This is a genomic window from Paenibacillus sp. FSL R7-0026, assembly GCF_038004485.1.
Taxonomy (GTDB): domain Bacteria; phylum Bacillota; class Bacilli; order Paenibacillales; family Paenibacillaceae; genus Paenibacillus; species Paenibacillus xylanexedens_A.
The window spans coordinates 1,730,145-1,786,131 of sequence record NZ_JBBORG010000001.1; the positions used below are offsets into that span (position 1 = coordinate 1,730,145).

The following is a 55,987-nucleotide window of genomic DNA, read 5'->3' on the forward strand; positions in this document are numbered from 1 at the left end:
ATGGGGACTTGGAACAAAAGCCCATACCCATTATAAAGACAGTGAAGGAACAAAGAATGCACTAGGAGTAAATCTATGCCTGAAAAGCTGTAGAGGTGGCAGCGAAGTAGGGCGTACCCATATGCATAATATACATCGTTATACATAAAAATGAATGCTAGTGGTGGAGAATCATACACCACTAAATAACACCATGAAAATGTACTTAGTGGTGGACAATTGTACCCCTCTAGTGGTGGACGATTATACCCCCAAGAAAGAAAAAAGAAATAAAAGAATAAAAGATATAAAGATATATATAAGAGAATCCTCAACTGCATATCCAATCCATGCATAAACGCTCGTATACAAAACGAGTATTTTTTATTCCAGAGAAAGGAGTGAGTACATGTCAGTATCAACAATTTGTGACGAAGGATGTACCCAGGAGTTTACAGTGACCAGTCTTGAGATAGAGCAGATGAACGATGGAGTAGAGAAGACATACTTCGATTGTCCACATTGCAAGAAAAGGTACGTTGCTTACTACACTGATCCAGAGATCAGGAAGCTGCAGGATGAGATCAACAATCTGGGCTACAGCAAGAACGTAATTGATTCAACCATAGCTGAAATCATGATCAAGCGTAACAAGAAGCTTATGAAGGAACTTCGCTTAAAGGTGGAAGGAGGTAAGGATGATGGTCAATGAACCAACAGTACAAGCACCGCCTGAAAGAGTGGACGGTAAGCAACATAGGTCAAGAATGGGATTAACCATTGATGTAAGTATCAAGGATACAGAGGTATTCAGTGAATTCCTTTGTGTGGTATCCAAGATCGTAATGGATCAACGTATGCCTGCTGGATTAAGAGACGATGCAATGGTGTGGTTGAATGACATCGGAGCTTCTGCTGGAACAGTGGTATATGCAGGTCAACCGAAAGAATACATCGTTGTGCTATGTGAATCTGTATCTCTTGGTAATTATTACTGGCAGCAGATACAGCATAAGTACAATCCGAACGCAACGATTAGGTTTATTGGACAATCCTTGCTTGATGGATTAAGCCCAGATAAGGTTGTTCTACTGAAAGGATACGAGAAGAGTAGAGGAATCCATATGACGTGGTTCACTCGTAATGGTGAGAAGCCCCAAGTTATTGATGAGTCGGGTGAGTGCTCATGATTAAACCACTTGTACAACCACAACAGGAACAGGATGGGTATAGACCACCATTCTCTGTATTGGATGACACGTTCCTGCATGATGAGATGTCTGCCGATATGGTAGGCAAGTATCATCCTCTCTTCAATGCTAAACCTATTGCCAAGACGCTCATCGTTGATCATGTTCTTTGTAAGGATGGAGAACAGATAGAGCCGTTGGATAACCAGCCTACGAGTGCATGGGATAGGATTCAAATGAACATTAACCATGCAACACCTGAGCAATTGATAGAGCTTAAACAGAAGTGCCACGAGTTCAAGCATGAATACTTTGGCGTATGGGCAGAACCACAAGAACTTATAGAGATGGAGAGAGAGTATCAAGAACACATCCGTATGCTCAGGACCATGACCGAAGAAGTAAAGCCGGATCAATTGAACCAATGGGCGGATAGATGTCGTGAGCTGAGTCAAAGCCTAGCAACTCCAATGAACGGGAGTGATACCGATGATTAGACAGGAGAAGCGTAAACGCAGATGGTTAGAGAAGAATGGGTTTGAATTATTAACAAAGGACAATGTACATGTTGTGCGTGGCTATTATCTGGATCATGTGTTACTTGCTCATCGAGCGGAACTAGCTCATGAGGTGGTGTTCGCATATCGGATACACATCATTAACGATAAGGTAGAACTTTACGCACTTACTCACATGGACTACGAATCGGAATTGTTTGAAATCAAAATTGAATATCGCAGATGGATGAAACAGAAGTATCCCAATAAAAACATCTGGGTTAAAGAATACAAGTCCAAGCTAAAGAGATTCAAGCGCCAGTGCTATGCACTCGTTAGGCATAGGGTTAACCCGTGGTGGTAAAGAAGAAAGTAAATCCTTTTTATAAATCAACAGCGTGGTTGAAATGCAGAGTATTGATCCTTGAACGCGACCACTATTTATGCCAGCCATGCATGAGAGCAGAGAAGATAACCACGGCTAATACAGTCCATCATATAAAGCCACTAGAGGATTACCCAGAGCTTGCTCTTGATGAGGATAACCTTGAGAGTATCTGTCCTACCTGCCATAACAAGGAACACCCAGTGCGCGGTAAGAAGAAGCCTGAGAAGGGGAAGAAGAGACGAGCGACAGTTTTAAAGAGTCCAGCGAACCCTAATGAATTTTGACACACCCTCTCAGAAAGTCTAGAAGGGTGTTTTAAGAGACTTTAGAATCAGGACAAATAAATGTACTCGGAGGGAAACAGAAGCCCCCCCTGCCCTCTAAAGATCGTCGAGAGGAGTTTCGGGACCGGGGAGCCACCTTCGCAAGTTACAAAAGTGTTTTTTTAGTTTAAGGGGGTCGCCCCGGCGAAAGGAGTGAGAATATTTTGGGAGTTCCAACAGCTCAAAAAATACGTGACTATCTCGGTAGTAAATATCGTGAGTCGGATGAGGAAATCATCCAGCTCTACATTGAGACACATAAGTTCTATCGGAAGCTTAAAAAAGAAGTGGAAAAGTCTCCGTTGATGATTGAGCACACGAACAAGGCCAATGCAACGAATATCGTAAAAAACCCGCTTGCTATCGAGATAACGAAGACTGTTCAGACGCTTAATAACCTGCTGAAGTCTTTGGGACTCACTCCTGCGCAACGTAAACGGGCGGCTCAAGCAGGGGCGGGTGGTGAGCAAGATGAAGACGACGATTTCGACGACTTCTAGTCCCACAGCCATTCAAAAGTGGTATGACGAGTGGAGGGCAGAGCAAGTCCTAAAGCGTCACATCCTTGACGACTTCTCACCCGTATTGTTAACGACTTGGTACGCAGAACAGGTTGTAAAAGGCGGAATTATTGCATGCAAAAAGGTCATTCAGGCGTGTTTTAGGCACTTAAATGACCTAAAACGGCAAGGAACTGAAGATTTTCCTTATGTATTCAACGAGGAAATGGGCCATCGGCCGATCAGCTTTATTGAAAAGTATTGCAAGCCATCGAAGGGTGATTATCAGAAGCTCATATTGCAACCCTGGCAGCATTTCGCCATTGGATCATTATACGGGTGGGTTCACAAAGACACAGGCGCCCGGAGATTCCGTGAGGGGCTTATTTTTATTGCCCGGAAAAATGGTAAGACAACAAAGATTTCCGGGTTATCCTTATTCTCAGCTTCAAAGGATCGGGAAGAAGGGGCGAGGGTGTACGTGCTGGCTAACACCAAGCAGCAGGCAAATGAGTTGTTCGATGAGAGTCGAGCTATGGTTAAGAAGTCGCCTTCGCTACAAAAGCGGTTCCGGCATAATCAAAAAGGCATTTTCTTCGCCAAATCATTGAGCCAAATCGAGCCGCGTGCATCCGATAGTGAGAAGCTGGATGGTCTGAATACTCACCTCGGTATCTTTGACGAGATCCACGAATTCAAGGATTTCAAACTCATAAACGTTATCAAACGTTCGTGGTCAGCCCGTAAGCAGCCAATGGTCATCTACATCACTACTGCCGGTTATCAGTTGGACGGTCCTCTCATGGAGTACTACGAGATTGCTACGGACGTGCTAGAAGGCGAGACGGAACAGGAACGTAAATTCTATTTCATGGCTGAACTTGACGATCCCAAAGAGATTGAAAACCCGGCTATGTGGATTAAAGCCAACCCCAACATTGGAGTAACGCTTAATCTGCCTGAGTTGGTACAGGATTTCAACACCGACCGTCATGTGCCGCAGGAATACAACGACTGGGTAACCAAGCAATTCAATTTGTTCATGAACAGTAGCGAATTGTCATTTGTTTCTCCCGAGATCCTTAACCGGAATAACAAAACTATCGATATTGGCGAGTTGCAAGGACGCGGCGGCGTCGGTGGGTTTGATTTGTCAGACACAGAAGATTTGACAAGTGCTTGTATCGAGTTCCCGATCGTTGAAACGGGAGAGGTTATGGTGCTGAGCCATTCATGGGTGTCGGAGGCAAAGGCCAAACTTGATAACGAAAAGATATCTTATGAGACTTGGCAGAAGCAAGGGTTAGTCACCATTGTTCCAGGCGAATATGTCAAAAAGGAATATGTGTATGACTGGTTCGTTGAACAGTCCACCAAGTTCAACATCCAGAAGATTATGTATGACCCTGCTAAAGCGTTCAGGCTTGTGGAAGATCTGAAGGCTTACGGATTTGAAATGGAAGTAGTCCGACAAGGACAGTTGACGCTGGGGCCAGCTGTTGATGATGCGAAGGAGTTATTCATCGATGGCAAGGTCATCTTTAACCAGAATCGTATGTTCCGCTGGTATGTGAATAACGTCAAATTGGGAAATGATCCGAAGAGGGATCGTCTCCCTAAAAAGCAAAGCCGCTACCGTAAAATTGACGGGTTCGCGGCTTTTTTGAATTCCCATGTGGAAGTGATGAAGCAAATGGGCGTGCCTGTTGGTAGCGGAGATATTCAGTTTATGTCCATCAACGATTTATAAAACAGGGAGGATGAGTGATTATGGCAACTAACACAGTGACTAAAGAGCAGGTCCAGGAGATCATGGACAATTCGGAATTCGAGGTGATTCACAAGGTTTTTGGAAAGCAATGCATCGTTGTTGCAAAGCTGCCGAACGGCTTTACAGTTGTCGGTGAATCTGCATGCGTAGATCCGAGCAACTATGACGAAACAATTGGTGCAAATATCGCTAAAGCCCGTATTGAAAATAAGATCTGGGAGCTGGAAGGGTACAAGCTACAAAACGCACTCTCTTAATTGGACACTGAGCCTAGGAAGGGGGTGAGAAATTGAAATGGCATCAAAGATTAAGAGGCGCTGTTAAGGGAGCTGTTAAAGCTGCTGCTTCCGGCTGGAAAGGTGCGGGATTTGATTTTTCATCTTGGGCCGGGCGAACGTTCTGGGGCATCGACAACAGTAAATTAGCGTCAAATGAAACGATCTTTAGCGTCATTACTCGACAAGCAAACATAATGTCCGCATTGCCGCTCAAGTTGTACAAAGAGTACGACGTTCTGAACGATCATGCAGCGGCAGACTTGTTGATAAACAGCCCTAATCAGAATATGGGCGGTTCAGAAATGATCAACAAGTTGGAAGTGGATAGAAATGAGTTTGGTAACGGATATGCCATTATTGAGCGTGACATTCGGCAGCAGCCTGTCTCAATAACACCTATAGAATCAACGGCTGTTACACCAGTGATCAACTCTGATGACAGCAGTTTGTGGTACGAGGTCAGGGGTGTAAGGGGGACTTACTACGTCCACAACATGGATATGATCCATGTCAAACACATCACTGGTGCGTCAAGGTGGAAGGGTATTAGTCCATTAGATGTCCTCAAAAATACCCTTTTGTATGATAAGGCGGTTCAAGAGTTCAGCTTGTCGGAAATGGAGAAAAAGGACAGTTTCATTCTGTCGTATAGCGCAAACGTGGACGATGAGAAACGAAAACGGATCGTCAGTGACTTCAAGCGTTTCTATAACGAAAACGGCGGCATCTTGTTTCAGGAACCTGGCGTCACGATTGACGAAATTGATAAGAAATACTTTTCTTCTGATACGTTGGCATCCGAGCGAATTACTCGCTCAAGGGTGGCCAACGTTTTTAATGTCCCCGTAACGTTCCTTAACGACAACGAGGGCCAAAGTTATGCATCCAATGAGCAGATGATGATCCAGTATGTGCAGATGAAATTGACTCCGGATGTGCGCCAGTACGAGCAAGAATTCAACCGAAAACTGCTTCGGCCTGAGGAACGCAAGAAAGGGATGTACTTCAAGCTAAACATGGGTGGGTTGTTACGTGGTGACACTGCTTCTAGAACGGCGTTTTATAACGTCATGCTTCGGAGCGCAGGAATGAAGCCGGACGAGGTAAGAAGGCTTGAGGACCTGCCACCAGAGGGCGGCATGGCCGATAAACTCTGGATCAGTGGTGACTTGTACCCTGTGGACCTGGACCCGACATTAAGAAAATCTACAACTTCAACTCCATCGAAAGGGGGTGAGAAAGAACAATGAGCGATCAACAAAAAAAGAAGTATTGGGATTTTAAAGCCGCAGTTAATGGCGTGGGTGAGTTGTACATCTATGGAGACATTGTTTCATGGGTGTGGGACGATTATCCCGAAGACACAAGCGCAACCAGCTTTAAACGAGATTTGGAAGCTTTAGGTGATATCACAACCCTGAAACTGTACATCAATTCTCCGGGGGGCTCTGTCTTTGAGGGTGTAACGATCTACAACATACTCAAGCGTCACAAGGCAAGAGTTATTGTCTACGTTGATGGTCTGGCAGCTTCAATAGCCTCTGTTATTGCAATGGCGGGAGATGAAGTGCATATGCCGCGCAACGCTATGATGATGATCCACAACCCATGGACGTTCACTTGGGGCAATGCTTCGGAATTGCGGAAGGCCGCTGACGATCTTGATCGAATTGGTGGGTCTATGGGAGAAAGTTACTTGGCTAAAGCGGGAGACAAGATTACTCCAGAAAAGCTCACAGAGCTGCTTGATGCCGAGTCGTGGTTGTCTGCTCAAGAATGCTTGGACTACGGTTTGTGCGATGTTGTAGAAGCGGCAAACCAAACAGCTGCTTCGGTCAGTCAAGAACTGTTTGCCAAGTACCGTAACGTGCCCCAGGATATCGCTGCAAAGCTCAATGAGCCAGAAGCGCCAAAGGCTAGTGGTAACGATCAAGAAACAGCGGCGTATCTCCAGCAAATTAGGGAAACGGCCGGGCTTGAATTACAAAATATAAACTCATACCTGGGAGGTATTATTAATGGCTAAAACACTGTTTGATGTAAAGAATGACTTGATGACAATCGGTGCCTCGCTGAAAGCAACTAAACAGGATAAACTGGCAAAGGCGTCCGATCCTGAAGCGAAAATTGAAGATATTAAGGCGCTTGAAACTAAGGAGTCGAGCTTGCAGGCTCGTTTTGATATTTTACAAAAAGAGCATGATCAAATGGAGGCTGAGCAAAAAGCTTCTCTGAATCGTGACCGCAGCCCAATTGACGGTGCTGGCGATCCTAAAGCCAAGGTTACAGCTGCGAAAGCCGCTTTGGTTCGTGCCACAGTAAGGGGGCAACGGGTTCCTGATGAAGTGCGTGCTGCTCTGGGTGATGGGAATAACACAGGTGGCGAGAAAATCCTACCAAAAACAATGACAAATGAGTTGCTGCATGAACCATTTGTAAGAAACCCACTTCGAGATTCCTCTACTTTCACGAGCGTAACAAACCTTGAAATTCCGCGGATTAATTTCACTTTGGATGATGACGATTTTATCGCGGACACTGAAACTGCTAAGGAGATGGAAGCAGTCGGTGATGTCGTTACCTTTGGACGGCACAAGTTCAAGGTTTTCGTGCCGGTTTCGGAAACAATCCTTGCTGCCACAGATACTAACCTGGTCCAAACAATTGATCGTGGCTTGGAAAGTGGTCTGGCTGCTAAAGAGAAGAAGGTTGCTTTCGCGGCTATCCCAAAAACAGGTGAGGAGCATATGTCCTTCTATGGCGCTGGCATCAAAGAAGTTCCTGCAGCCAGCAAATACTTGGCTATCAAAAAAGCTATTGCAGATTTGCATGAGGACTACCGCGAAAACGCAACGATCTACATGACATACTCGGACTACATGGACATTATCGAAATCCTGTCCAACGGCACCACAAATCTTTACACTGCTCAGCCAGAACAAGTGTTGGGTAAGCCGGTTGAGTTCTGCGATTCTGCAGTTGATCCGGTTGTTGGTGACTTCCAATACTCGCACTTCAACTATGATCCTGAGGTCATCTACGACCGTGATAAAAACGTCCGCACTGGCGTGTGGGATTTTGTCCTCACTGCGTGGTTTGACCACCAAATCAAGTTGAAATCTGCGTTCCGTATTGCAAAAAAGTCCTAACCCCAACCGCAACATTAGAACTGACGGGGCGAGAGGGAGAACATAACGGTGTCATGCACGCCGAGTTCGCTCTGTTGGACAAGGACGGGGTTAATGTATCCCTTGCTGCTGGAAATGTTGAATACATCAAACAGAACGGTGTGGACTTGGTGCCTGATGACCAGGAAACGCTATGGTTCAACGTTAGCAAGCCAGCCGGACATTATGTATTCGAGGTTAAGACCAAGGCAGGAGAAGAATATGTAGCAGTCCTTGACTGGGAACCGGACCCTATGCCGTAAGGCAGGAAAGGGGTATTTGTCATGCTTGAATTATCACTTGATACACTCAAAAAGTATCTGCGGATTGATGGTAATGACGATGACGAGATCCTTAATCTCTTAGTCGAAGCATCCAAAGAGTATCTGACGGGGGCGGGCGTACCGGAGTCGAATTCGGCTCTGTACCGCCTGGCTATCATGATGCATGTTGCTCTCAATTACGAGAACCGTAACCCGGCTATCAAGATTGAGAGTATTAACTTTGCGTTGCAATCCATCATTTTGCAGATTAAGGAATGGGGGAAACCGGAAGATGAAGTATCCAGTGATACAGACGTTTCGGGAGACACCAAAGTTTAACCGTTACGTCAAAGGCAAGGTTTTCGAGACAGAAGACAAGGAACGGGCTGAATACCTCCAAAAAGAGGGGTTCCTCGGTCCTGAGATCAAAGAGGAAAAGCCTAAAACCAGCCGGGGTAAGGCGAACACTGGAAAAGGCAAATCGGATGATCCGGGTGGTGATGTGAATGAATCCAGCAAAGCTGAACCGAAGGATACTCCTGCAAAAGAAGAGTAGCGGCGGGGAGGACGAATCTGGGTATCCAACAGAGCCTTCAAGTGATTGGGAGGATGTTATGACGCTCTACGCTTCAAGGGAGCCACTAAGGGGCCGTGAGTTCTTCACAGCGGCCGCTGCCAATGCTGAATTAACACTCAGATACAAGATCCGGTACAGAGAAGGCATCACGCCAGACATGCGATTTATCGATTTGAACAACAACCGCGTTTGTAATATCACGGCGGTCCTCGACGATCCTTTTGGAGATCGAACCGAGACGCATTTAATGGTATTAGAGGACCTTGCCAATGCGTAAGAGGCGCAATGGACGCGAAAGGGTGTGGTTGTTGTGTTGATTGATCTCGAGCCAGTCGTAGTCTCCGCTCTGCGTAATGATCCGGAGTTAATTGGTCTCCTTGGCCGTGATGCGAAGGGAAATACAAAAGTTTACCCGCTTGCTGCGCCAGACATATCGCTCCCGAAAGTAACGTTTTTCGAATTGACCAACTTCGATAACAAGTTTGCGAGTGATAAGGCACTAAGCAGTGCAATCCACTTTCAAGTTGACGTCTGGCACAACAGTAATACGACCAAAATCTCCAGCGTGGTCAACCATGTCATGGAGTCTTTGGGCTTTGTCCGTAGCGGGACGAACAGTCTTTATGAGGCAGATACAAAGATTTATCACAAGGTTTTACGTTATAAAAAAACACAGATAGGGAGTTGATTTATATGCCAGTAACAGGGATCGCGGTTCCGGTGGGTTTGCAGGACATTTATTATGCGAAATTAACAAAAGATGATGCTACAGGGGTTGAGTACGGAACACCGATTGCTCTTTTGCCTGCGATCACGGCGAATGTAACACCTACAGTTGAGTCAGCCACGCTGCACGGTAATGACGGTCCAATCGTAACAGCCAATGCGATCAGCGAGATTGAGGTAGAAATTGGAGTCGCTAACCTCGATTTGGAGCAGCAGGCCGATCTGCTTGGCTCCACAATCTCGGATGATGGTTTGCTCTGGGATAACTCAGACGACCAAGCGCCAGAAGTTGCACTTGGTTACCGCCGTTCAATGTCAGACGGTAGCTTTATTTATACATGGTTGCTCAAAGGGAAATTTAGTTTGCCTGCCGAGGAAGCAACGACGAAACAAGGGGAAGTTGAATTCCAAACACCTACCATAACAGGCACGTTCCTTAAGCGTGCTTATGACAATGAATGGAGAGTAAGGGCAGACAGTCGTAACGCCGGAAGTGCGGCAAAAATCGCAGCGTGGTTCACGGCGGTACCAGCGTCCCCAAAGGGGTAAGCCCTTTGTCCGCCACACTTGTACCGACAGGTCAAGAGGGAGAACACAACGGTACAAACCATATCGAATACGAGATGTTGGACGGGCAAGGGGGACGTATTTCCCTCGCATCGGATGATGTTGAATACATTAAGCGCAACAGCACAACTCTTACTCCTGACGATCAGGAGACACTATGGTTCAACGAAGAAAACGCCCCGGGCACTTATGTGTTCGAGGCTAAAACCATATCCGGCAAAATTTATAGAGCAACGCTCATCTGGAGTCCTTAGATGGCGCGGATGGAAATGACCGGAATTAACGAAATGCTGGCAGCCATAAGGCAGAAGATGGGTAACGCAGCCGAGAATCTTGAAAAGAAGACCCTTCGAGAAGGTGGTGCCATATTCGCCCAAGCGCAGAGTGAGTCTGTTGCTGTTAGTAATATCAACCACCTTCACATAAAGGACGACATCAAAGTCAGTGGCGTTAAGAGTAATGACGGGGATAAATACGTTGCTATTGGGCCTGGTCGTAAAACAGGTTGGCGTGCCCACTTTTTGGAGTACGGGACGTCTAAAATGCCTGCGCAGCCATTCATTTATCCGTCTTTTCATGAGCAAAAAGCAAAAGTCGCACAGTTTATGGCGGATGAGTTCGCTAAATATCTAAGGTGAAGGGGAGGGGGCATCCTCTCCTTTCTTCGCATTCACAAGGAGGAAATAATTATGTCAGACGTACGTGTTGTTAATATACCGATCACCCTGGACAAGGAAAGAAACATTGTATTTGATCTTAACGCCTTTATTGAACTTGAGGAGATCTATGGTACTCACAAGCAAGCTGTAGATGCTCTACAAAAAGGTGGGCTCAAACATATCCGTGCATGGTTGTGGGCAGGGCTGGTCCACGAAGACAAAGGACTCACACAAGAAAAAGTGGGCAGTATGTTCTCTTACTCCGATCCTGAAATTATCTTGGAGATTTCGGACAAAATCCTTCGTGCAGCATCGGGGAACTTACCAGAAACAAAAAACTAACTCCCCAGTCCTCCAGTAATGGGAATGGAGAATCAGAACATGCCGGATGGGACTGGGCATGGTTATATTACTTGGGCACCGTCATCTTGCAAATGCAGGAGGCGGCTTTTTGGCGTTGCACTCCAAGAAAATTGTTCGCTCTATGGGAAGTTCACAAGCGGGTTAACGGCTTGGGAGAACAAGAAGACCCGGTAGCTTCCGCAGCGCAGCAAAGGTGGATCGATCAATACATTTAGTCAGGGGGTGAGGTTTTGGCAGAAGAAATAGAAGTTGCTAACCTAGTCACCAAATTAACATTAAGTGATACAGGGGTCGAAAGATCAATGGCCCAATTAGGACGACAGATGCGTGTAATTCAATCAGAATCAGATGCAGCAGCATCGCGTCTCCGAGGCATGGGTAGTGCGGAAGAACAATTGCGATCTAAAGCCGATGGTTTGAACAGACAAATGGAGATCCAAGGGCAAAGGATTCTGAAACTCAAACAGCAGCATGAAGCATCCGCTCAAGCTAAAGGTGCAGATGCCAGAGAAACCCAAAACCTCGAAACCAGATTGAACCGAGCAGTCGCTCAATACAACAATATGAGTAATGCGCTCAGAAATACGGAAACAGATCTGGCACGACAAACATCCGTTTGGAACAGGCTTACAACGGCAATTGATGCCGCAGTTAGACGGATGGAAAACGCGGGCAGAGCTATGTCTCAGGCGGGTCAAAGCCTCACAATGATGCTCACTGTTCCACTTGCAGCTGTTGGTGGAGTGGCCACAAAGGCATCGATTGATTATGAAACTGCCTTTGCGGGTGTTCGCAAGACGGTGGACGCAACCGAACAGGAGTTGCAAGGTTTCTCGGATGGGCTACGGGAGATGGCTAGACAAGGGCCGACAACAGCTTCCGCACTTGCTCAGATAGCTGAATCCGCGGGGCAGTTGGGAATCAAGAACCAGGCGATCCTCGGATTTACGAGTACGATGTCCGACCTGGCAGTTGCAACAAATATGACGAGCGACCAGGCAGCGAAAGACCTCGCACGTCTTGCAAACATCACGCAGATGCCTCAACAGAATTTTGACCGATTAGGGGCTACAATCGTTGACCTAGGTAACAACCTAGCAACCACAGAATCCGAAATTGTTGCGATGTCCCTAAGACTAGCGGGGGCTGGTAACCAGATAGGTCTAACCGAAGCCCAGATCCTTTCATTAGGTGGTGCTTTGTCATCCGTTGGTATAGAAGCGGAAGCCGGGGGATCTGCGTTCAGCCGCGTTATGATCGACATGGCTCAGGCCGTAGCAACTGGCGGTACTAGTCTGAATAACTTTGCAATGGTTGCAGGTAAAAGTGCAAAAGATTTCAGTGCATCCTTTAATGCGGATGCAGCAGGTGCTCTACTTGATTTCGTTGATGGATTGGGCCGTATGTCAGAGGCTGGAGAAAACACGTTTGCAGTACTCGATGCTCTTGGTCTGTCAGAAATCCGTGTACGCGACTCGTTACTTCGTGCATCAGGAGCAGGTGATTTGTTCCGCGAAAGTATGGAACTAGGGACCAAGGCATGGGAAGAGAATTCAGCCTTAACAAAAGAGGCATCTGCAAGATATGCGACGACCGCATCCCAACTGCAAACACTCAAGAACAGAGTTATGGACGCAGCAATCACACTCGGTGACGTCCTTGTTCCGGTTATGATGAGCGCATTCGAGGCGTTGGAGCCTGTTATTCAATCTCTTACTCGTGGCGCTGAGGCTTTCGCAGTGTTGGACCAATCAACGCAGACGACTATCATAACCGTTGCAGCGGCTGTGGCAGCACTTGGTCCTTTGCTTTTGATAGCCGGCCAATTAACAATCAACATTACTGCGCTCGTTCCTGTAGTTAAGGCTTTGGGAACTGCCTTTATGTTTTTAGCTACAAACCCAATTGGGTTGGCTATCACTGCCATTGCTGCAAGTGCAGCGATCCTTACTAGTGCTCTGATTAGCACGAAGCAGGCAACAGAAGAGTTACAAGCAGCACAAGAATCCTTGCAGTTGGTCCAGCAAAACGGGATAGACCGGGCTGAGATCGACGCTACAGAGGAAAAGATTGCGAAGCTTAACGAGCTTGCGGAAACATATAAAAAGCTTGTCACTGCTGCTGAGGAATCCAATGCGGGTAAGCTCGGGAACACCATGAAAGCATTGGTGTTTGCAGCTGATGAATTGGGCGTGGAATTGGATGATCTACGCGAGACAGCCCGTTCATTCGGGATCGATCTGGAGTACATTGACAAGTCGGGTAAGTTGACTACCAAGTCGCTGCAGCAAATCAAATCCGCTAGCGACACATACACGAACGCCATTAAGAATGCCCGCAAAGAAACGGCGGCGGAGATCAATGACATGGCTCGAGCTATCGCTGTTCGTAATCAGCAAATAACCAGCACACAGAACGTGCTCAAGGCATATCAGAACGCCAAGAATGGTTCTAAAGAGTGGCAAGCAGCACAACGAGATTTGATAAATCAGTTCCCTCAATTTGCAACTGCAACAGGAATTAACACCAAAGCAGTCGAGGGATTGCTCCTCATGAAGCGTCAAGAGATTCAGGCTGAGTGGACTAGCATCCAAGTTAAAGCGCAAGAGGCCCTCCAAGAAAAGCGAACAGCAATTGCCAAGCAGGAAGCCGCAATCACCGTTGCAAATGCCATTAATAAAATCGCTGGCTCCAGCGGCCTAGCAGAGACAGCACTGCGAAAAATGAATGAAGAACTAGCCCGGATGCGTGGGGAAGCGGCGGCATTGCAGGCACTTATCGATATGAAGCCAACGGATTTCAAATTACCTCCTGTACAAGCGGTTCCCGTCACTGGTTCCGTGTCTAACCTCGATCTTGGAGATAAAGCAAAAAAAGATAAGTCTAGCAAAGGCAAAAAAGATAAGGCCGAAAAAGCGTACGAAAACAAAGCTCTTGATGCTGCATACAAGCAAATGGAACACAAGAAGAAGATGGATCAGCTCACACTCGAAAGTGAGTTGAAGACTCTCGAAACTATCAAGTCAAAATACGTTAAAACGGCTGAGGAACGTATGGAGATCGAGGAGCGCATTTATGCCGTCAAGAAGGCTCTGGGGGATCAATCCTTGGAGACTGCTATGAAGGACTATGAACGTTCTAAATCCTTGGGCAAGCTCACTGAGAACGACGAAATTAATCGTCTGAAGCGTATCAAGAAGCTTTATGCGGACTCAGCCGAAGAGCGTGAGCGCATTGATGATCTTATCTTTGCCGCCACTCAGCGCAAGATTGAGAAGGAAAAGGAAGTCCGTAAGGAAGCAACTGATTATACATCCAAAATGCTGAAGGCAGCATATGAGGATCGGCTGGCTCGTGAGGAATTGAGCGCTGAGGAACAGTACAAGCTCGAAGATAAGTTGTTGAATGATCAGATATGGCTCAACAAGAACTACTTGGAGAAGGTCATGAAGGATTCCCGTTACAGTGCTCAGGAGAAAAAGGACATTGAGCGTGAAGTGACGGAGGCGATCCGAACCCAGACAAACGACCGCCTTAACCTGGCGAAGAAGTTTGCGGAGGAAGAGAAAAAGATACTGGAGACTAACAAGAAAGAACAGATTGAAAGTATCAATAACCTTTCTAAAGGTATTCAGGATGCGCTTAAGGCCAAGTATCAGGCCGAGAAGAAGATTGAAGAAGATTCGATAAAAGAGTCCATTAGTGCTAACGAAGCTTGGAAGACAAGCCAGCTAGACTCCATCAAAACGATTTATAACGCTCGTGTGGAAGCGGCTCAGAAGGCTGCTGATGAAGAGATTGCAAGGATCAACAGTGTGGTCAATGCTCAGATTGAAGCGATTCAAGCGCAACTTGACGCATTGGACGAAGCTGAGAAGCAACGTACACGCGCCGAGATGGATGCCGATGACAAGAAGAAGATTGATCGACTCAGCGGCATGATTGAATATGAGCACGATGAGTTCAATCGTGCACAACTCCAGAAGGAACAGAACAAAATCATAGCCGACCAGAACGAGCGTCATCGATTGGAGCAGCTTGCTGACACCAAAGAAGCCCTCAAGGGAGAGCAAGACGCCTTGAAAGTTAAACTTTCTGCTGAGACCCAGGCAATCAAAGATAATTTGGCTTTGAAAAAAGAAATTATGCAGGCAGACTATGACGCTGATGTCGCCAGGATAAATGCTCTGTATGAGCAACAGAAAGCGTCACTAAATGCACAGTTGGCCGAGACACAGGCCACGTACGATAAGATGCTTGATGCCAAGAAGATTCAGGCCGAAGCCGAAACGATGATCGTTAAAAATCAGCAAGAGGACATCATTAAATTGCTAGATGGTTTTGGTGATGCATACAACACGACCGGACAAACGCTTGGGGATAAGATGTACCAGGGATTTGCTGAAAAGGTTAACCAGATCCAAACTTTGATATCATCCATCAATGCTCAGATAGATTCGGCTCGAAGTTCTGCTTTGTCCGCCCTTAACACGATCAGTGCAGCAGGGGCGTCCTCGGCGGCATCCAGTGGCAAGACATCATCAAGTGGTGGCACGGAGACGAGGACTGGAGTTAAGGTTGAAGTTGTCAATAACTTTAATACTAAAGTGACCTCACCGAGCGATATAGCTCGTGCAACTCAGCAAGCAGCGCAAAAAATGGCTTATTAAGGAGGTGCCAGATGGAAAGGGTCACATATACGAATGCTCGCGGAGAGAGCCTTGTACTCGGCACCTCAAAGCCGTTTTATCTTGAGAGAATCAAGGGTACTGGTGGAGTTCCTGGCGATTTGTTATCTACACAATCACCGTATCAAGATGGGTCATCTTTTGTAGAGATGCGGCTGGCTGACAGACCTATTGTGGTCGAAGGTGGAATTGTCGCAAATTCTCGGGAACAAATGTATCAGTATCGCAGGGACTTCATGCGCATTCTCAATCCCAAACTAGGGCTGGGTAAACTGGTTTACACCAACTCGGCCCGCAGTTATGCGATACAGGCGATTGCTGAAAATACACCTGAATTTGATGACCGAATCGTAAACAACCAGCCTTTCACAATCAACTTTATTTGTCCTGACCCTTACTTCACTGACGAAACTCAGATTTCAAAAGGATTGAGGTTTGAATCTGGCGGTCTCACGTTCCCTTTACGCTTGCCGACTCAATTTGCATACAGCGCCTACCGTGGACTATTTCAAAATGACGGTGACGTTGAGACTCCGGTCGAGATCCATTACAAAGGGCCAGCACTCAACCCAGTGGTGATTAATGAGACAACCGGAGAGTTCATAAAGGTAAATTATGATCTCGGTGAGAACGATGTTTTGGTAATAAATACAGCCTTTGGACAGAAGAGAGTTGAGGTGGTCAATACGGATGGGACCAGGACAAACGTGTTCCACTGGATTGACTTGGGCAGCACCTTCTTTCAACTACAGCCAGGCCGTAATATGTTGCGATATGACAGCGACCGTGAAGGTGACCGATCTGTAGCAACAGTGACCGTGTACTGGTATAACCGATACGGGGGTGGTTGATGTGAAGATACCTTCAGTGCGGGTCATTGACCGCGATTTTAATTTACTTGGTGAAATAGACGATTATGAGAGCTTGCAATTTACCCGAAGGTTCTATCGTGCTGGTGAGTTTGAGCTGCACATTGCTCTCCATAAGCAGCACGCAGATAAGCTGCAGAAAGAAAACATCATCATCATTGATAACAAGGGGCATAAGTCGGGTATCATCCAGTACCGTGAAATTGGTCAAGATGACAAAGGTATAGAAACACTTATTGTAAAAGGTCCTTCCCTTGGTGGGGTACTGGATCGCAGGGTAACCGTAACTGATAACTTTGACAGGGTGCGTGGTCCTGCTGAAACAGTGATGAAGCACTATATTAATAATCATTTAATTAACGGGGAATTCCCAGACAGGAGGGTTCCTTTTTTTGCGAACGCAGCTGACCAGGAACGAGGAACTGTTACTCCGTGGCAAAGTCGTTTCGAACCGTTGAGCACTGTCGTTCAAGGGGTTGCAGAGTGGTGTGATATTGGTTGGCTTGTTTCCCTTGACTATGCTCTAAAAAAATGGGTGTTCGACGTTTTGGAAGGACGAAATCTCACAGCTGGTCAATCTACGAGACCACCAGTTATATTCAGCCACGAATTCGATAACATTGAATCCCAATCATTTATTGACTCCAATCAGCAGTATAAAAATATCGGGTACGCCGGGGGCAAGGGAGAATATGAGGAGCGACTGATACAAATGGTTGGATCGGGTACCGGTTTGGATAGACGAGAGGTATTTTTGGATTGTTCCAGTGCAGAAGACGCAGCAGAATTGGTTGATATGGGCAACCAAAAACTCGCGGAACAAAAACGGCTGCTCACCTTTGACGGGAAGATACTGGATACTCGCAGTTTTGTTTTTGAGAAGGATTGGGACCTGGGTGATATCGTAACAGTTCAAAACAAAAAATGGGGACTTACACTGGACAGCCGAATTACTGAGGTCAAAGAGATATACGAACCAGTATCCAAGATTGAAATCTCGCTCGGTGACGAGATCCCGACTATAACCCAATTTGTCAAGCAGCTTAAAACAGATGTAAAAAGGAGTGGATGACATGCCTCAAAAGTCAGGATTTTTCGATACAACTGCAGACGACCCACGGGACTATCCTGCCCGGGAGTTTGCGGAGTACTTCGCTCGGTTCGTGGGTAACGGCATTTTCAGTGGTGGCACTAAACTGAAAGTGTCTGCAACAGGCACGAATGCCAATGTGAAAATCGAAATTGGTTTCGGTTGGATTAACGGTTATCTCTACAGTGTCTATGATGAGGCTTTGACGCTTACTGTGCAGCCTGCCACCAACGCCGACAGGATTGATAGAGTAATCCTGCGTCTGGATACAAGCACGCCTGTACGAGCAATCAGGGCGATGGTCCTGCAAGGCAACCCGGCTGCTACTCCGGTTGTTCCTGCTATAACACGTTCAGGTGACGTGTATGACCTCAGCCTGGCTCAGATCCTGGTTAAAGCAAACACATCTGTTGTGCTTCCTGAGAATATCACTGACGAGCGGCTGAATAGTGCAGTTTGCGGGGTCGTAACCGGATTGATCCAACAAGCGGACACTACAGCAATATTCAATCAGTTTCAGGCATGGCTCAATACAAAGACAGCTGAGTATCAGGCAGAATGGAGAGCTTTTCTTGAGTCCGTACAAGATGAGGGGTTTGCTACAACTCAGTATGTGGACAATCGGGTTCTAACGGGTGGTTACGGGGCGACAACTAATAGCGCCAATGCATACTCAGTAACACTGATCCCTGCGCCCACGGCGCTTGTAGCTGGCCTGAGGGCTACCGTGAGAATTAACGCAGCCAATACTGGAGTAGCCACCTTGAACGTGAATGGGCTCGGTGCGAAAAGTATCTTGAAATCGAATGGTACTGTACTGACTTCCGGATACTTGAAAGTAAACTCTGTTTACTCACTTGTCTATAACGGCACAAATTTTATCTTACAGGGTGAAGGGGGTGAGTATGGAACAGCGGTAGCAGCTGAAGTATTGGCACCGAAAACAATCGGAACAGAAATCGGGATTGTCACAGGAACCATGCCGGATAGAGGGGCAGGGGGTACGGTGATACCAGGTACGGCAGATCAGGTAAAGGCAGCTGGCTACTACAATAGTGCGATTACGATCAAAGGCGACCCAAATTTGATAGCTTCAAATATCAAAAAAAACGTACCTCTGTATGGACTTGTCGGGACCGCTGCAATGGAGTTTGAGCCTGGTGATTTCAGTATATATACTAGATCGACATATACGGGACAAAGTAATTCATCTATGAGAATGGTTGGTGGCGTAACTCCCTCTATCGGCGGGACATACCGTGTGTCGTTCCACATGACACGGAATGGTGGTGTCTCTGCTTGGTCAGAAGCTCGAATCTATGTTAATGGTGTGCCACGGGGTACGCTCAGGACAGTTGTAAACACTACGTATACGGAAGACATAACAATTAAAGCAGGCGAAGAAATTCAGTTTTGGATACGCTCGGGCAATGCAGAAAACTATGTGTATGTCCAAAACGTTACGTTATCTGTCCTCTATTCACAAACCGAGAGGAGTACGTGAAAATGAAGTATAAATATGAGTATAAAACACCAGAAGATAGAGAAAAATTACTGAATGAAAATAGTACTCTGATTTTAATAGAGGAACAAAATATATCAGATGGTAATTTTCTGATATTCGCAGATGAGCCAGACATTATCCGTAATTATGTAACCGTACCTGAGGAAGAATTCGAGGGGATTAAACAGGAAAGTGTTCTGTTGAAAGCGCAAAGTAACGCTTTGTCTGAACGTGCTGACTTTGTAGAAGATGTTATTGCGGAAATGGCAACTCAGGTCTACAAATGATTCAGCGCTTCATAACCTGGTTGCTTCTGAAAGGAGGTGACGCGACTATGATGGCTATGTTCTTTGCACAACGTGTTATTTTGAACAAAACGGAATTCAAAGCTGTTCCTACATCTTTGCAGGACGGAGTAAAAGAGATTTTGATCGATAGTGGACTGGAATTTCTAATCACTGAGTAACCAGCGTTCCGCATATGGAGCGCTAATTTTATGCCCTCTGGAGTGGTCAGGGGGCTTTTTCATATTACAGAGAGAAGCGGGGGACGGATATGGATGCAAACCAAGGAGGTGTGATCGACATGCAGGACAGCACGAACACGCTAGTCACTCTTCAAATTCAACTTGCAAGAATCGAAGAGGGTATAAAGCCTTTGGCTGCGCTGGTGCCTGCGGTGGCTGAGGTAAAGGATGTTTCCAAAGAAGCTCTCCAGTGTGCTCAACAAACAGCAACCAAGTTGTCCGAGGTGGAAGCTACTTTGAAGCGTGCTGAGGATACAGCGTATGAGGCGAAGCGAAGAGCGGATGAAGCAAACCGGAGATTGGATAAACAGGAAGAATCCCAGAAATGGCTCAAACGAACATTCTACGGCGCCATCATTGCTGGAGGAGGCAGTGCAATTTTCGCGATCGTTTGGGCCGGTATCAAGATAGGGGGTGCAGCATGAATCCATTCGAAGGTTTTCGATTGACCAGTCCGTTTGGCTGGCGTATTCATCCCGTTCATAAAACCCGTAAATTTCACAAGGGCGTGGACCTTGTTGTAAGTCCATCAAACGGCCCTCTGTACGCTTTTGTAGGCGGCGAGGTGTTACACGCTAAGATGGGCGCCACAGGCTCAGGATTCGGTAATTACGGCAATACGGTAGCTATCAGGGACGACAAGGGATATCTGCACGTTTATGCTCACATGTCTTCTATTTCGATTTCTGTGGGACAGAGAGTAAAGCAAGGGGACAAGATTGGTAACCAGGGCAGCACAGGCATAAGCACTGGACCACATCTGCACTATGAGATCCGGAAGAAATCCAGCCCATCATTTGGCTTCACTGTCGATGAGTCCGGAGTGGTGGAGCCAACGCAATACCTGATTAATTATTATGGGCAGCAGCCTGCAGTAGATAAGGGGGATGAGCCAATGACGGCGGAGGAAAAGAAACGGGTTGAGGATCTGGAAGCCACATCAAAAGCGCAGGCAGAATGGATCAAGGCTGAAAAGGCCAAAGCCAATATGCCATGCCCAGACTGGGCAAAAACGGCGTATGAGCACTACAAGGATTACATTGCAGACGAGACAGGCAGTTACGAATTTTGGAGGTTACTTGTAGTTAATTACCGGAAGGAAAAAGGTATTAAGGTTACCAAGGAGGCGAATAAGTAATGGATACAGTATGGAATGAATTAGCACGTCCGATCATCACGGATGTGCTTTTTGGTGTGATTACATTGTTCGTTGCAGCAGCGGGTATATTTCTGTTGCGAAAGTGGAAAGAGCTTGGCAAGTACATCAGTGCTAAAAGGCAGGCTACCAAGGCTTTAGGTGCAGAGTCTATACAAAATACGCTTTGGAGTATTGCGCAGGAAGCTTATGTTAAGGCAGAGTACGCAGCCGAGAAGTTGGCCGGATCTGAAAAGATGGATATCGCCTTGAATTATGCGTTAGATAAACTACGTGGATTGGGCATTAACCACACACGAGATGAGGTTAAGACTAAGATTCAAGAGGCATGGGTTAAGCTGGATAAAGTGCCCAATCAACAGGCTACTACAAATGTGGTGCCGCAAATTACAATCAGTCATGATAACGCTAATCCAGAGGCGGTTGCCAAAGTTCTAAGGGAAGAAATTGAGAAGGCGGTCCAATCGGGGTGAAAGATAAACAATGGCAATAACTCCATTAGCGCTCACCTAATGGAGTTATTTTCTTCTTGAATAACGAACGATTGTTCGCATATAATACAAACAGTTGTTCTTATTTAGGAGGTGCCAAAATGCTAAACGATTACGAGCGGAAAGTTCTGAGAATCTTATATAACTACAAGGGAGTGCGGCGGAGATTCCCTACAATACACGAATTGACTATTAAGACGGGAAGAGAAAAAGTGGATATCATGGAGGCTTTGGAGGGTCTTATCAAAGAGAATTACATAACTTGGGCAGATAAATCAGACACGTCAAACATCGTTATCTTGGAAGGGTGGGAACGAGAGGGTCAGCAGTCCAAACCTACTGCTACTCAAAAGCCAAGTCGCTCAGGTGACATCAAATATTGGACGGATTACTAAGGGGGATCTCTATGAAAGGGAAATTGTTTGGTAACGGTCTGTTCGAGTCTTCAAGAATGATGCTGCCAGAACATAAAGAGGCTTGGTTGACGCATCAGGAGAAGCAGTTGAAGGAGAAGCCGATTCTGGATGAGCAGGAGATTCAGTTGATACAGGGAAAAATAAATGACTCATTTCATCAACGCATACGCATCCAGGTCACTGTATTCGATCCAATTGAGGATAAGGTGTATGAGGGGATTGTATCCGTAGTTAACACGTTTCTGAAGGAAATTAAATTGGTGTTTTCCGATGGAGATTGGAAGTACATCAAACTGGATACGATCATGTCAGTTACATAAACAAAAAAAGAGCAGGAGGATTACCTCGCTGCTCTTTTGCTTTACCGTTATTTTTTAGAGACGAATTCATGAGGGACCCAGCCAGACCCGCCAGAATAACTTACCTTCACCGTTGATAGTTTTCTCTCAAGGATATTTACCGCAGTACCTTGTGATACTGGGGAAACTTGGCCTGCGAGAATCATCTCGTTCAAACCATTGTTGTTCTTAGCGTTTATATAATTGAGCATTAGGTCAAGATCGCCATTTGTCAAAGCTGCGTATGTGTCTGTATTTATGTACCCACGATCTCCAGTTTTCACGCTTGAGCTTGATGTTGCTGTGATGCTTGAATTGCTTTTATTGTTGTCGCAAAATGTAAGGCCAAAAAAGAATACAAGGACGATTAGACCAACGCTCCCTATAAGCAAAGTGTTTGGCTTCTTCTCTTGTTGTTGAGTTGGCTCTGGGCTTGCATTCAATTCAGATGTTTGAGTTAATCCGGTGCTGGTATCCTCCGACAACATGCTACCACAGTGTTTGCATTTAATTGCTGCATCTTGGATTTCTTCAGCGCAGTAAGGACACTTTTTCAATTGGCATCACCCTTAACATCTCCAAGTAACTGGAGGTAATTACAAATAGTCTAACAGACCTATGAAGGGAATTCTATAAATTCCCTTTGGATAAGGAAAATACTTCTTGCAATACATACGGCTTTACCGTATATTTATGGCAGACAAGCAAATGGGAAATATAAGGAGGAATGAGCATTGACCTTGAATCAGTACCGAGATTTGGCGGACCAACTGGGAGGAGAGGTCGGAGAGCGGATCGCTGCACTGGTCGAAGAGTTGGAAGAGTCCAGAAAGATCATACGGGGGAAAAAGTACCCACCTCTCCTTGGAAGTAAAGAGGTAGCGGAACAGATTGGTGCAGACCCAAAGAACATGCATCATGTCCGTAAGAACAAGATGTTCCCTGAGCCTGACGTTATGGTGGGGACAAGGCCCTTCTGGTTTAAACCATCAATCGATGAGTACCAGGAGCGAATGGAAGAGTGGCGTAGTAAAGACAAGCCAGAATAAAAGGGGATAAGTCACGATGGAACTGGTCACGTTTATGTTGTTTTCTACGATAGAGGTACTTGCAGTCTTTGTATTTATGATGGTGCTATACAGGGAAAACCCGATGGATTACATCTGGCAAGCCCTGTCTGTGTCCGTGCTAATGGGTATACAGAGCCACTTTTTACGTAGTTTAGATTTAGGATTCGTGGCGGTAGTGATAAACCTGATGGTTTATGTTCTAATCCTTGCAACAATTGTCCGGCTGCCGATCCTTTGGGCAATCATTATATCTGGTAGCGGATTTTTCCTCTATGGAATAGCACAAGCCTTGCTCTTAGGAGTAATAGGTGGGGAACTACTGCAGCTTGTGACAAGCATTTTGTTTTTACTGCTTTCATATCTTCTTTACAAATTTGGGCTCGGGATTGAAGCGCCTTACGAAACACTCAAACTCCCACGCGAAAAGGCTATTGTCGTGTCCGTCATTATCACAGCATTTGTACTCACTGCAATTACGATGTACGTCCAAGAGTCATGGGCTAACATATTGTTCTTTGGGGGAGCATCAGCATTGTTTCTGTACTATGCATTCAGAAAGGATCGTGAAGCGCGTTGATTGAGGTAGTGGCCGGGAGAGTGGCGCGTCATATCAAGTCAGTAGTTCCGGATCATCCAGTACATGAAGAGGACATGCGGCACACTTTAATTATCATTCTGAACACTGCTGCAGTTGTTTTATTCACACTTGTTGGAGTGCTATTAACTGGCAAGGGGTCAGAAGTAATTATGTTGCTCAAATGCTTTGCAATACTTCGACTTGTTTCTGGAGGATTGCACCTCGAATCAAGTATGGGCTGTGCAGTTGTCACCGCAGGAACAGCAACAGTATTGTCCTTAATAAGCATAAACATTTCGTGGACTGTTACCTTAACGTTGATAAGCATGTTAATTGTTCTCAAGTATGCACCGTCAGGAATAGAAAATCAGTCACGTATACCTAAGAGGTTTTATCCTGCACTGCCTGTGATTTCGTGCCTCATTGTTGCATCAAATCTATGGTTTCTATCGTCTATGGCTGCAATAGCGTTCTTTGTTCAAGCCATGACCCTAGTTATTAATGAGCATTTCATGAAGGGAGGTGACGCACATGTTTAAAGTAGCTATGTATTCTGCAATTGCTTCGAGTCTTGGAGTTATCGCTGCAATCACTGTATTGCCTGCAAGCTTGATTTTTGTTAATAATCCAAAACCGTCCAAACGACTTCTGAAAAAATAATACGGAGGATCACATATATGGAATACGTAGCACTTCTGGCTGATCATAAAGGAAAAACCGATGTTATTCATGTTAAGATCACCGACATACTGTATCTTTCTTATATAAAAACGTATAGGAAGGTCGCATTCTACACTGCCGATGCAACCTATTATTTTGTGGGTAGCAAAGAGCATTGGACTGAAGTTTTAAACAACAGTGGCGTGAAATTTATGGACGTTGACCGGCATAACTCTGTGAATGTCATGAAGGTAAGACGGACTGAGACAAAGCCATATTATGCATACTTCGAAAAGTTCCGAAGAGTAAACGAATTGCGGTGCTCTATGTCCGCAAGAGGATACAGTGAACTATTGGAAGAACTATCAGTAGGGATTGAACAAAAACAAAAACTCGTTCCAATACTCCAATGAAAAGAGGGGCCTCCGTCATGATGCGGGGGCCCCTCTTTTTTGCGTTCGATCATACACTATATCATATGTGCATGTAGTATGTTGTCGAATTGTGGTGTCGAATGTATTCAATTCGGACGACCCAATTTTAATTTACAAATCCTGTGATGTGGGGTTAAATGGGAAATAGGAACATGATTTCCTGTTGACGTTTAGCCAACTTTACAACGGGGTAAAACAAAACCTCCGGGTGGAGCAGTAAATGCCCCGGCCTGTTACGCTACATCGGCCACTCGTATATGTCCTTTTCATTGCATCCGAGAATAATGCAGATCCCGCGCATAGTAAGGCTTGGGATGGGTCGCTTGTTAGTCTCGTAAAAGGACAATAGAGTGGTGGATACATTCAATCCGCATACTTCAAGCAGTGCCTCAGACAGTTGATCCTGAGTGTAACCGGCTTGGATGCGGATATCGCGCAACAGGCACTTCCCGAAGGTAAGCGCCATATTATGTATGCCTCCATATTAAGTTTTAAGTCTTCCATAGGAACAATCGTTCGTATATAATTACACTACTACATACCGGGGGTCTTGCCTTATGAATAGCATTGATGCCGAGCAGTTTTTGAAATCCATTGCAGCCGACACGCCAGAAAACCAAAAGTTGATTGAGGAGTTCCTTAATTCTCTTTCTTCCGACTCAGAAACAGACGAGCCATAGCCTGTAATTCTTTCTTTTCCTCTACTGTCAGTTCCCGTCCAGCGAAAGTGAAATCCCCTTCAATGAATGAGTCATCATCTAAATCGACTTTCTCGACCATATCCCTCTCAGCCTCTGTTAAATTGCTGTGGGGGTTGTTTGTGTGTCCCAGAACCCAATCCGTAGTAACTCCGTACAAATCACACAGCGACTTCAATGTTTCATAATCCGGTTCACTGATTTTGTTCTCATATCCACTTAATGTTTTGTTGTTGATCCCCGTATGATCTCTCACTTGAATTTGTGTTAAACCCGCCTTTAAACGCGCTTCTTTAAGGCGTTCACTGTACAGCTTGAGCATGGTTTTCATTCACCTCTCCTTGGTTATTGATCTTACCATATTGTCCTAGAAACTTGGAAATCATTCTTAGATATTCGGATATTCCGAAAAAATAATTAAAAAAGGGGTTGCATTCTTAGAATCTAAGAGTTATATTTGACTCACAGATTCTTAGAAATTAAGAATTCACCAAAACTAAAAGGAGGTGAACCCAGTGAATCAACCTTTCGTTTTTGAACCCTTGAATACTCAACCAAGCGATAATCAGCCGAAGAAAAACATTTCACCTTTGATCCAGCGTATTCGCGCTCATATCATTGCGGCTGGTACACCTTTTAAGGAGGTTGCAGCTAAGGCTGGTATTCCAGAAGGTCGGTTTTACAGATTGATGGATGGTACAACGAAAATGGTTGCAGAAGAAGTTGAACTGTTATGTAAGATTGAAGGCTTAGAGTTAGAGCCTAACGAAATTTTTTTGGTTAAAAATTCTTAGAATCTAGGAATAACTTTAATAGAAGTATACGGCAAAACCGTATGAAAAGTCAACAAGATTGTCCGTATTTTCTTAGAAAGGCGGGGTGTTACATGAATCGACAAGCAGTTGCATTAACCGACGACCAGTCAGCAATAGTGAGTCAACGGGGCACATCAGTAACTTTAAGCATCATGGAAGCAGCTTATAACGACTACGAAGCAGGTTTGAGAGTTCCAGCATCATCGATATCAGTTAGCGGTGTAGAAGGAGTTAAAGCATTGCGGGACTTGTTAAACAGAGTTGATCTTGGTGATCCGGAACGAAGAGAAGAAAGGGCATCTGTCCTTATTGAAGCGAGCAATGCTGGAGCATGGAAAACAGTAAAAGAAAATGCTCTCGATAGATTAGGGACTATGACGTCACACGCTAAATATCAAGTTATAAATGCACTCTCTGCCATAGTCAGGAATACGGTCGGCATTCGATCAGTGAATGAACTTAGCTTAAACGACCAAGGCAAGGCGCAAGCGATCGTTGATGTAATCGTAGATGCCATGATCGAACTCAGGTTAGAAGATTAACGAATTGAAAGGGGCACACACACATGTCTATCGCAATTCACCCGGTTCATCGCCGCTTGGCAGAACTGACGATCAAAGCAGGAAAAACAGGAGGAACATTCAAACTGCCACCTGCTGAATGGATGGAGTTAATGCACTGCCTGCAAGCTAACGCCACTTTGGTCCACAAGTTGGATGGCTACAAAGAGGCTGCTTATGCCGCTCAGTGTAATGACCAAATGGACTTGGTTCAGCACTTCACGCAATTACTCGATGAGCTGGAGGCACAGCTAACATGAACTTCAAACGGATACTGAAAATATGTGGTCAGATGTTCGGACGTATCGGTGATTGTCTCTTTGAAATGTTCCGTTGGGTAGAAGAATTTTTTGTACCTATGAATGATCCGGTCAAACATCAATACTACAAAACCACAGTTCGCAGAAATCGCCTTTTGACAGCAGGAAGCCGAGTACGTGGAGATGTGGGGGTGTACAAATGATCAAACGTGGTGACCTGTTCATGATCAATTACGGTGACGGCGAAGGGAGCGAACAACAGGGTTACCGCCCGGGTCTTGTTATCCAGAACGATGTGGGCAATGAGTTTTCCCCGACAGTCATTGTTGCAGCGATCACAGATGCTGAGGACAAACGCTTATTGCCCACACACTTTCCGATTGGAATCAAAGAGGGAATGCGTAAACCATCGGTTGTTATGTTCGAGCAAGTAAGGACGGTTGACAAGACTCGATTAGGCTTCAAATTTGGTGCTCTTACTCCCGATCTTATGAAGCGCATGGAACACCCATTAATGATGAGTCTCGGAGTCATCGATGCACCTGAACCAAGAAGACGAGGGGGGAGTGTTAAACGATGAAAACGGAACAGCAGTTAAAGGAACTGTGCTCGTTCTTCGAATCATTCGAGGGTCGCATGATAGAAACTGGTCGGTTGCTGATAGCCTTACACGCTCGGGGTCAATATCAAAAATACAATCGTCAGCTTACTGGAACATGGTCAGCATGAACGTAACTAACGCTATGAAGATGTCCATTCGGATGAAAGCAAGTGACGACCCAATTGATCTGAGGGCGATGGAAGAGGCGGGAGGCAGATACGTAGATATCAAGTATCCCAAGTTTGAGTTCCCCAGCGAAGCTCACCAGATGAAGTACAACCGAATCAGAAAGGAACTGAGAGGAGGTGAGGGGAGCAGTGAGAGTTAATTGTAAGTGCGGCAAAAAGGGTGCCGAGTACGCGGTATATGAATCAGCACAGCCGCGCTGTCTGAGGTGCATGTTAGTGGCTGTCAATTGCACGATAGCAATACCGGTTCGCAGACTTGATCCGTGGGAAATGGAACGACCAGAAGACACAAAAAAAGCCGCCCATTAGAGAGCGGTCCATAAGAAAACTATTCGCAATCATCATATCACAGGAAGCGAGGAAAGCAAGTGGCAAAGCATGTGCGCTTAATCGAAACAGAGGTTATCAACTTCGCGGGACTCCGGTCCAAGAAAGTGGAGTACGGGGATGTTACTCGCCTGTCAGGTAAGAACGGTCAAGGTAAAACTTCAATTGGTACAGCTCCAGTCTGGACAATGTACGGGACAGATCTGTTCGGCAACAAATACAATCCATCACCAACCAACTATGAGTTTGACAGGGTGTTTGCTTCTACGATTCTCCAAGTTGATGGGGTGCCTATCAAGTTTGCTCGGGAGATCGAGAACGGAACAAACTCGTTTTACATCAATGATGTTCCAACGAAGGCCAAAGAGTTTGAGGCGGCAGTTGCTGAGCTGTTTGACAAAGATGAATTCCTGTCCTTTTACAACCCGATTTACTTTTTCGGTCGGCACTGGACGAAGCAGCGGGAACAGATTATGAAGTACACCACACAGCCTGCAAAGAAGGATGTCTTCCAAGAAATGAGCCGGAAGGAACCCGATCAGAAGCCAAAGGAAATTACGCTTAACCCGGCTGCTGAAAAGCTGAATGAACTAATGAAAAAACACACACTCGATGATCTGCAGAAGATTCACGGCGGCACTGGGGGGCAGAAGTCGAAGCTGGAGAAACAGCACATTGCCGCTCAGAGCCGGACAAAGACGCTACAGGAGCAACTTGATAAATTACCCGCAAGTTCCGGTGAAAATATTGAGTCATTGCAGGCTTTGGAAGCTGAATTGCGAGAGCAGATCAAAGTGGCTGATGAGCTACCTGCGAAAGCCTACCAGATTGAAAAGCAGCAACAAGATGTTGCATATAGGCTCCAAGCCCAACGGGATCAAATCGCACAAAGCAAGGAACGATTCCTGGTACTTCACGGGGAAGCGATTGAAGATAAATGCCCGACATGTAATCAGGGATTAGATGAAAAGGCAGTCACCACAGCACGAGAAAACAAGGACGCTCGTGTAGCCAAAGCCCGAGAAGCACATCAAGCCTTGATCGACAAGCGCAATGAACTGGAAACAGAGCTCGCCGCCATTGTTCCTATCGATGTGGGTGACCTTCCAAAACAGGTTCGTGAGTTCGAGGATCAGTTGGAAGTTGTTCTGTCTGATATCCGAAATCAGAATGCCCGGGCTCAACTTGAGGCAGATGTTGCAGCAGCGAAGCAGGCCGAAACAGACACGCTTACCAACCTGAAAGAAACGGTCTTTATCCTGGATGCAATCAAGTCATATAAGGCCAAAGAAGCTGAACTGCAAGCAAAGAAGGTGCAATCACTCTTCACTACGCTTACGATCCGCCTTTTCAAGTACGTCAAGACAAAAGGCGAATACGAACCCGACTTCTCAATTCAAATGAACGGCAAGGATTACCTGGCACTGTCTACTGGGGAACGTATCGAAGCCGGGTTAGAACTGACAGAGGTGTTGTTCAAACAATCAGAACTGATCTGCCCAACGTTTCTTGATGATTATGAAAGCTACACCGGACCGGTGGCGGTCTATGACCAACTAATCATAGGCGATGTAGTCAGAGGCCAAGAACTGAAAATAGAAGCGGAGGTCGCGTTGAAATGAGAAAAGGACACCCCTTCTTTCTCAAGGTTCCGTTACTACAAGCCATAAAAATTGAAGCTGGTAAGAAGTTAGATCTTCCTGACGGGGAATCAATCGTTGTTCATAGCATCATTTCAATAGAAGTGAAGGATATGACAGCCCACATTTTTGGCCTTACCGCAAAGGAGAACAAAGAATGAAGAACGGAAAGAACCCATCACGCCGTCAGAAACAGGCCATTGCCGCTGCCAAACTTGTTCCAGATAACTGGCTCGTATACAAAGCAGAACCCGGCTCACTGCACATTATTAACCGCAATACTCAATCCACCAAAATCATTAAATCATAGGAGGCTACAAGCCCATGACAAAAACACCGAACACTGAAGTCCAAAAAGTTGACATTAGCCAAATCCAAGCAATCGGAGAATTCGGCGTTGCCGAACTGATGGCAATGAAAGAATCTATTGCGAAGAAACTCACTGTTCCCCAATTCAACCTGTTCATGTACCAAATGAATCGCATGGGACTGGACCCGAGCTTAGGGCATGGTGTTCCGATCCTGTACGGTCAGGATGTGAATATCAGAATTGAGTATGAAGGTTTCCATTCACTTGCAAGAAAGTCTTCTGGCTATAAGAGCGTACACAGACAGGTCGTATGTGATAACGAAGTGGATGATTTTGAGGCAGAAACTGATGACGAAGGTATCATCACAAAGATTCGTCACAAGATCAGATTCCCCCGCGGTAAGGTTGTTGGTTCGTATGCCATTGCAAGAAGAGAAGGCAAGCCGGATGTAATTGTCCTGTGTGATGAGGCTGAATTTGAGAAATACGCGAAGAAGAACCCAGGATTTTGGAAACTGGAAAACGGTTCGCTTGATCCTGATATGTGCAAAAAACACGCTGCTACTCGTGCAGTTAAAGAACAATATGACATCGCTCTTGCGGTTGAAGAAAACATGATGGCTCTAAATTCTACGGAGAACAGCGAACCGGTTCGTCGAGATATAACCGCTGAATCCAAAGAGACAGAACCTGTGAAAACCATTGCGCCAGATAAGAAGGATGACAAAGAAGAAACCCCAGTTGACCGAACCAAAGCACTCAAAACCCAAATCAAAGCCAAATATCAAGCTTTGGGTCTAAAAGATAAATCGGAATTTGATGCCCATGCTGCTAAGTTCTTCGCAGTCAAAGGCGATGTTCCAACTGAATCGGAGATAATCGCATATCTCAAAATCATGGATCAACAAATCCAAGCTGCCGCCGACGACCTTCCAGTGTAAGCCATGGGGTACAAGGTCGAAATATACAGGCTTTGTCCGGACTGCCAGGTATGCGGTAGAGAAATAACCGCAGGACGCGAGCAGTATAACAGGGGCCGGCGCGTGTGCGGCGAGTGCAAGACATCACTGGAGGCGATAACCGATGAAAGACGGCAAGCCCGTGCAGCTCGACTTGTTCAGCAGCTTGACCGAACCAAAGGGGCCGCCTCCGGCCCCAGTACTAAACGGCATGTATTACGAAAAAGCCACTGACAAGTTCGTATCATTCATGCTTGGGAAACGGCATTACGAAGAGCCTGCCCTCGGGTGCAAACATCCGAAGGAATGGCAGAATCGAATAAAAAGGGAGCGTGCTATTTAAATGGCTAAATTGAAAATCGAATTGGAATTAGATTGGTTTGATGAGGAAAGTGGAACTGTCTCTGATGAAATTAGAAATCAAGTGGTGAGCGGGTTGCAGGATCGCCTTATACGTAAAGTGGAAACCCAGACTCGTGAATCTATTGAAACAAAAATTAAAGAAGCTGCTGATAAAGTATCGGATGAATTCCTTGTGAAAGTGTTTGAAGAACGGATTAAGGACATCACCATCCCAGTCAAAACAGGTACCTGGAGCTCTGAAACCAAGCATTTATCGTTTAGTGAGTTTGTGGGTGAGAAATATGACGACTTCCTTAAACGGAAAGTGTTTGACGAACATGGCAGAACTCCAAGCTACGACAGGGACGCGAAGTTCACGATTCATGAGTACTTTGTCAAAGATATGCTCGGCAAAGAACTTGAAAGTAAAGTATCTACATTAATTGCGGAAGCACGGCAAAAGGCAGAACAAAGCGTGATTAACACACTTGAAAAGAATCTGCGTGACCAGTTGTCTGCCGATATGATCGGTCGATTGAATATCCCGAGCATGCTCAAAAGTTTACAAGAGAAGGCGGCCTTGTTTGAAGGACAATCCGAATCATGAAGGTCGACATCATTGCATCCGGATCAGGCGGAAACTGCATCGCACTCACAAATGAAGGACGCACGATCCTGATTGACGCAGGTGTTGCCAAGACCAAGATTGCCAAGCGGCTGCTTGAGTGTGGTATTCGACCAGACCAGGTAACGGACATCTTTATCACTCATGCCCACGGTGACCACATCAAGGGCCTTCCTCTTGCAAACAAGTACCGGATTAACGTATGGGCAACAGATGGCGAATGGAAAGGCATCTCTGGTGTAGACGAGGATCTGCGCCGGGTGGTTGAAACCAGATACAGCAAGTACGAAATGATAGAGCTTGGCGGGGTGCATTTGTACCCCTTCCGGACTCACCACGATGCATATGAGCCTGTAGGATACGCTATCGAACCTGACGACGGACCGCGCATATGTGTGGTGTTTGATACAGGTAAGGTTGATGACGACATGCTTAACCTTATGGAAGGTCATATATACATCGTTGAGAGCAACCACGACCCGGACATGGTGGTCGCATCGGATTACCCCATCAGCGTCCAATCTCGTATCCTCAGCGACCTGGGACACCTGAGTAATGAACAGACTGCAGAAGCACTCCAAAAGCTTATCAGGGGCCGTGGAGAACACATATACCTGACGCACTTATCCAGTAAAAATAATAGCCCTATTCTTGCAAAGATGACCGTTGAAGCGGCTCTCCGGAAAAAGGGTTTTATAGCAGGGACACATTATGAAATAGAGGTGGTCAGCACATGAATACAGTTCAAATCAAAATCGTAGCCCAGTACAAGGCCAAAGATAAAACGATGTTTTACGCAGATGAGAAATTTATTGCTCGCCGGGTGGGGGCGCACTTTATGGATTACACGACACCGTTCCAAATTGTTGAAGGTAAACGTTCGGGGCACGAAATCCCTTATAAAAATGCAATCGTTCTGAAAGAAGAAAAGTCCTACACCCAAGAGCAATATGACGAAATCTTGGCGCAGCGTGACGAGGCGCTGTCACAGCGTGACAAAGCGTTATCAGATCTGGCGAGGCACGGTCAGACAATCGTTGAACTGCATAACGACAAACTTTCGCTTCTCAACACTGTGGAACGTGCTGTCACTCACAACGAGATTCAGGCATTACCCCGCGATGTGGTGCAAGCGTTGGAATCATTCAAGCGTAACGGTGACGACTTGGATACGGTCATGCGATGGATGATACTGCCCTGCATAAGAAATCAACATATGACTCCTGAGATTTTTACAATCCGAAACTTTGCTCTCGAAAATGGATGGAAACTCATTAACGGAATGATTAACGGATACGTGGTCGAGCCGCAGTTGGAAGACCCTTCAGGCATTGCAGAAACAGTCCTACAGTGGTGGAAGGAGCACGACATTGACGCGAAGGAATCTGACTTAGAGAAATTGGTGGATCGGCTGAGAGGACACATTGCAGAACGTCATACAACAGTACAGTAAGCGGGTGAATTGAATGGCAGGACCGGAGCTTTCCGATGGATTCACCCGAGTGGCAAACGAGGTCATTGAAGAGGTTGCCAGGCACAAATTTAACGGCACACAACTTCGAATTCTCTTGATCGTCTGGCGCCAGACATACGGGTGGCGCCGGAAATCTGCCGAGTTGTCAGCCACCTTTCTTGCTACTGCCTTGCAGAGCGACCTACGGGGTGTAAAGAAGGAACTTAATCACTTGTTGGATATAAAAGTGCTGGTGGTTCACAGACCAGCCAAGGGGAAGTATGGGCGCTATATTGGATTCAACAAATACACGAATCAATGGCTAGTGGGTGACAATTGTCCACCGCAAAAACCCGATTCTACTGGTGGACAGTTGCCCACCTATGAGGTGGACGATCATACACCTGAAGTGGTGGACAATAGACCACCTAAGAAAGAAAAGAAAGAAAGTATAAAGAAAGATAATAAAAACAATAAAGGAGCTGCTAAAGAAATGGCTTCTAAAACCAAGCTGGCAAAGAGTCGTGAAGGCAAGCAGGAGTACGCAGAGGAAGTGTGGCTTAAACCGGAGGAACACACAAAGCTACTAAATGAGTTTGGGCAAGAAGGATTTACCTGGATGATAGATGTACTCAGCTCTTATAAACTTTCCGTTGATAAATTTTACGCAAGTGATTATGCAGTCTTCAAGAAAGGCGGCTGGCTGCGCATGAAATTTGAAAAGCATCTCACCGAACAAAACAAAGGTAAAAAACAACCTTCATTCCTTCAACAGAAGTTAGGGGGTGCAACTGGTGACAGAACAAGAACTGACGTTACTCCTGGCAATGGCGGAAACAATCCATGGACCATTGGTACAGGATCAAATCACACTTAATGTATGGCACGAGCTTGTCAAAGACGTCCCTTTCGAGGTAGGCAAACAAAATATTATGCATCATCTGCGGTCCAGCAGCTACAAACCGAAACCAAATGACATCATCGGGGATTACTTCGATCCTTCTGGAACATCTGTTTATGACATCCAGGAGAAAGAGCGACAGGAGATTATGAACACCATTTTGCTAGAAGATGGTCAGGCAGAATATGTACCTATGCCGGACAACATCCACGCTCTGATTGATAAAATATCGGATGGTATGTCTGTCTCCAGGTTCAAAGTGATTGATGACGATGATTGAACAACAAGCACCTATTATTCCTGAGTATGACACGCTGTATCAAGCAGAATTACAGTATCTTGGTTCAATACTAAAGAATAAAAAGCTTTTGGAAGGTTCTCGGTTAACCCGAAATTCATTCAACCCCATTTGGAAACACGGTACTATTTTTCAAATGCTAAAGTTTGCTTACAAGCAATTTGGGAAAGAACCAGACCCATTCAATCTGACCATCCTGGTTGATCATTGGGGGAACAAGATTCAAGAAGTCGGCGGAGTAACCTACTTTTTGAAAATTTACGAATCTACAGTTGATTACACAGGAGATTCGACTTTCCGACAATTCGAGAAAATTATCAATACGGCTCATGCAGAACGAGAATTGGAATCGGCTCGGGCACAGATATCAACATCGGACATGAGTATGGGTGAAATACGAGACGCGTTAAACCGAATTGAAGAGATTGAACAACGAACCGCAGGCGGTACCCCGGCTGCAACACTGAGCAGCTTGTTTAAAATGCATCGCAAAGAGCTGATCAACAGGCAGGAGGCTAGGGGTCAGGATAAAACGTACACCGGGTTTAACACTTGTTCATTAGACTTCAATAGACTGAGTAACGGACACCAGAGGGGTGACCTGATCATTGTCGCGGCTCGGCCTTCGATGGGCAAAACAGCTTGGTTATGTAACGATGCGCTGGCAAGCACGATTGACGGAGCAACCGCCTTGATTATATCCGGCGAAGATACTGCTTTGAACATTCTGGAAAGGATCGTTTCTATCGCTGGTGGGATCGAACTTGCCCGAATGAAGGGCGGTCTAATGAAACCGAATGATTGGAAAGATTACGAAAACGCCCTTACCCTTATTCACGAGAAAAACAACATCTTTATTGACGATACTTCATCGCCTACGGTTGAATCTATCCGAGCCATGGTGGCCGAAATGGTCAAAGAATATCCAAGGATGATTCTATATGTGGACTATTTGCAACACTTGACCACTACGGAGAAGTTCAGGAACAACACTGAAAAATATGCTCATATCTCCAAAGAGCTGAAAAAGATTGCGAAGGACTTCAACATTCCAGTTGTTGCTTTAGCAGCGATGAACAGGGAAGTGGAGAAAAAGCAGGACAAACGACCAAGCATGAGCGATATAAGGGATTGCGGAAACATTGAGTCTGACGGGGATGTCATCATTCTTCTGCATCGTGAAGATTATTACGAAGCTGCAAGTAGGAGAAAGGGGATAATTGACTTGATTGTTGCTAAAGGTCGTAACGTTGGCACAGGAACCGTAAGTATGCTATTCGATAAGCCGAGGGTCCGGTTCTTGAACATCACTGAAGAGGCTAAGAAGAAGCGCCAGGAAAACGGGCTTGCCTCATGAGTCGCCGCATAGAGAATGACACACAGTTGGCAAAGGCTATCCAGGGTATGCAACGGTTGTCTGAAGAGATCGAAGATTTTGAAGACACGCCTGACCCACTCAACCACGACAAACACGAGAAAAACAGAAATGTGCTGATTGTGACATCGAAACTGGTGCAGGAATACAGCCGAGGCAAGGAAGTGCAGGCGGACCCATCAAGGGCTGCATATTACGACCAGATGGGATGGTCTTATCAGGACTTCACAGCGCCTGCTGAGACACCTAAACCAGCGCCGAAAACAAATACACCGACCGAGACAAAACAGGCTCCAGAACAGCCAACAGAGCCGCAAAAGACGGCATCTAAAGTGTCATCATGGTTGGATGATTAAGGAGGGGAACGGATGAGATTCATTGGAATAGATCCGGCCACTAAAACGGGATTTGTGGCATTGGATATTGACGGTAACATTTTGGAACAGATCGAGCTGCAAGGCAAGGGCCCAACAGTGAGCGGTGGGATCTCAATAGAGAAACTTGTCTCACTGGAAAATAACTTGTTTCAACATCTTCAGGAGCATGACGAGATTCTAATTGAGCAACCGGCAATGGGTACCCAAAAAGGTGTCACCACCGGAATGATACATGGTGGACTGAGGACGATGATCCACCGTAAAGGGATGACATTCAACGAGATAAACCCGACCAGCACCAAGAAATATGTTGCGGTAACAGGTTGGACCGGAGAGGTCGGAAACAAACGGCGCTTGAAGGATAAAGAGAAGAAAGCAGCAGTTGCGGAAGCTGCCAAGTCACTGTTCGGTTTTACTCACAAAAGCGATAACGTCACGGACGCGTACATTATCGCCAGAGCAGCGGTCAATCTTTACCGGATGCGCGAGTATATGCCTCTGCTGGATACCGAGCCTTACCAGAAAGAAGTCATTGAATCGATCCTTAATAAAGAATAGCACCCGGGGCTTGTGCGGTCCTGAGGCGGACAGTTGCGCCCAAAATACGGAACAGACGTGCTTATTTTAGCCAGAAAGGAGCATATCCCCCATGGGTACACCAATTCCAAACCGAAGAATTGAAGCTATGTCATCGGGATCTAGTGAGGTCAGACCGTACAAATTGACTCCTGAAGAATTGGCTGCTTTACCACCTACTCCGCCAATGACAGGCAAACGTAAAAAGCAGATCGGACTTGGCAACAGAGACTATACACCCGGTCAAAGGCAGAAGGGTCGGACAATCAAAGAGGAACCGGAAATCAAGCACATCCCCATTGGTAAAGCAGTCAGTTTGACAGTGCAGCAGGCCAAGGCGATTATGTTTCTCCTGCAACCGATCGAAGGCGGTTGGACTGAGGATGAACTAATTGGGGAGCACGCAACGGCCCCACATAGTTGGGTTGATGAAGCGGCTGCTTTGAACGGAATGACACTTGGGGATCTGATTAACGCCTTGTATGTAGGCATGGATATTAACCAATTAGCAAAGGAGGGATAGCAGTATGGATGATGATCAAAAGCGCCGGACATTCCAGAAGGTCAAAGCCATGTCGAAAGATACGTTCTGGTCTTGGATGAATCAACTACACACCAGGGCTTATGCGCTTGGGATTGACCACATGAAGGATGCTATGAGTTGCCACCAACGTATCAGCAAACCAATGATCAATCAAGTTCTTCTGAAAGCTGAAGAGATCCGTGAAAAGTGGGACGGCTTGAAGATGGTAACGGTGGACAGCACGGAAGGGACAGAGTTCAAAACGGCTGACCAGATAGCACAGGGTTTTGATTCCACGGAAGCTGCTATTTACAAGTTAACTGAGCCGCACATTCTGCACATTGGAGATAAAAAATTCGTTATCCGGCCTGCAACCGAGGCTGAGATTCAGGAGGCTGAAACGGCATGAACATAGCTAAATTGTACGAAATGCAGAAGACACTGGATGCACGGATTATTGAGAAAAAGAGCCTGCGAGGTCAAGACTTGCTCCCAAACACGATCCTTGCGCTTCAAGTGGAACTGGGCGAAATGTCCAACGAATGGCGCGGCTTCAAGCATTGGAGTGATAAGAGAGAACCAAAGCATGGCTATGAAGCAAAGATTAAGTGTACTTCCTGCGGGGGCCGCGGACATTGGTATACCGGTAACAAAGTAGACTGCAACAAATGCGAAACCACTGGAAGTATCACTAATCCCTTCCTTGAGGAATATGTCGATTGCGTCCACTTCTTTCTGAGTATTGCCCGGCAGCTTGGCCTTGATGAAACAGACCTCACGATTATTGACGACTACCTGGAGGGTAGCACAACAAAGGTACTAACCAGATTGATATATCACGCTGGCGGTATCGGCATGGAATACAGCCCGTATTCCAGCATTACGTCATTCCGCATGGCATGGAACATGTTCTTTGCTCTTGGTCAACAGCGTTTCGGATTCACCCTGGAACAGATCGAGGCAGCGTACTTGGATAAAAACAAAGTCAACCACGAGCGGCAGGCAAACGGATATTAAGGGGGCATTGGTCTATGAAACTCACTAAAGAGCAGGCAGACACGATTCGGCTTATCAAGGATGAAAGAGTAAACAGAGCTTGGGTCCTTGAGCAACATGTGAGAGAGCCAAGAGGTTGGGTGGTTTACAACGCACTGAATGGAATGGATCTTCACACTTTAGGCAGTGCTCTTTTTGGGCTAAGTGAGGATTGGGAAACTTACGAATGTGAATGCGGATTTGGTTACGCTATCCGTCAGATACCAGACGATGAAATCGAAGAACCTGCTTGCCCGCATTGTGGTGGAACGAATGCAGAGTTGCAGTTGACGCCAGAAGGATACTTGTAATGGCCGCGCCCAGGCAGCTTGCACTTTTTCAAATGCAGGACTACCGACAGCACAAGAAATACCTGGACGGCGTGTTCAAAACAAAAGCGGAGCTGATCCATGACTTACATGCAGAAGGACGTACCAAGGTATACCAGGTCTTGTCATTCGGTGGCGGAACGCAGTCTTCGCACTTGCTGGAAATGCACTTCCGGGGCGAGATCCATTACGACTACATCATATTCTCAGACACAGGTGCCGAGCCAGAATTTATCCACGAACAGGTCTGGTGGTGGCAGCATCGGCAACTTCAGGTGGGCAACAAGACACCGTTCCTGATCACGCATCATAACAGCATGGAACGTGGGCTTGAAGAGATGTTAATGCGATACATCATGACGGACTATCAGCGGTTCCAAATGCCTGTGTACTGCAACTCAGTCAACGAGGACGGAGAGATCAAGGCAGGCGGCATGTTGCCCCGGCAATGTACGGTTGATTTCAAGATAGTGCCAGTGAAACAAATGGCCCGGCAAATGATCCTCAAAGAACACGGACTCGGGCCAAAGCAGATGATACCCAGCAATGTAGGCATAATCATGGATATTGGATTCAGCTATGACGAGATACGCCGGATCAACACGTACCAGTCACCGCAATACGATTACATCAAGCTGGCTTACCCGCTTGTGGAGGCAAACGAAACCACAGAGGCTAGTATTCAGTTTCTGGAGCACAACGGCTTTCCTACACGCCGGAGCCGCTGTTACCTCTGCCCATTCAACTGCGCGGCAGATCGGGACATTGGCATGGATTGGGAAGAGATCATTGAGTCAGAGCCTTTCAGCTTCGTGAAGGCTTGTTGGTTTGATGCCAAGCTCCGCGAGGTGCAGGCTACTGGGTCAAAAATAATGCGAAGTATCCCATATTTGCACTACAGCCGCAGGCCATTGTCAGAAGTGTTCGCTAAGGAGTATATGATCCTGAACGATGCGTATAAGGGCACGTTGTCGCAATGGGAGGAAGAGTGGAAGAACTATATTCACGCCAAATGGGGCGAGGGAAAGGACGAACAATCATGAAAACTATCTTGGATGTTAAACGCAGGCTGGCAGCGGCACGTTGTCCGTATCCGGTGTCACTGATGGATGATCTGGAAGAGGCGTTTGCAGAAATTGAAAGGCTCAAAGCTGAGAAAGTGGAGTTGTGGGATTGTCCGGGATGTGGATTCACTTATGATGCATGTCACGAAGATATTGACCATGCGACAGGTGAGGGGAACGGAAATCACACATGCCCAGTGTGCGAAAATGCTGATCTTGAACGGGAAAATGAACGGCTCTGCAAGGAACTTAAAGGGGCACTGAAGGTAATCCGCTGGTACTCGGACGAATCGAACTACGTAAAAACTAAGCTTTGGCCCGGTGACCCTGCTTGCCCAGCAGAGAGTGAAATATCAGAAGATGGCGGAGAACGAGCAAGGTCCTTTCTGGTGGCTCAGGAAGAAGAGGTATCCGTGCCTCTTATCAAGGAGGGAAAATAATATGTTGGTATATCTGAAAAACCAAGATGGGATGATGAAACCGGGCTATTACAAAGCCGAGGAGTTTGACGGTTCGCAGGAGTATTACGAATTGGGCGGAACCATTGTCCTCGCCAGTAAGTGTGAGGTTATCACCGCCGAGAAACTGAACCAGATGTTGGAGGAGCGGATCAGACGCGAGAATGTGATTACGGGTTTAGAAGCCTCCAAGAAGGAATTGGGCTCCCTCTCCCATGATCGGTTTCACACTATCAAGGAACTCAAGAATAATGTCGATTCGTTCCTCCTGCACTTCGTAGGTTATGAGCTTAAAAGCATGTCTGAGGTTGAGCGATCCAAATACTTGGTTGAACCCATTGAATTGCCGGGAGAAATTTATGACCACGTAGAAGAAATCCGCAGCTACTACAAAAATAATCCAAAGCAAATGGCGACAGTCGTAACGTCAATCAATAAATATGAGTTGTTTGGAGAGTTGCCACAGCATGAAGACTTGGCTTCCCACATTCGCCAAGCAGCGGGATATTTCTACAACAAGAGGGGTGAGCAGCTTTCTCTCATGGCTCTGGTTGGATATAAGAGGGGTTTAAGCGACAAAGAGAAATGGGTCGAAAGCTTCTTCAACAGCATCAATGAACCACAATTGGATAAGAGGGCGTTCGCTGAAGCGATGTATAAACAATATGTGGAGGGATGCCAGAGTGAAAGTAAAAACGGTTGTCCCGAAACATAACAGTAACCAAGTTGCGAAGGTAATGAAAAAGGTGTTTGAGCAGTACGACTTCTGCAAAAGAACACCTGGAGATTCTGAGCGTGAAGAATACGTCCGCAAGGTCAAAGCTGCTGTAAGTTCACTTGGAGGAGACGAGAGAAATCTTGTTACGCAGCGGTACATGATCGACTTCTATCGTTTGGACTACCAAGTGTACAACTTTCATTTCAACCCATCAATCTCAAAAGATACGTACACTAAAATACGCGAACGAGCCTTTCTTAAACTGTTTGTTCTGTTGAGTGAGAATGGATTGATTCAAAACTAGGTTGAGGTTCATTAGGCCTCTCCCTACTAAGGAGGATAATAACATGATGCGATACACGTTCGAATATAGAGTTATCTCCAGCAATTCAAAGTCAGAGTTCAGCCAGGAAGCAGATAGCCAAGAAGAAGCTGCTGCACTGATCGTTACGCGCATTGCCGACCTGGAGTTCACGGATGAATCTGATATCAAACTGGGCAAGGTTATCGCTATTAGCAAGAAAGTCGGTGACAACTACGTCGCCTGTGATGGCTGCGCATCCTAATTCAAATACAAACCGCATTCATTTGATGGTGAAACAACGAACTAATAAAACCAATTTGAGAGGGGAAACAACCCATGGCTAACGATAAATTCATTACAGATGCACCATCCGAAGTTAACGAATTGCTTCAAGATATTATTTCGAAGAATCATACACACCTTGAAGACAGCGAGTTTGTAGTGATTATGAAACACGGAGGATGGAAGTCCAAGGGCAAGACGAAATTCAGCGGTGTATCTGTTCTCAACGAGGCAATCCGCATGAGTATGGATAAGGACGCAATCTTGTATCTCAATGCGGACATGTGGAACCAAATGACCGATCCTCAGAAGCGTTATGTAATTGATCATGCTCTCTGCACTCTTGATGTCAAAATGGATAAACACGATGATGTCTTGGAAGCTCCTGACGGTCGCCCGTTGCTTAAAACTCTTCCGCCTGACATTGAAGCATTCTTTGCAGTAATCACCCGCCACGGTGCTGTGAGCGAGGATGTGAAGCGTCTTGCATTCGCGATTAAAGAGGTCAATGTTGAACAGCTTACTATTGAAATGGCTGCTGAAGAACAGGCGAAGCTAGAGAAAGAACAGCAAGAACAGCAAGAACAGCAAGGTCCAAAAACTGATGCAGATGGTAACATCTTGATCACCGATCCGAACCAGGCAAAGATTCCGCTTGAAGGCGAAGAGGCCACAGCCGCCGCAATCATCGCAACAACTCAGGATGGTGTTAAGGTGCCTGTCTCTGATGATGACCTGCCGTTCTAATATAGTTTAACTCCCCGGCTCCGGTCGGGGAACCATCCTTACATTGAGGTGATACAAAGGTGGGTCAACCAATTTCATACGCCAACATTGACCGGCAGAAGACAACTGAAGCTGTCAAGGAAGCGCTGGAGCAATACAGGATCTATAAGTACCTTACCTTTGACGCAAGGGAAGCAAATACAACAGCATCATATACAGAGAGGTTCCACGGTCCAACCAATGTAACCAGTGATCAAACGGCAAACATTGCTATATACAACGTAGATACAGAAGCATATCAAGCAGCTTATTGCGCTCGAATTGAACGCGCCGTTATGGGTCTGCCAGAAATAGAAGCATTCTTGATGGAGAAGCGATATCTTACTAAAGAATATGACTATATCACTGATAAACAAGTGTTTGGTTTCGAATTCGATCCTCCGATCAGTGAGGGAAAATATAGAGAAATAAGATGGAGAGCATTTCGCAGTGTTGCCTTAAACATGAAGATTGCAGTTATTAAAGGACAAAAGGAAGAATAGGGAGATGATTAGTTTGGAGGGATTAGGGGATGAAATAATCATTGGTGGCAAGAGGTACACAGTGGATCATGAAAAGCGGTCAATTCGAAGGTTTAATGATAAGACAAAGATGTGGGTGAACGTCACATTTGCAAGCGAAGATAGCGAATCAGTTCTTGATGGTCTAATAGATATGCTAACAGAAGAATATATCAGACAGTACCTAGACATAAGAAAAAGCCCAACATAAGAGTTGGGCTTTTTTAATGGAGAATAGGGGGCTCGAACCCCTGACCTCTTCGCTGCCAGCGAAGCGCTCTCCCAGACTGAGCTAATTCCCCGTAAAGAAGACTGCTTTCGTAGTATATAAAAAAGATAATAAGAATGCAAGCAGAAAAAATATAGATTGCCAAAACTTGAATTATGGATTAATTTTTATGGTAGTTATCTCGACTAACTAGGAGGCGCGTTTGTATGGTAGTGATGAACCGGAATAAACCTGATGGCACAAGACCGTTAAGAGTTGCAACTTTTTATAGAGTGTCGTCAAACAAGCAATTAACTGATCATGATATACCTTCTCAGCGCCGTTCATGCGAAGATTTTTACAAGCAAAAGGGTTGGGTATTTGTCAAAGAGTATGTTGAGTCAGTATCCGGTTTTTGGGTTTCTGCCAACGACCGTGACAAGATTCAAGAAGCAAAAAGAGATGCTGATGCGGGTATGTATGATGTTCTCTTGTGTTTTTTATTTGACCGCTTGGGTCGTAAAGAAGATGAAACGCCGTTTGTAGTAGAATGGTTTGCGAAAAGGGTACAAGTTTGGTCTGTGATGGAAGGGCAACAGAAATTCGAGCAACATACCGACCACCTAATGAACTACATAAGGTTTTGGCAGGCGGGTGGTGAAAGTAAAAAAACATCGATTCGTGTAACAGAAAATCACATTCAAATGGCTGAGGATGGATTATACCGTGGTGGTGGTGTTGGGTATGGATACAAACTTGTTAAGTCTGGAGTCTTTAATAAGAAAGGGAAAGAACTGCTTCGGATCGTAAAGGATGAGGACACAAACCCGATAGCCTATCTGATGTATGACTTGGTGTACTCTCAAGGTTTCGGAGCAAATCGAATCGCTAAGCACTTTAATGATCCTGAAGTAAATATCCCAACATCAACTGGAGGAAAGTGGACCGCTAGTGCTATAAATTTCATTCTTAGCAATCCGCTGTATAAAGGCATGCCAGCTTTCGGGAAGAAGAGGAAAGATGACGAAGGAAAAATGAAAACTGCATCTAAAGAGGCATGGGTATCTCCAGATAAAGTGGTCGACCATCTTGTAACTGTTCCAGGGTTAATGTGGGATCGTGTTCAGGAAATTAGAACATCCCGTAATCAAGATAACACGAATAAACCTGAGATTGAAAAGATCCTAATTACAAAAAGCCCATTATTATTTGTTGGAATGATTAAATGTGGATACTGTGGATCACCACTTACAACCACATATAATTCTAAGAAATATCAACTTAAAGACGGAACTGAACAGAAGTGGAGACAGGCGAAATATAGATGCAGCGGAAAAGCTTTAGGGAAGGTAACCTGTGAGGGCCAAACAATCTATTCACAGACTAAAATAGAGGAAACAACTCTTGAGGAATTATTTGCTTACCTGGACGATTTAAAGACTGTTGATGTCTCAGAACAATTAAAAGTTATAAAAAAATCTAATTCAAATGATGATGAGAAGAAAGTAAAGTCTTTAAAAAAACAGTTTAATGAGCTAGAGAAAGAATTGGGAACTTTGATGAAAGAGGTTTCGAAAAGTATTACAGGTAAAAGTGCATTCAAACCAGAGTTACTTAACAATTTAATTGAAGAAAAGCAAAATGAAATAGAATTGATTAAGAAAGAACTAGATAACACGGAATCCGCCACTCTCCATAAAAAGATTGAAAGAAGCGAAATGGAAAGCTTGGTAAAGTTAATTCCTGTTTGGAAAGACTCATTTCATAAGGCCGGCTTAGAAAAGAAAAAGATGATGCTTAATAGTGTAATTGATACCATAACCGTTTATAGGGATTCGATAGATCTGAAGATAAAATTAAACGTCCACGAGCTTGTTCAAATGGCGCGTAATAATGGTAGTGCAACCGACTTACTTGGGAGAGCGCATCGCTGGCAGCGATGAGGTCAGGGGTTCGATCCCCCTAGGCTCCATAAATAAGAACGCCATCACATTATTGCGATGGCGTTTTTTTTGTGGTGAAATAAGTCAGAACATGCATTAATGAAGTAGAATTTTTGGACTTGGGGACGAGCCTGGTGACGAATATTCTAGATGCAAAAATAGAGGGTTTAAAGTCCTGACTGTGGAGTTGTTAAAAAAAGTGAAGTTTGAAACCAAGGAGACCCTTCCGGCTGGATATTGTCCAGTCGGTAGGGTCTGCATTTTTCTGTATACGCTTTCAATTAGCCAGATATTCAACGAACCTTGCAAAGATCGTGGCTACTTCGGCGCGGGTGGCGGTGGCTTTGGGAGCAAAAAAGTTGTCCGGCTTGCCTACTACAATGCCGATGTCCCGCAGCGCCTGAACGGCCTCCAACGCCCAGGAGCTGATCTCACTCTCGTCCGTGAAGGACTTAGAGTGGCTTTCAGGTATCTCATAGCCTTTGTACTTCATGTAGTTGTACAGTATCACCAGCATTTGCTCGCGCGTCATCGGTGAATTGGGGTCAAACAGGTCTGCGTTTGTACCGTTGACTATGCCTTTTTCGGCCGCCCACTCGGCTGCCGCGGTGTACCACTGTCCGTCCGTCACGTCGCTAAAGCGGGAACTCGTATAACTGGAGAGGTTTACGTTCTCAAGATTGGCCAGTACCTGCACGAACATTGCACGCGTCATCGCGGTGCCGGGTGAGAACGTCGTGGACGTCGTGCCGTTGAAAAGATCGTATGTGTAGGCGAAATTTATATCGTTGTAAAACCAGTCGTCCATGTTGGCATCCCTGAAAGGATTGCCCGATAGCACGAGGAAGCCCAGTGGGGTGGCGTCATCAAACGCCAGCTCCGTACCCTCACGGATGTTCAGCGACATGCCGTTGTCTAAGTCAACTCTTGCGCCGCTCGGTCCTACCACAACCGTTCCGCCGTTCCGTATCTTCGATCCGCCGTGGATATCCACACGGTTGCCGTTTGGCAAGTTCACATGGGCATCTTTGCCGCCTACTGTAACGGTACCGTCGCTCGCTATCGTCGAGCCGCCCGAAATGGTCACTGTGCTGTTGCCGCCGGGTAGTGTCACTTCGGCGCTCTTATCTGCCGGAATGGTTACCTTACCGTTTGAGTCTATCGTCGTGCCTTCGGGTACCTCAATCTTGGTCCCGCCTTTGGTCGCAATCTCGCCACCGCCGGGGAGGGTGGTGTTGCCGTTTTTGTCTGTGACCGCGGGTTTATCCTTCGGTGTATACACTGTGTAGGTCGACTTCAACGTTCCAGCGTCTGTCCCGGTGCCCGTATTGTCGGTGTTGACCGTATTACCGATGTTGCCGGTATTTCCGGTGTTGCCCGTATTGCCGCCAGAATCAGGCACAGTGGGAGTCGTCGTCTTCATCGGCGTTGTCGTAGCACTGGTCTGCGCGCCGTCGCCCTTTGCGTTCACCGCGATGATGGTGAAGTTGTAGCCTTGGCCGTTTGTCAGGTTCTTAAAGGTATATTTGGTCTCCGTCGCATCCAGTGTGACCGGCGTCACGTTGCCATACCATACCTTGTAGCCCAAGATCGCACTGCCACCGTCGTCAGCAGGAGCAGTCCAGCTCAATGTGACCTGTCCGTCACCGGCTGTCGCCTTGAAGCCGCTCGGAGCACCGGGCACGACGGGTTTTCTCTGCGAGAACATCCAATCAAAGACATCTGTGTAGTCATTGTTCCAAGCTGGCAAGTTAGAGGACTGCGCCGTGGGAGCTATGCTCCAATTCCCCATAGTTATCTGGTTGTAAAGAACCGCCGCTTCAACTTCGTGCGCTATGTAATCAGCCAGAACAGGTGTGTTGGCCGGATTCGGCCTCAGATTCGGCTGATCAAATTGATTGTAGGGCCAGGTAAGAACCTCATTACTTTCAAAGCGCGAAGCCCTTGCGTTGATCATTTTCGGCATATTGTTATTTATGAAGTTATTGAGGTTAGTCTGATAGCCTGCAACGTTATGAGCATTTACAAACATCCAATAGGCCAGGTTGTTGTGAGCATCGTTGGCATTAGCGTTGGGTGAACCGCTTACCGGGGCCATAGGTGCGGCGGCAGCGAAGAAGCCAGGGTAGCTGTTAACTAAGTTGTTTGTATACTGGCCGCCCCATGAGAAGCCTGCTGCGTAAACACGGTTAGAATCTACTTCACCGCTGGCAATCAGGGCGTCTATGACCTTCTTAACATTTTCTGTTGAGGGAACAGATACGCCATTATAGGAAATATTCAGTACATGGCTGGCGTACTTATCGGGATTTTGCTCCATCTTTTTCATTAGAGCGACTGAGCCGTTGGCGGATTTCATGGCCGCTTTTTGGTCTGTCGCAGCGTTTGTGCCGCCGCGTGACATACCATGTGTATAAACATACAGCGGCAATCCTTTCATCACGTTACCGTCTTCATCCTTGTGAAGGTAGAGCGAGCGATTGACCGAATTATCCGTGAAAGTTGTGAACTTATCGAGGATTGGATTCACAACTTTTTCCTGTTCAAAAACCACATTGTGAAGCGGATTTCCTTCTGTCAGTAAGATTTCGCCTTTTTGGACAACGGTGTAAACCTGCTTTGTCGAGTTACTGCTGCCATCCAGCGTTGTATTGCCGCCGCTCTCTGAATAAAACTCAGACTCAACGACGATGTAACGACCGCTCGCCAGTCCGTCCTGATAATCTGGTGAATGACTAATCGGCCCGACATAGCCGCGTACCTTTGGCTCGTCATTAGCGTATACCCTTGTGATTTTGCGTGGTCCTTCAAAGGTCACTGCTTCGCCGTTCAGGGTCGTGTTCCTAGCCGATAAGGCAAATAAGTCCGGATTAAGCGCGGAGCCTAACGCCGAATTTCCCTCGCCTAAATCAATGATAACAGCCGTTGTGTACTCGCCACTGGCGAAGTTGTCATTCCATACGATAAAGGGAAGTATCCCCGCGTCCGGATCGTTTTTGAATGTCACATGAATGGTATGATCAGCCTCAATATTCGTAAAGGTATAAGTGCCAGCAGATAGAGTTACGATCTCGCCGTCTACCGTTACGGTATCCACAATTTTGCCGTAATCGGGGGTAAACGTAATTTCTTTGTTAGAGCCCCGATCTACTCTCAGAACATCCCCGGGTGGGTTCGACATGATTGAGCCGCCCGGTCCCGCCGTTGCGGTGATTGAAAATCTGTTATCCACTTCATTGGCTGAAGTGAGCTGCAGGCTGTCTGTAAATGAAACAGAGCTGGTATAAGCCGCGTCCGGATCTCCGAAACTGGACACGACTTCATAGCGGTCACCGCCCTTTTCCGTTGAGTTATTAATGTAAACCTCAAAGGTAAGCTTGCCCTCCTCCAAGGTCAAGGTTCTTTTGGGTATTCTCATCTCCACGATATATCCTGTTTCCGTGATCTGGGTCCATGCAGCTCTGCCCGGAGCGGCCTGCCCTGAGAACACACCCGTCGAGCTGACACGCCATTGGTTCGAGCCGCCGGTTCCGGTACCAACATAAAACTCCAGGCTGTCGTATCGGTGATCTGCGCCAGCTCCCTGATATAGATTACTGTCATTAACAACTACGCGGGCATACAGGTAGTCATGATCCCAAAGGATTCTGGCTGTGCCCGTGGCATGGGGTCTGGGGTCGGTGGGTACCGTGCTTTTGTTGATGTGATGCTCCATGGTTTGGTCCCAGAGGGGATCGTTTGACCCGAGTTCGGGAGTTCCAAAAATGGCGGTGGGTGTTTCATTCGCTACTGTGTTCTCGATGTTGTCAGTGGCGGCGGCATAACTGGTAGGCATTAGCGACGCCACCATTACCAAGCAACAGAGGAACGCGAGCATTCTGCTAAATCGTTTTGGCATAAATGAGAATCCTCCTTATTTTTCGATGCGGTACGCCCACGGCTTACCGCATCGTATTCGGACACGTTGTCCATATGACAAGCGCCCAACTATATATATTATGTTTATCAGGCATTCAATCCTTTAATTTACACATAAACCATACGTAAACATCTAGAACGGCAGAGATGCCGTTTTATTGTTTTGATAATCTTGTACGCATCTGTGCATGTAGATTGCTTCATATCAATAGTGTTGCATTCTGCATTCATTTCAAATTGCAATAAAAAAATCCACCTTATTAACAAGAAACTACATTGAATTAGAAGTGTTGAAGACGTAATATGAGGAGAAATGTAAGCGCATTCATTTCAGGGTGTTTCTTTAGCTCCTTGAAACGAGGTGGTCTTGTTTTAAAGATAAATAAGGATTACGTGCTTTTGAATATTAAACGAGGGGAAGAATGCTATGCGAAAGCGGATTTCAATCATAACGTTAGCTTTACTTTTGACCTTCAATAGCTGGTTTAATCTTGTTCTGCCATTTAGCAATCAAGCTTCAGCGGACACAATAACACCAACGATGTTGGCGCATTATCCCTTGCTTGAGGATGTAGAGGATATATCAGGTAATGAAAATCATGGAACGGCTGTAGGAAACATTACGTACACCGATGGTCTCACTCTACCTGGGGGAACAGATAGTAATACAAACTACGTTCAGCTTCCTACTGGTTTGTTTGATCATCAAGAAAATACAACGATTTCTGTATGGATCAAGAGCAACACGGGGAACGGGAACTACTCCGCATTATTCTACGGTACGCCAGCAGCTGAAAATAAATTGCCAACGAATTACTGGATGTTTAATCCATCCAATCCAAGTGGTGATTTTAAGTCCGTATTTACAGATCGCAATAATGTTGACCAGCCTTGGACGACTGAGGTAGGAGTATCAGGCACTTCTACGTCACAGTACAAAGGTCAATGGGTTCACTATACGACGGTCATTACAGAACGCTCTATTACAGGTTACATTAACGGTGTAAGTATAGGCACGACCGCCAAAGAGAAAACAACAGCAAGCTTTGGTACTGATTTGCATGCTTACATCGGTCGCTCCAATTATTTAGGGGATGCTACTTTTGCGGGCAGCTTTCAAGATTTAAGAATTTACGGAGAGGCACTAAATAATGAAGATATCGCTGTAGTATATGAACAATCCTTTAATGAAAAGCAAGTACAACAAGGCAAAATAGAGCTAACGTTAGGTGATATATCGGCAGTTACAAAATCCCTTGAACTGCCTACTGAAGATAAGAATGGCGCTATGATCTCATGGACTTCTAGTGATGAGAGTGCGATTAGTCCAACAGGGGAAGTGTTCTTACGAGAAATGGAGCAACAAGTGACGTTAACTGCAACCATTTCTTTAGGTGGAAGCCAGGCAACGAAGGAGTTCATGGTTACCTTACTACCTAAGGATGACTCTATTGAGCAGATTGCCGTTAAGAATGTTTCACTTAATGAACCTACATTTATTTTATCAGCGGGGGACAGCGAGACATTAGTGGCTACTATTTCACCTTCAAATGCAACGAATAAAAGAGTCATCTGGACATCTAGTGACTCTGGTGTAGCTATTGTTAATTCAACGGGTAAAGTTACAGCTGTTAGTGTAGGTACAGTCACAATTACGGCACAGACTGAAGATGGAGAGTTTACAGCTACATCAGCCGTTACCGTTAAGGGAAAATCGCTAAATGATGATCTTATTCTTCATTACAATATGAAAACGACAGAAGAAGCAGACGGTCAACTCGTACTGAAGGACGTTGCCAAAAAGGTAGTTACATTTGACGGAATATTTAGAAATCCAGACAATGGACAATTTATTTCAAACAGTGAGGTTGGCTTTATTTCCTTCAATGGTGGAAGCTCTACATCGAACAGTGGATATGTTGAGATTCCTAAGGGCTCCAATGGACTGGATCTATTACAAGGTCTGGATGAGATTACCGTATCTTCAATCGTGAACTGGACGAATGATGGTACGAATCGCTGGATTTTCGGTTTGGGTACTGTATTAACACCAGAAACGAACAAATATTTCTTCGTAACACCACGTCACGGTAGTGGATCAGGTAATATGATTGCTACAGGTATCTCTAAAAATGGCTGGCCAAACGAAGCATTAGTTACAGGTAGCGCAAACTCCAACCTTATCGGTGGGCAGTGGAAGCATGTAACGGTGTCCTTGTCCGAAGTTAGCAATAGGATAACGTTATTCGTGGATGGAGCTAAGGTTGCTTCGGGTAATGCAAAGGGACTAAAGCTGTCAGAAATTATTAATCCGGATGCTACTTTCTCTGGCTTTATCGGTAAATCAATCTTCTCAAACGATCCATATCTTCAAGGTAGCATTGCTGATTTCCGAGTATATGATCGTGCGTTGACGGAACAAGAAATGGGCGAGTTATATCAACAGGAAGCAGTAACTCACATCTCCCAAATACGTCAGCTCACTGTTGATGATGCAGCGAATCAACTTAACATCGGTCATTACTTAGACGAGACAGATCAGAGTGCTGAGCAGATAACGAAAGACCTTACCTTACCGACGAGCGGTAAAAACGGTGTAAGCATCACTTGGAGTTCTAGTCATCCTACGGTCATTTCTAACAGTGGTACTGTGCAACGTCCAGCTGTTCAAGCAGGTAATGTTCAAGCAGAGCTTACGGCTACTTTAACGTATCAAGGTGTATCTAGAGCGGCTGTATTCCCTGTTACGATCTTGAAGCAATTTGATGATCAGCAGAAGGTTGATCTAGATGCTGAACAAGTAGAGATCTACAATGCGGACAATGTTAAAGGCAACTTACGTCTTGTCACTACAGGAGAACAAGGCTCCACCATTACATGGACATCCAACAGGCCGGCGGTTGTTAAAGGAACGGCTGAAGCGGCTGGTAACGCTACACAGTTAGGCTGGGTAAGCCGTCAAGCTACGGATACGCCCGTTACGCTAATAGCTACAATTACGAATGGTGCAGCTTCTAAACAGCTTACGTTTAACGTTACGATTAAACAAGCAGCTGCGCCAGTGCAGCATGATGCTTACTTCTTTGCGTACTTTACAGGTGAATATGAGGGTGGTGAAGAGATATCCTTCGCTACAGCTGAAGATCCATTGTTCTGGAAAGCGCTGAATAATGGTAAGTCGATCCTTCAATCCGATATGGGTGAAAAAGGACTTCGTGATCCATTCGTTATTCGGTCACCAGAAGGTGATAAATTCTATATGCTGGCAACCGATTTGAAAATGGGTGAAAGTACAAATTTCGACCAAGCTCAAATTACGGGTAGTCATTACATGATGATTTGGGAGTCGGAGGATCTCGTTCATTGGAGCGAGCAGCGTATGATCGAGGTTGCTCCTAAGACTGGAGGAAATACGTGGGCACCAGAAGCTATCTATGATCCAGTAACTGGAGAGTATATCGTATTTTGGGCATCATCGATGAAAAATACGGAGACATATGGTGATTATAACGGAAGACCTGAAGGTCAGTACAATGTGATGTACTACGCAACAACAAGAGACTTCTACAACTTCTCTGAGCCAAAGGTCATGATTGATGAGTCACTTCCGACCATTGATACGACGTTTATTGAGCATAATCAGATGTTGTACCGATTCACCAAATCAGAAGTGAATACGAAAGTGTATGTGGAGAAAGCACCAACTTTCTACGATGACAAGGACGGTATTGCAGCAAACGGCCTTCAATACGACGCAGTTCCGGGTACACGTGACAATAAACTTGGCTTGATCGGAAAAAATGGAAATAATGAAGGGCAAACGATTTTTAAAGATATTCATAAAGACAAATGGTATCTGTTCCTTGATTCATGGCCATATCATGTCCGATATACAACAGATCTGGATAGTAGCACGCAATATATGAACAATGTATTAAGTAGTGATCAATATGCACTTCCGCCAGGACCACGACACGGAACGGTAATTCCAATCTCACGTGCAGAGTATGATGCTTTGCAAGAGAAGTATGCATGGAAAGGTCCGGCACCATCAACAGACCCGGTTGTACATTACTCATTCGATGCAAATACAGTGAATGGTACAACGTTGAATGACATTTCTGGTAATGGTCATCACGCAACACTAGTAGGTGGAGCAACGATTAATGAAGAGGATCGTATCGGTAAAACGGGTGGTGCACTAGAACTTAATGGATCAACAGGATATGTGAAGCTGCCAGATAACTTGATTCAATCCTTGAATCTTGAGAAGGCTACGTTCTCTACATGGGTTCAAATGGACAGAAATCAAGCAAATCAAAGAATATTTGATTTTGCTTCCGAAACAGGCAGACAGGTTAACCGCAACACCATGTACTTGAGCACACAAGGGGATACAGGTAGTCTGGAGTTTGCTGTCGTAACACCTTTTACAGAGAAATTTAGCAGTGACAGCACGCGACTGGGATCAGAATATAAATATGCGGTGAGAAATTCCGGGCTATTACCAACAAAGACTTGGCAGCATGTTGCAATTACAATGGATGAATTTGATGCAGTATTGTATGTGAATGGTCAAGAGGTTAAACGTAGCTCGACATTTAACGTGGAGCCGAGAATGTTACTGGAAACAACGATGAATTATATTGGTAAATCGAGAAACAGCTCTCATAGTTTATTTGATGGTAAATTGGATGATTTCCGTATTTATAATCGTGCATTATCCGTTGAAGAGATTGCAACATTAGCTGATGAAGACGTTACTCCTCCAGTAGAGCAGCCATCTGGGGCAGAGCTCATTCTTCACTACGATATGAATGATATCGATGGTGCGACGGTTATTGACCAAACAGGAAACTTCAACGGAAAATGGATGAATCCGTCTAAAGCAGAATGGATTCGTACACAAGATGCTGGTGTACTAAGCTTTACTGGTGGCACAACTAACTCTTATGTAGAACTGCCACAAGGAGTACTTGATGGATTAACGGATATGACCGTTTCATCCATTGTGAACTGGAGCGGTAAAAACGCTGCCGAGTGGTTATATGCATTAGGAAGACCAAACAATAATACGCACTATACGTACTTCACACCACGTTATAACGCTAACGGTCTAGCTCGCCTTGGTATCGCGACGAATGCTTGGAATAATGAGTCTTCAACTTCTACCACAGGCTTAAAGAATAATGAATGGAAAGTAGTTACGACTGTTGTTTCAGGCACGGATGGTACACTAACGCTTTATATTGATGGTGTTGCTGTTGCATCAGGCTCAACGAATGGAATGACACTAGAACAAATAAAAAATACTTTAGGTAGTAGTGGGTACATCGGTAAGTCATTCTATACAGCTGATCCATACTTCGGCGGTATGATTGCAGACTTCCAAATCTATGATGGTGCTATGACTGCGGCAGATATTACATCACTTAAGGCTCATGCAGATCAGAAGATTGCTTTGATGGAGGGCATGCTTGTATCAGCTGCGACAGAGAAATTAACGATTAATGATCTTCTTGCTTCTAATACATCAAAAGATGCGATTATAAGCAATGTCACATTGCCAACATCGGGTGCTTATGGCACAACAATAAGCTGGACTTCAGATAAGGGGAATGTCATCTCAACTACAGGTGCCGTAACCAGACCAGCTAACGCAAAAGGTGATCAAGTTGTAACGTTAACAGCAGTATTTACAGATGGTACAGAGACAGTTAACAAAACTTTTCAGTTGACGGTTAAGGCATTGCCAAACGATGTCACTTCTGTAGATGAAGCAAAAGCAACACTAGTCGTTCATAACATTAATGATGTAAGAGGTCACATAGCACTACCAGCATCTGGACTATACGGAACAACAATTACTTGGGCTTCTGCTCAACCAAACGTCGTTTCAGTTACTGGAGAAGTAAAACGTCCGGCACACGGTAGTGGAAATGTGGACGTGAAGCTTACAGCTACGATTAAATTAAATTCAGCATCCACTACGAAGGAATTCATTGCAAAGGTGAAGGAACTGCCTGCTGATGAAAATTATGCGGGATACTTTTTCACATATTTCACTGGAGAAGGTACTGCAACAGGCGAGCAAGTTTACTTTGCGCTAAGTAACGGCAATGATCCGTTGAACTGGCGAGAATTGAATGATGGTAAACCTGTATTGACCTCTACCTTAGGGGAGAAGGGTGTACGTGATCCGTTCATTATTCGTTCGCCTGAAGGTGATAAGTTCTACATGATCGCTACCGATCTGAAAATTAACGGCAATGGTAACTGGGGTAGAGCACAGACATGGGGCAGTCGTTCCATTATGGTTTGGGAATCGAATGATCTAGTCAACTGGACAGATCAACGCATGGTAGAGGTTGCACCGGAAGAAGCGGGTAATACATGGGCACCAGAAATTATGTACGACAAGACAACGGGTGAATATATCGTATTTTGGGCATCAAGAATGTTTGATGATGCATCCCATACAGGCAGTGCTTATCAAAAAATGATGTATAGCAAGACAAGAGATTTCTATACGTTTACTGAACCGCAA

73 protein-coding genes and 2 tRNA genes (1 of these 75 running past the window's edge) are annotated in these 55,987 nt (G+C 45.6%); 70 read left to right on the top strand and 5 right to left on the bottom strand.

What is annotated here, in order from left to right:
- The first annotated feature begins 388 nt into the window (after positions 1-388).
- From MKY44_RS07900 to MKY44_RS08050, 31 genes are all read left to right on the top strand, one after another.
- Positions 389-691, top strand: a complete 303-nt coding sequence (locus MKY44_RS07900) for a hypothetical protein (protein WP_341006661.1) — start codon at positions 389-391, stop codon at positions 689-691.
- Positions 678-1,169: a hypothetical protein gene (locus MKY44_RS07905; RefSeq protein ID WP_341006662.1), complete on the top strand. Its 492-nt coding sequence runs from the start codon at positions 678-680 to the stop codon at positions 1,167-1,169. Before MKY44_RS07900 ends, MKY44_RS07905 begins: the two co-directional genes overlap by 14 nt.
- Positions 1,166-1,666 carry a hypothetical protein gene (locus MKY44_RS07910; protein ID WP_341006663.1) on the top strand — a complete coding sequence of 167 codons (501 nt, stop codon included), beginning with the start codon at positions 1,166-1,168 and terminating at the stop codon, positions 1,664-1,666. Before MKY44_RS07905 ends, MKY44_RS07910 begins: the two co-directional genes overlap by 4 nt.
- Positions 1,659-2,030, top strand: a complete 372-nt coding sequence (locus tag MKY44_RS07915) for a hypothetical protein (protein WP_341006664.1) — start codon at positions 1,659-1,661, stop codon at positions 2,028-2,030. The genes MKY44_RS07910 and MKY44_RS07915 overlap by 8 nt, the downstream gene beginning before the upstream one ends.
- Positions 2,031-2,122: 92 nt before the next feature.
- Positions 2,123-2,338: an HNH endonuclease signature motif containing protein gene (locus MKY44_RS07920; protein ID WP_341009807.1), complete on the top strand. Its 216-nt coding sequence runs from the start codon at positions 2,123-2,125 to the stop codon at positions 2,336-2,338.
- 203 nt (positions 2,339-2,541) lie between these two features.
- Positions 2,542-2,877 (top strand): phage terminase small subunit P27 family, encoded by a 336-nt coding sequence (locus MKY44_RS07925; RefSeq protein ID WP_341006665.1) that lies wholly within the window; start codon positions 2,542-2,544, stop codon positions 2,875-2,877.
- Positions 2,849-4,627, top strand: a complete 1,779-nt coding sequence (locus MKY44_RS07930; RefSeq protein WP_341006666.1) for a terminase large subunit — start codon at positions 2,849-2,851, stop codon at positions 4,625-4,627. The genes MKY44_RS07925 and MKY44_RS07930 overlap by 29 nt, the downstream gene beginning before the upstream one ends.
- Positions 4,628-4,647: 20 nt before the next feature.
- Positions 4,648-4,905 carry a Gp49 family protein gene (locus MKY44_RS07935; RefSeq protein ID WP_341006667.1) on the top strand — a complete coding sequence of 86 codons (258 nt, stop codon included), beginning with the start codon at positions 4,648-4,650 and terminating at the stop codon, positions 4,903-4,905.
- Between the two features lie 32 nt (positions 4,906-4,937).
- The gene (locus tag MKY44_RS07940; RefSeq protein ID WP_341006668.1) at positions 4,938-6,176 is read left to right on the top strand and encodes a phage portal protein; all 1,239 of its coding nucleotides are present in this window, start codon (positions 4,938-4,940) and stop codon (positions 6,174-6,176) included.
- Positions 6,173-6,952, top strand: coding sequence for a head maturation protease, ClpP-related (locus MKY44_RS07945; protein WP_341006669.1), 780 nt, complete (start codon positions 6,173-6,175; stop codon positions 6,950-6,952). Before MKY44_RS07940 ends, MKY44_RS07945 begins: the two co-directional genes overlap by 4 nt.
- Positions 6,945-8,075, top strand: a complete 1,131-nt coding sequence (locus tag MKY44_RS07950; protein WP_341006670.1) for a phage major capsid protein — start codon at positions 6,945-6,947, stop codon at positions 8,073-8,075. The genes MKY44_RS07945 and MKY44_RS07950 overlap by 8 nt, the downstream gene beginning before the upstream one ends.
- A 53-nt stretch (positions 8,076-8,128) precedes the next feature.
- Positions 8,129-8,356 carry a hypothetical protein gene (locus MKY44_RS07955; protein WP_341006671.1) on the top strand — a complete coding sequence of 76 codons (228 nt, stop codon included), beginning with the start codon at positions 8,129-8,131 and terminating at the stop codon, positions 8,354-8,356.
- A gap of 21 nt (positions 8,357-8,377) precedes the next feature.
- The gene (locus MKY44_RS07960; RefSeq protein ID WP_341006673.1) at positions 8,378-8,695 is read left to right on the top strand and encodes a head-tail connector protein; all 318 of its coding nucleotides are present in this window, start codon (positions 8,378-8,380) and stop codon (positions 8,693-8,695) included.
- On the top strand, positions 8,649-8,912 hold the full coding sequence (locus MKY44_RS07965; RefSeq protein WP_341006674.1) for a hypothetical protein: 264 nt from the start codon (positions 8,649-8,651) through the stop codon (positions 8,910-8,912). The genes MKY44_RS07960 and MKY44_RS07965 overlap by 47 nt, the downstream gene beginning before the upstream one ends.
- The gene (locus tag MKY44_RS07970) at positions 8,863-9,210 is read left to right on the top strand and encodes a phage head closure protein (RefSeq protein WP_341006675.1); all 348 of its coding nucleotides are present in this window, start codon (positions 8,863-8,865) and stop codon (positions 9,208-9,210) included. The genes MKY44_RS07965 and MKY44_RS07970 overlap by 50 nt, the downstream gene beginning before the upstream one ends.
- A 33-nt stretch (positions 9,211-9,243) precedes the next feature.
- Positions 9,244-9,621, top strand: a complete 378-nt coding sequence (locus MKY44_RS07975) for a hypothetical protein (RefSeq protein WP_341006676.1) — start codon at positions 9,244-9,246, stop codon at positions 9,619-9,621.
- A gap of 5 nt (positions 9,622-9,626) precedes the next feature.
- The gene (locus MKY44_RS07980) at positions 9,627-10,208 is read left to right on the top strand and encodes a major tail protein (RefSeq protein ID WP_341006677.1); all 582 of its coding nucleotides are present in this window, start codon (positions 9,627-9,629) and stop codon (positions 10,206-10,208) included.
- 5 nt (positions 10,209-10,213) lie between these two features.
- Positions 10,214-10,480, top strand: a complete 267-nt coding sequence (locus MKY44_RS07985; RefSeq protein ID WP_341006678.1) for a hypothetical protein — start codon at positions 10,214-10,216, stop codon at positions 10,478-10,480.
- Positions 10,481-10,864, top strand: a complete 384-nt coding sequence (locus MKY44_RS07990) for an HK97-gp10 family putative phage morphogenesis protein (protein ID WP_341006679.1) — start codon at positions 10,481-10,483, stop codon at positions 10,862-10,864.
- Between the two features lie 51 nt (positions 10,865-10,915).
- Positions 10,916-11,227, top strand: coding sequence for a hypothetical protein (locus tag MKY44_RS07995; protein WP_341006680.1), 312 nt, complete (start codon positions 10,916-10,918; stop codon positions 11,225-11,227).
- A 251-nt stretch (positions 11,228-11,478) separates the two neighbouring features.
- On the top strand, positions 11,479-15,918 hold the full coding sequence (locus MKY44_RS08000) for a phage tail tape measure protein (protein ID WP_341006681.1): 4,440 nt from the start codon (positions 11,479-11,481) through the stop codon (positions 15,916-15,918).
- Positions 15,919-15,929: 11 nt separating this feature from the next.
- Complete coding sequence (locus MKY44_RS08005) at positions 15,930-16,787, top strand: distal tail protein Dit (protein ID WP_341006683.1); 858 nt, start codon at positions 15,930-15,932, stop codon at positions 16,785-16,787.
- 1 nt (position 16,788) lies between these two features.
- Positions 16,789-17,877, top strand: coding sequence for a siphovirus ReqiPepy6 Gp37-like family protein (locus MKY44_RS08010; protein ID WP_341006684.1), 1,089 nt, complete (start codon positions 16,789-16,791; stop codon positions 17,875-17,877).
- A 1-nt stretch (position 17,878) separates the two neighbouring features.
- Positions 17,879-19,399, top strand: coding sequence for a hypothetical protein (locus MKY44_RS08015; protein ID WP_341006685.1), 1,521 nt, complete (start codon positions 17,879-17,881; stop codon positions 19,397-19,399).
- Between the two features lie 2 nt (positions 19,400-19,401).
- On the top strand, positions 19,402-19,686 hold the full coding sequence (locus tag MKY44_RS08020) for a hypothetical protein (protein WP_341006686.1): 285 nt from the start codon (positions 19,402-19,404) through the stop codon (positions 19,684-19,686).
- 47 nt (positions 19,687-19,733) lie between these two features.
- Entirely contained in the window at positions 19,734-19,865 is a 132-nt protein-coding gene (locus tag MKY44_RS08025) for a hypothetical protein (RefSeq protein WP_341006687.1), read from the top strand.
- Positions 19,866-19,954: 89 nt separating this feature from the next.
- Entirely contained in the window at positions 19,955-20,350 is a 396-nt protein-coding gene (locus MKY44_RS08030; protein WP_341006688.1) for a hypothetical protein, read from the top strand.
- Entirely contained in the window at positions 20,347-21,063 is a 717-nt protein-coding gene (locus MKY44_RS08035; protein WP_341006689.1) for a M23 family metallopeptidase, read from the top strand. Before MKY44_RS08030 ends, MKY44_RS08035 begins: the two co-directional genes overlap by 4 nt.
- Positions 21,063-21,554 (top strand): phage holin, LLH family, encoded by a 492-nt coding sequence (locus MKY44_RS08040; protein ID WP_341006690.1) that lies wholly within the window; start codon positions 21,063-21,065, stop codon positions 21,552-21,554. The genes MKY44_RS08035 and MKY44_RS08040 overlap by 1 nt, the downstream gene beginning before the upstream one ends.
- A gap of 119 nt (positions 21,555-21,673) precedes the next feature.
- Positions 21,674-21,967, top strand: coding sequence for a hypothetical protein (locus MKY44_RS08045; RefSeq protein ID WP_341006691.1), 294 nt, complete (start codon positions 21,674-21,676; stop codon positions 21,965-21,967).
- An 11-nt stretch (positions 21,968-21,978) separates the two neighbouring features.
- Positions 21,979-22,308 carry a YolD-like family protein gene (locus MKY44_RS08050; protein WP_341006692.1) on the top strand — a complete coding sequence of 110 codons (330 nt, stop codon included), beginning with the start codon at positions 21,979-21,981 and terminating at the stop codon, positions 22,306-22,308.
- 47 nt (positions 22,309-22,355) lie between these two features.
- Here the strand turns inward: MKY44_RS08050 and MKY44_RS08055 are convergent, their stop codons facing one another.
- Positions 22,356-22,883 (bottom strand): hypothetical protein, encoded by a 528-nt coding sequence (locus MKY44_RS08055; RefSeq protein WP_341006693.1) that lies wholly within the window; start codon positions 22,881-22,883, stop codon positions 22,356-22,358.
- 177 nt (positions 22,884-23,060) lie between these two features.
- Between MKY44_RS08055 and MKY44_RS08060 the strand changes: the two genes are divergently transcribed.
- The 5 genes from MKY44_RS08060 to MKY44_RS08080 are packed head-to-tail and all read left to right on the top strand — an operon-like array spanning position 23,061 to position 25,046.
- Complete coding sequence (locus tag MKY44_RS08060) at positions 23,061-23,375, top strand: hypothetical protein (RefSeq protein ID WP_237174620.1); 315 nt, start codon at positions 23,061-23,063, stop codon at positions 23,373-23,375.
- A gap of 16 nt (positions 23,376-23,391) precedes the next feature.
- Positions 23,392-23,973 carry a hypothetical protein gene (locus tag MKY44_RS08065; RefSeq protein ID WP_341006694.1) on the top strand — a complete coding sequence of 194 codons (582 nt, stop codon included), beginning with the start codon at positions 23,392-23,394 and terminating at the stop codon, positions 23,971-23,973.
- Positions 23,970-24,512, top strand: a complete 543-nt coding sequence (locus MKY44_RS08070; protein WP_341006695.1) for an accessory gene regulator B family protein — start codon at positions 23,970-23,972, stop codon at positions 24,510-24,512. Before MKY44_RS08065 ends, MKY44_RS08070 begins: the two co-directional genes overlap by 4 nt.
- Positions 24,505-24,633 (top strand): cyclic lactone autoinducer peptide, encoded by a 129-nt coding sequence (locus tag MKY44_RS08075; RefSeq protein WP_341006696.1) that lies wholly within the window; start codon positions 24,505-24,507, stop codon positions 24,631-24,633. Before MKY44_RS08070 ends, MKY44_RS08075 begins: the two co-directional genes overlap by 8 nt.
- A 17-nt stretch (positions 24,634-24,650) precedes the next feature.
- Positions 24,651-25,046 (top strand): LytTR family transcriptional regulator DNA-binding domain-containing protein, encoded by a 396-nt coding sequence (locus MKY44_RS08080; protein WP_341006697.1) that lies wholly within the window; start codon positions 24,651-24,653, stop codon positions 25,044-25,046.
- A gap of 259 nt (positions 25,047-25,305) precedes the next feature.
- On the opposite strand, the gene MKY44_RS08085 is transcribed toward MKY44_RS08080, so the two are convergent.
- Positions 25,306-25,533: a helix-turn-helix transcriptional regulator gene (locus tag MKY44_RS08085; protein ID WP_150365587.1), complete on the bottom strand. Its 228-nt coding sequence runs from the start codon at positions 25,531-25,533 to the stop codon at positions 25,306-25,308.
- Positions 25,534-25,706: 173 nt separating this feature from the next.
- On the bottom strand, positions 25,707-26,096 hold the full coding sequence (locus MKY44_RS08090; protein ID WP_341006698.1) for a helix-turn-helix domain-containing protein: 390 nt from the start codon (positions 26,094-26,096) through the stop codon (positions 25,707-25,709).
- A gap of 184 nt (positions 26,097-26,280) precedes the next feature.
- Between MKY44_RS08090 and MKY44_RS08095 the strand changes: the two genes are divergently transcribed.
- The 31 genes from MKY44_RS08095 (at position 26,281) to MKY44_RS08245 (ending at position 43,582) form a co-directional block, all read left to right on the top strand.
- Positions 26,281-26,559, top strand: a complete 279-nt coding sequence (locus MKY44_RS08095; protein WP_341006699.1) for a hypothetical protein — start codon at positions 26,281-26,283, stop codon at positions 26,557-26,559.
- A gap of 92 nt (positions 26,560-26,651) precedes the next feature.
- A complete protein-coding gene (locus MKY44_RS08100) occupies positions 26,652-27,122 on the top strand; it encodes a hypothetical protein (protein ID WP_341006700.1) in 471 nt (156 codons plus the stop codon).
- Positions 27,123-27,145: 23 nt separating this feature from the next.
- Positions 27,146-27,400 (top strand): DUF7667 family protein, encoded by a 255-nt coding sequence (locus MKY44_RS08105; RefSeq protein ID WP_150365583.1) that lies wholly within the window; start codon positions 27,146-27,148, stop codon positions 27,398-27,400.
- Complete coding sequence (locus MKY44_RS08110; RefSeq protein ID WP_341006701.1) at positions 27,397-27,603, top strand: hypothetical protein; 207 nt, start codon at positions 27,397-27,399, stop codon at positions 27,601-27,603. Before MKY44_RS08105 ends, MKY44_RS08110 begins: the two co-directional genes overlap by 4 nt.
- Positions 27,600-27,980: a type II toxin-antitoxin system PemK/MazF family toxin gene (locus MKY44_RS08115; RefSeq protein ID WP_341006702.1), complete on the top strand. Its 381-nt coding sequence runs from the start codon at positions 27,600-27,602 to the stop codon at positions 27,978-27,980. The genes MKY44_RS08110 and MKY44_RS08115 overlap by 4 nt, the downstream gene beginning before the upstream one ends.
- 145 nt (positions 27,981-28,125) lie before the next feature.
- On the top strand, positions 28,126-28,329 hold the full coding sequence (locus MKY44_RS08120; RefSeq protein WP_341006703.1) for a hypothetical protein: 204 nt from the start codon (positions 28,126-28,128) through the stop codon (positions 28,327-28,329).
- 228 nt (positions 28,330-28,557) lie between these two features.
- Positions 28,558-30,138: an ATPase gene (locus tag MKY44_RS08125; RefSeq protein WP_341006704.1), complete on the top strand. Its 1,581-nt coding sequence runs from the start codon at positions 28,558-28,560 to the stop codon at positions 30,136-30,138.
- Positions 30,135-30,317, top strand: coding sequence for a hypothetical protein (locus tag MKY44_RS08130; protein WP_341006705.1), 183 nt, complete (start codon positions 30,135-30,137; stop codon positions 30,315-30,317). Before MKY44_RS08125 ends, MKY44_RS08130 begins: the two co-directional genes overlap by 4 nt.
- The gene (locus MKY44_RS08135) at positions 30,314-30,466 is read left to right on the top strand and encodes a DUF6906 family protein (protein WP_341006706.1); all 153 of its coding nucleotides are present in this window, start codon (positions 30,314-30,316) and stop codon (positions 30,464-30,466) included. The genes MKY44_RS08130 and MKY44_RS08135 overlap by 4 nt, the downstream gene beginning before the upstream one ends.
- Before the next feature lie 14 nt (positions 30,467-30,480).
- Positions 30,481-31,407, top strand: coding sequence for a recombinase RecT (locus tag MKY44_RS08140; protein WP_341006707.1), 927 nt, complete (start codon positions 30,481-30,483; stop codon positions 31,405-31,407).
- 142 nt (positions 31,408-31,549) lie between these two features.
- Complete coding sequence (locus tag MKY44_RS08145) at positions 31,550-31,768, top strand: hypothetical protein (protein ID WP_150365576.1); 219 nt, start codon at positions 31,550-31,552, stop codon at positions 31,766-31,768.
- Positions 31,769-32,374 (top strand): hypothetical protein, encoded by a 606-nt coding sequence (locus MKY44_RS08150; RefSeq protein ID WP_237174635.1) that lies wholly within the window; start codon positions 31,769-31,771, stop codon positions 32,372-32,374.
- The gene (locus MKY44_RS08155) at positions 32,371-33,129 is read left to right on the top strand and encodes an MBL fold metallo-hydrolase (protein ID WP_341006708.1); all 759 of its coding nucleotides are present in this window, start codon (positions 32,371-32,373) and stop codon (positions 33,127-33,129) included. The genes MKY44_RS08150 and MKY44_RS08155 overlap by 4 nt, the downstream gene beginning before the upstream one ends.
- Positions 33,126-33,845, top strand: a complete 720-nt coding sequence (locus tag MKY44_RS08160; protein ID WP_341006709.1) for a hypothetical protein — start codon at positions 33,126-33,128, stop codon at positions 33,843-33,845. The genes MKY44_RS08155 and MKY44_RS08160 overlap by 4 nt, the downstream gene beginning before the upstream one ends.
- 13 nt (positions 33,846-33,858) lie before the next feature.
- Positions 33,859-34,722, top strand: a complete 864-nt coding sequence (locus MKY44_RS08165; RefSeq protein WP_341006710.1) for a replication protein — start codon at positions 33,859-33,861, stop codon at positions 34,720-34,722.
- Positions 34,640-35,026, top strand: a complete 387-nt coding sequence (locus MKY44_RS08170; RefSeq protein ID WP_341006711.1) for a hypothetical protein — start codon at positions 34,640-34,642, stop codon at positions 35,024-35,026. Before MKY44_RS08165 ends, MKY44_RS08170 begins: the two co-directional genes overlap by 83 nt.
- Entirely contained in the window at positions 35,019-36,401 is a 1,383-nt protein-coding gene (locus MKY44_RS08175; protein ID WP_341006712.1) for a replicative DNA helicase, read from the top strand. The genes MKY44_RS08170 and MKY44_RS08175 overlap by 8 nt, the downstream gene beginning before the upstream one ends.
- A complete protein-coding gene (locus MKY44_RS08180; protein ID WP_341006713.1) occupies positions 36,398-36,775 on the top strand; it encodes a hypothetical protein in 378 nt (125 codons plus the stop codon). The genes MKY44_RS08175 and MKY44_RS08180 overlap by 4 nt, the downstream gene beginning before the upstream one ends.
- A gap of 12 nt (positions 36,776-36,787) precedes the next feature.
- On the top strand, positions 36,788-37,354 hold the full coding sequence (locus MKY44_RS08185) for a hypothetical protein (RefSeq protein ID WP_341006714.1): 567 nt from the start codon (positions 36,788-36,790) through the stop codon (positions 37,352-37,354).
- A gap of 91 nt (positions 37,355-37,445) precedes the next feature.
- Entirely contained in the window at positions 37,446-37,895 is a 450-nt protein-coding gene (locus tag MKY44_RS08190; protein WP_341006715.1) for a hypothetical protein, read from the top strand.
- A 4-nt stretch (positions 37,896-37,899) separates the two neighbouring features.
- The gene (locus tag MKY44_RS08195) at positions 37,900-38,304 is read left to right on the top strand and encodes a hypothetical protein (RefSeq protein WP_341006716.1); all 405 of its coding nucleotides are present in this window, start codon (positions 37,900-37,902) and stop codon (positions 38,302-38,304) included.
- Positions 38,301-38,912, top strand: coding sequence for a dUTP diphosphatase (locus MKY44_RS08200; protein ID WP_341006718.1), 612 nt, complete (start codon positions 38,301-38,303; stop codon positions 38,910-38,912). The genes MKY44_RS08195 and MKY44_RS08200 overlap by 4 nt, the downstream gene beginning before the upstream one ends.
- Positions 38,913-38,926: 14 nt before the next feature.
- Complete coding sequence (locus MKY44_RS08205) at positions 38,927-39,241, top strand: hypothetical protein (RefSeq protein ID WP_341006719.1); 315 nt, start codon at positions 38,927-38,929, stop codon at positions 39,239-39,241.
- Complete coding sequence (locus tag MKY44_RS08210) at positions 39,241-40,302, top strand: hypothetical protein (protein ID WP_341006720.1); 1,062 nt, start codon at positions 39,241-39,243, stop codon at positions 40,300-40,302. The genes MKY44_RS08205 and MKY44_RS08210 overlap by 1 nt, the downstream gene beginning before the upstream one ends.
- Positions 40,299-40,763 carry a hypothetical protein gene (locus MKY44_RS08215; protein ID WP_341006721.1) on the top strand — a complete coding sequence of 155 codons (465 nt, stop codon included), beginning with the start codon at positions 40,299-40,301 and terminating at the stop codon, positions 40,761-40,763. Before MKY44_RS08210 ends, MKY44_RS08215 begins: the two co-directional genes overlap by 4 nt.
- Position 40,764: 1 nt before the next feature.
- Positions 40,765-41,496: a hypothetical protein gene (locus MKY44_RS08220; protein ID WP_341006722.1), complete on the top strand. Its 732-nt coding sequence runs from the start codon at positions 40,765-40,767 to the stop codon at positions 41,494-41,496.
- The gene (locus MKY44_RS08225; protein ID WP_341006723.1) at positions 41,465-41,803 is read left to right on the top strand and encodes a hypothetical protein; all 339 of its coding nucleotides are present in this window, start codon (positions 41,465-41,467) and stop codon (positions 41,801-41,803) included. Before MKY44_RS08220 ends, MKY44_RS08225 begins: the two co-directional genes overlap by 32 nt.
- Before the next feature lie 43 nt (positions 41,804-41,846).
- The gene (locus MKY44_RS08230; RefSeq protein ID WP_341006724.1) at positions 41,847-42,065 is read left to right on the top strand and encodes a hypothetical protein; all 219 of its coding nucleotides are present in this window, start codon (positions 41,847-41,849) and stop codon (positions 42,063-42,065) included.
- A 74-nt stretch (positions 42,066-42,139) separates the two neighbouring features.
- Positions 42,140-42,832 (top strand): putative metallopeptidase, encoded by a 693-nt coding sequence (locus MKY44_RS08235; protein ID WP_341006725.1) that lies wholly within the window; start codon positions 42,140-42,142, stop codon positions 42,830-42,832.
- A 59-nt stretch (positions 42,833-42,891) separates the two neighbouring features.
- Positions 42,892-43,353, top strand: coding sequence for an ArpU family phage packaging/lysis transcriptional regulator (locus tag MKY44_RS08240; RefSeq protein WP_341006726.1), 462 nt, complete (start codon positions 42,892-42,894; stop codon positions 43,351-43,353).
- 4 nt (positions 43,354-43,357) lie between these two features.
- Positions 43,358-43,582, top strand: coding sequence for a hypothetical protein (locus MKY44_RS08245; protein WP_341006727.1), 225 nt, complete (start codon positions 43,358-43,360; stop codon positions 43,580-43,582).
- 17 nt (positions 43,583-43,599) lie between these two features.
- Here MKY44_RS08245 and MKY44_RS08250 read toward each other — a convergent pair.
- Positions 43,600-43,673 (bottom strand) — tRNA-Ala (locus MKY44_RS08250).
- Positions 43,674-43,815: 142 nt separating this feature from the next.
- Here MKY44_RS08250 and MKY44_RS31505 point away from each other — a divergent pair.
- Both MKY44_RS31505 and MKY44_RS08255 read left to right on the top strand, forming a co-directional pair.
- Complete coding sequence (locus MKY44_RS31505) at positions 43,816-45,522, top strand: recombinase family protein (protein ID WP_445670679.1); 1,707 nt, start codon at positions 43,816-43,818, stop codon at positions 45,520-45,522.
- Positions 45,487-45,551 (top strand) — tRNA-Ala (locus tag MKY44_RS08255). The genes MKY44_RS31505 and MKY44_RS08255 overlap by 36 nt, the downstream gene beginning before the upstream one ends.
- Before the next feature lie 248 nt (positions 45,552-45,799).
- Here MKY44_RS08255 and MKY44_RS08260 read toward each other — a convergent pair.
- A complete protein-coding gene (locus MKY44_RS08260) occupies positions 45,800-49,420 on the bottom strand; it encodes an S-layer homology domain-containing protein (RefSeq protein ID WP_341006728.1) in 3,621 nt (1,206 codons plus the stop codon).
- Positions 49,421-49,867: 447 nt separating this feature from the next.
- Here MKY44_RS08260 and MKY44_RS08265 point away from each other — a divergent pair, with 447 nt between their 5' ends.
- Positions 49,868-55,987, top strand: partial view of an immunoglobulin-like domain-containing protein gene (locus MKY44_RS08265; protein ID WP_341006729.1) — the 5' portion only. It continues 1,929 nt past the right edge of the window; only the first 6,120 of its 8,049 coding nucleotides appear in the window; it begins with the start codon at positions 49,868-49,870; the stop codon falls past the right edge of the window.

Bases quoted from the DNA above. Each gene is read 5' to 3' on its own strand.
- MKY44_RS08180 (WP_341006713.1), top strand. From the start codon at position 36,398: ATGAGTCGCCGCATAGAGAATGACACACAGTTGGCAAAGGCTATCCAG.
- MKY44_RS08145 (WP_150365576.1), top strand. From the start codon at position 31,550: ATGAAAGACGGCAAGCCCGTGCAGCTCGACTTGTTCAGCAGCTTGACC.
- MKY44_RS08100 (WP_341006700.1), top strand. From the start codon at position 26,652: ATGAATCGACAAGCAGTTGCATTAACCGACGACCAGTCAGCAATAGTG.
- MKY44_RS08035 (WP_341006689.1), top strand. From the start codon at position 20,347: ATGAATCCATTCGAAGGTTTTCGATTGACCAGTCCGTTTGGCTGGCGT.
- MKY44_RS07950 (WP_341006670.1), top strand. From the start codon at position 6,945: ATGGCTAAAACACTGTTTGATGTAAAGAATGACTTGATGACAATCGGT.
- MKY44_RS08160 (WP_341006709.1), top strand. From the start codon at position 33,126: ATGAATACAGTTCAAATCAAAATCGTAGCCCAGTACAAGGCCAAAGAT.
- MKY44_RS08130 (WP_341006705.1), top strand. From the start codon at position 30,135: ATGAGAAAAGGACACCCCTTCTTTCTCAAGGTTCCGTTACTACAAGCC.
- MKY44_RS08235 (WP_341006725.1), top strand. From the start codon at position 42,140: ATGGCTAACGATAAATTCATTACAGATGCACCATCCGAAGTTAACGAA.
- MKY44_RS08015 (WP_341006685.1), top strand. From the start codon at position 17,879: ATGCCTCAAAAGTCAGGATTTTTCGATACAACTGCAGACGACCCACGG.
- MKY44_RS07920 (WP_341009807.1), top strand. From the start codon at position 2,123: ATGAGAGCAGAGAAGATAACCACGGCTAATACAGTCCATCATATAAAG.
- MKY44_RS07945 (WP_341006669.1), top strand. From the start codon at position 6,173: ATGAGCGATCAACAAAAAAAGAAGTATTGGGATTTTAAAGCCGCAGTT.
- MKY44_RS08140 (WP_341006707.1), top strand. From the start codon at position 30,481: ATGACAAAAACACCGAACACTGAAGTCCAAAAAGTTGACATTAGCCAA.
- MKY44_RS31505 (WP_445670679.1), top strand. From the start codon at position 43,816: ATGAACCGGAATAAACCTGATGGCACAAGACCGTTAAGAGTTGCAACT.
- MKY44_RS08155 (WP_341006708.1), top strand. From the start codon at position 32,371: ATGAAGGTCGACATCATTGCATCCGGATCAGGCGGAAACTGCATCGCA.
- MKY44_RS07955 (WP_341006671.1), top strand. From the start codon at position 8,129: ATGCACGCCGAGTTCGCTCTGTTGGACAAGGACGGGGTTAATGTATCC.
- MKY44_RS07930 (WP_341006666.1), top strand. From the start codon at position 2,849: ATGAAGACGACGATTTCGACGACTTCTAGTCCCACAGCCATTCAAAAG.
- MKY44_RS07995 (WP_341006680.1), top strand. From the start codon at position 10,916: ATGTCAGACGTACGTGTTGTTAATATACCGATCACCCTGGACAAGGAA.
- MKY44_RS08040 (WP_341006690.1), top strand. From the start codon at position 21,063: ATGGATACAGTATGGAATGAATTAGCACGTCCGATCATCACGGATGTG.
- MKY44_RS08230 (WP_341006724.1), top strand. From the start codon at position 41,847: ATGATGCGATACACGTTCGAATATAGAGTTATCTCCAGCAATTCAAAG.
- MKY44_RS07935 (WP_341006667.1), top strand. From the start codon at position 4,648: ATGGCAACTAACACAGTGACTAAAGAGCAGGTCCAGGAGATCATGGAC.
- MKY44_RS08215 (WP_341006721.1), top strand. From the start codon at position 40,299: ATGAAAACTATCTTGGATGTTAAACGCAGGCTGGCAGCGGCACGTTGT.
- MKY44_RS08085 (WP_150365587.1), bottom strand. From the start codon at position 25,533: ATGGCGCTTACCTTCGGGAAGTGCCTGTTGCGCGATATCCGCATCCAA.
- MKY44_RS08185 (WP_341006714.1), top strand. From the start codon at position 36,788: ATGAGATTCATTGGAATAGATCCGGCCACTAAAACGGGATTTGTGGCA.
- MKY44_RS07965 (WP_341006674.1), top strand. From the start codon at position 8,649: ATGAAGTATCCAGTGATACAGACGTTTCGGGAGACACCAAAGTTTAAC.
- MKY44_RS08050 (WP_341006692.1), top strand. From the start codon at position 21,979: ATGAAAGGGAAATTGTTTGGTAACGGTCTGTTCGAGTCTTCAAGAATG.
- MKY44_RS08045 (WP_341006691.1), top strand. From the start codon at position 21,674: ATGCTAAACGATTACGAGCGGAAAGTTCTGAGAATCTTATATAACTAC.
- MKY44_RS08205 (WP_341006719.1), top strand. From the start codon at position 38,927: ATGAAACTCACTAAAGAGCAGGCAGACACGATTCGGCTTATCAAGGAT.
- MKY44_RS08020 (WP_341006686.1), top strand. From the start codon at position 19,402: ATGAAGTATAAATATGAGTATAAAACACCAGAAGATAGAGAAAAATTA.
- MKY44_RS07970 (WP_341006675.1), top strand. From the start codon at position 8,863: ATGAATCCAGCAAAGCTGAACCGAAGGATACTCCTGCAAAAGAAGAGT.
- MKY44_RS08245 (WP_341006727.1), top strand. From the start codon at position 43,358: ATGATTAGTTTGGAGGGATTAGGGGATGAAATAATCATTGGTGGCAAG.
- MKY44_RS07960 (WP_341006673.1), top strand. From the start codon at position 8,378: ATGCTTGAATTATCACTTGATACACTCAAAAAGTATCTGCGGATTGAT.
- MKY44_RS07900 (WP_341006661.1), top strand. From the start codon at position 389: ATGTCAGTATCAACAATTTGTGACGAAGGATGTACCCAGGAGTTTACA.
- MKY44_RS08025 (WP_341006687.1), top strand. From the start codon at position 19,734: ATGATGGCTATGTTCTTTGCACAACGTGTTATTTTGAACAAAACGGAA.
- MKY44_RS07980 (WP_341006677.1), top strand. From the start codon at position 9,627: ATGCCAGTAACAGGGATCGCGGTTCCGGTGGGTTTGCAGGACATTTAT.
- MKY44_RS08105 (WP_150365583.1), top strand. From the start codon at position 27,146: ATGTCTATCGCAATTCACCCGGTTCATCGCCGCTTGGCAGAACTGACG.
- MKY44_RS08090 (WP_341006698.1), bottom strand. From the start codon at position 26,096: ATGAAAACCATGCTCAAGCTGTACAGTGAACGCCTTAAAGAAGCGCGT.
- MKY44_RS08080 (WP_341006697.1), top strand. From the start codon at position 24,651: ATGGAATACGTAGCACTTCTGGCTGATCATAAAGGAAAAACCGATGTT.
- MKY44_RS08165 (WP_341006710.1), top strand. From the start codon at position 33,859: ATGGCAGGACCGGAGCTTTCCGATGGATTCACCCGAGTGGCAAACGAG.
- MKY44_RS08005 (WP_341006683.1), top strand. From the start codon at position 15,930: ATGGAAAGGGTCACATATACGAATGCTCGCGGAGAGAGCCTTGTACTC.
- MKY44_RS08175 (WP_341006712.1), top strand. From the start codon at position 35,019: ATGATTGAACAACAAGCACCTATTATTCCTGAGTATGACACGCTGTAT.
- MKY44_RS08115 (WP_341006702.1), top strand. From the start codon at position 27,600: ATGATCAAACGTGGTGACCTGTTCATGATCAATTACGGTGACGGCGAA.
- MKY44_RS08190 (WP_341006715.1), top strand. From the start codon at position 37,446: ATGGGTACACCAATTCCAAACCGAAGAATTGAAGCTATGTCATCGGGA.
- MKY44_RS07910 (WP_341006663.1), top strand. From the start codon at position 1,166: ATGATTAAACCACTTGTACAACCACAACAGGAACAGGATGGGTATAGA.
- MKY44_RS08110 (WP_341006701.1), top strand. From the start codon at position 27,397: ATGAACTTCAAACGGATACTGAAAATATGTGGTCAGATGTTCGGACGT.
- MKY44_RS07915 (WP_341006664.1), top strand. From the start codon at position 1,659: ATGATTAGACAGGAGAAGCGTAAACGCAGATGGTTAGAGAAGAATGGG.
- MKY44_RS08135 (WP_341006706.1), top strand. From the start codon at position 30,314: ATGAAGAACGGAAAGAACCCATCACGCCGTCAGAAACAGGCCATTGCC.
- MKY44_RS07905 (WP_341006662.1), top strand. From the start codon at position 678: ATGATGGTCAATGAACCAACAGTACAAGCACCGCCTGAAAGAGTGGAC.
- MKY44_RS08220 (WP_341006722.1), top strand. From the start codon at position 40,765: ATGTTGGTATATCTGAAAAACCAAGATGGGATGATGAAACCGGGCTAT.
- MKY44_RS08210 (WP_341006720.1), top strand. From the start codon at position 39,241: ATGGCCGCGCCCAGGCAGCTTGCACTTTTTCAAATGCAGGACTACCGA.
- MKY44_RS08075 (WP_341006696.1), top strand. From the start codon at position 24,505: ATGTTTAAAGTAGCTATGTATTCTGCAATTGCTTCGAGTCTTGGAGTT.
- MKY44_RS08260 (WP_341006728.1), bottom strand. From the start codon at position 49,420: ATGCCAAAACGATTTAGCAGAATGCTCGCGTTCCTCTGTTGCTTGGTA.
- MKY44_RS08065 (WP_341006694.1), top strand. From the start codon at position 23,392: ATGGAACTGGTCACGTTTATGTTGTTTTCTACGATAGAGGTACTTGCA.
- MKY44_RS07990 (WP_341006679.1), top strand. From the start codon at position 10,481: ATGGCGCGGATGGAAATGACCGGAATTAACGAAATGCTGGCAGCCATA.
- MKY44_RS08195 (WP_341006716.1), top strand. From the start codon at position 37,900: ATGGATGATGATCAAAAGCGCCGGACATTCCAGAAGGTCAAAGCCATG.
- MKY44_RS08030 (WP_341006688.1), top strand. From the start codon at position 19,955: ATGGATGCAAACCAAGGAGGTGTGATCGACATGCAGGACAGCACGAAC.
- MKY44_RS08200 (WP_341006718.1), top strand. From the start codon at position 38,301: ATGAACATAGCTAAATTGTACGAAATGCAGAAGACACTGGATGCACGG.
- MKY44_RS08120 (WP_341006703.1), top strand. From the start codon at position 28,126: ATGAACGTAACTAACGCTATGAAGATGTCCATTCGGATGAAAGCAAGT.
- MKY44_RS08150 (WP_237174635.1), top strand. From the start codon at position 31,769: ATGGCTAAATTGAAAATCGAATTGGAATTAGATTGGTTTGATGAGGAA.